This is a genomic window from Micromonospora sp. MA102 (genome assembly GCF_025460765.1).
In the GTDB taxonomy this organism is placed as follows: domain Bacteria; phylum Actinomycetota; class Actinomycetes; order Mycobacteriales; family Micromonosporaceae; genus Micromonospora; species Micromonospora halotolerans.
Genome location: NZ_JAMWEG010000008.1, coordinates 111,005 through 168,292, shown reverse-complemented (window position 1 = coordinate 168,292; position 57,288 = coordinate 111,005). Strand labels below are relative to the sequence as shown.

Sequence of the window (57,288 nt, the reverse complement as noted above, 5' to 3'; positions counted from 1 at the left end):
TGGCCTCGAACGCGCGGATCGACCACCCGCTGCTCACCCCGCGCGAGCGGGTGCGGCGGGCCGGCGTCCTGCTCGTCACGGCCGACCGTGGCCTGGCCGGTGGTTACAGCACCAACGCGATCCGGACCGCCGAGTCGCTGATCGCCCGGCTGCAGGCCGACGGCAAGGAGCCGGTGCTCTACGTCATCGGCCGCAAGGGCGTGACGTACTACCGGTTCCGCAACCGGGACATCGCGGCGAGCTGGACGGGCTTCTCCGAGCAGCCGGGCTTCTCCGACGCCCGCGAGGTGGGCGAGACGCTGATCAAGGCGTTCACGGCCGGCGCGGACGACGCGGAGGGCAACGCCGGGGCGGACGGGGTGCTCGGGATCGACGAGCTGCACATCGTCTACACCGAGTTCAAGTCCCTGATGACCCAGACGCCGGTCGCGAAGATCATCGGCCCGATGCAGGTCGAGGACCGGCCGCGGTCCGAGGGCCTGCTGCCGGCGTACGAGTTCGAGCCGGAGGCCGAGGCGCTGCTCGACGCGCTGCTGCCGAAGTACATCAACACGCGGATCTACGCGGCGTTGATCGAGTCGGCGGCCAGCGAGTCGGCGGCCCGGCGGCGTGCGATGAAGAGCGCCACCGACAACGCCGAAGAGATGATCGAGAAGTACACGCGTGAGATGAACACGGCCCGCCAGGCCGGGATCACCCAGGAGATCAGCGAGATCGTCGGCGGCGCGAACGCGCTGGCCGCGTCGGGAAGTGAAGTGTGATGACTGCCCCAGTAGAGACCAAGACGGCCACGGGTCGCGTGGTCCGGGTCATCGGCCCGGTCGTCGACGCCGAGTTCCCGCGCGACGCCATGCCGGCCCTGTTCAACGCCCTGCACGTGGACGTGACGCTCTCCGGCGGCCAGAAGACGCTGACCCTCGAGGTCGCCCAGCACCTGGGTGACAACATGGTCCGCGCCATCTCGATGCAGCCGACCGACGGCCTGGTCCGCGGCTCCGAGGTCCGGGACACCGGCTCGCCGATCACCGTGCCGGTGGGCGACGCGGTCAAGGGCCACGTGTTCAACGCGATCGGCGAGGTCCTGAACCTCACCGAGGGTGAGACGCTCACGCCGGACGACCACTGGGGCATCCACCGCAAGGCCCCGGCCTTCGCGGACCTGGAGCCGAAGACCGAGATGCTGGAGACCGGCATCAAGGTGATCGACCTGCTCGCCCCGTACGTCAAGGGCGGCAAGATCGGTCTGTTCGGCGGCGCGGGCGTGGGCAAGACGGTGCTCATCCAGGAGATGATCACCCGTGTCGCCCGGAACTTCGGTGGTACCTCGGTCTTCGCCGGCGTGGGTGAGCGCACCCGTGAGGGCAACGACCTCATCGCCGAGATGACCGAGTCCGGCGTCATCGACAAGACCGCGCTGGTCTACGGCCAGATGGACGAGCCGCCGGGCACCCGGCTGCGGGTCGCTCTCTCCGCGCTCACGATGGCGGAGTACTTCCGCGACGTGAAGAAGCAGGAGGTGCTGCTCTTCATCGACAACATCTTCCGCTTCACCCAGGCCGGTTCCGAGGTCTCCACGCTGCTCGGCCGCATGCCGAGCGCCGTGGGTTATCAGCCGACCCTGGCCGACGAGATGGGCGAGCTCCAGGAGCGGATCACCTCCGTCCGGGGCCAGGCCATCACCTCGATGCAGGCGATCTACGTGCCCGCCGACGACTACACCGACCCGGCGCCGGCCACCACGTTCGCCCACCTCGACGCGACCACCAACCTGGAGCGGTCGATCTCCGACAAGGGCATCTACCCGGCCGTGGACCCGCTGGCGTCCTCGTCCCGGATCCTCGCCCCGGAGTTCGTCGGCCAGGAGCACTTCCAGGTCGCCACCGAGGTGAAGCGGATCCTGCAGCGCTACAAGGACCTGCAGGACATCATCGCCATCCTCGGCATCGAGGAGCTCTCCGAGGAGGACAAGGTCACGGTGGGCCGGGCCCGCCGGATCGAGCGCTTCCTGTCGCAGAACACCTATGCCGCCGAGCAGTTCACCGGCGTGCCGGGCTCGACGGTTCCGATCAAGGAGACCATCGAGGCGTTCAAGAAGATCAGCGAGGGCGAGTACGACCACTTCCCCGAGCAGGCGTTCTTCATGTGCGGCGGTCTCGAGGACCTGGAGAAGAAGGCCAAGGAGCTGATGGAGGGCTGAGAGCCCGCTCACACTCCACGGAGGCCGCCCCGACATGTGTCGGGGCGGCCTCCGCCTGTTGAGGGCCCCTCGTCACCAGCTGCCCGGTTCGCGGGCGGGCGGTTCCCCATACCGCGCGGTACCGTTCGTGACACGACGTTCACATCATGGGCGTTGATCCCTGCAACGAAACGGATCCGCCCGCCCGTCTACCAGTCGTGGGCGTGACGATGGGAGATGCTCGTGGGTAAGGGCGGCACGGACCGCGGCAAGCGGGCCCGGTGGCGTGGCGTGCCGCGGTGGGCCCGGGTCTGCACCATCCTCGGCGTCGTCATGATGGTGCTCAGCGGCTCCGTGCTGGTGGGCTACCACGCGCTGGTCGCCCGATACGAGGGCGCGGTCGGCAAGGGCGACCTCTTCGGTGACCAGGCGGCCGGGGCCAAGGAGAAGAAGAGCGACATCAAGGGCCCGTTGAACATCCTGCTGGTGGGCATCGACCCCCGCAACGCGAAGGCCCGCCCGCTCGCCGACTCGATCATGATCCTGCACGTGCCGGCCGGCATGGACCGGGGTTACCTCTTCTCACTCCCGCGCGACCTGAGGGTGGAGATCCCCGAATTCAGCAAGGCCGAATACGACGGCGGCACCGACCGGATCAACGCCGCCATGTCCCACGGCAGCGCGGTGCCCGGGCGGAACCCGAGCGCCGCCCAGGGCTTCGAGCTGCTCGCCACGACGGTGCAGCAGGTCACCGGGATCGAGCGCTTCGACGCCGGGGCGATCATCAACTTCACCGGCTTCAAGAAGATCGTGGACGCCATGGGCGGCGTCGACATGACCATCGAGCGCGAGGTCAAGTCCGAGCACATGCAGCCGGACGGCACGCCGCGCCAGCTCAAGGCGGGCGGTGGGGGCTACCTCGGCCCGCAGGCCGTCTACAAGAAGGGCAACGCCCACCTCAAGGGCTGGCAGGCGCTGGACTACGTCCGGCAGCGCTACCCGAAGAACGGCGTGCCGGACGCCGACTACGGCCGGCAGCGGCACCAGCAGCAGTTCGTCAAGGCGATGGTCAGCCAGGCGTTCAGCGCCGACGTGGTGGCCAACCCGGTGAAGCTGGACCGGGTGCTCCGCGCGGCCGGCCAGTCGCTGGTCTTCAACGGCCGGGGCAACGGCGTGGTCGACTTCGCCCTCGCCCTCAAGGGCATCCGGGCCGACTCGATCGAGACGATCAAGCTGCCCGGCGGCCCGGTCGAGACGAGCCGGGGCTACCAGGGTGAGCGCCTGCTGCCGCCCGCCGAGGACTTCTTCGCGGCCCTGCGCAACGAGCAGGTCGACGCGTTCCTGCTGGAGCACCCGGACTTCGTGCAGAAGAGCAAGTAGCGTGAGCGCCAACGGGCTCCGGCGGGTGCCGGGGCCGGTTGGCGTGACCGTGGCGCAGCTCTCGCCACCCGCGTTGGGTGGGCTCCGGGGGCGCGACTAGACTTTCGGCAATCCGCCGCCGCAGCAAGGAGACAGCGTGGCACAGCAGCTTCACGTCGAGCTCGTAGCCGTCGAGGAGAAGGTCTGGTCCGGCGAGGCCGAAATGGTCGTCGCCCGCACGACCGAGGGTGAGCTGGGTGTGCTGCCGGGGCACGCGCCCCTGCTCGGCCAGCTCGCGGAGCCCAGCCAGGTACGCATCAAGCAGGCCGGCGGCGAGCAGCTCGCGTACGACGTGGCGGGCGGGTTCCTGTCGGTGTCCGGTGAGGGCGTGACCGTCCTCGCCGAGAGCGCCACCCCGGCTACTCCGGCCCGCTGAGCCGACCCGCCGATGGAGATCGTGGAAGGGATCGGAATCGGCGTCGCGGTCATTCTCGCGGCGCTTCTGATCCTCTTCATCCGGCGGGCCCTGTTCACCCGCAGCGGAGGCATCATCCGGCTCAGCGTCCGGGTGTCCACGATGCTCGACGGCCGGGGCTGGTCACCCGGCTTCGGCCGTTTCGTCGGCGACGAGCTCCGCTGGTACCGCATGTTCAGCTTCGCCCTGCGCCCCAAGCGGGTGCTCTCCCGTAAGACCCTCGCGGTGGAGCGGCGCCGGCTGCCCGAGGGCCAGGAGCGGCTCTCCATGCCCGCCGACTGGGTGATCGTGCGCTGCACCAGCGACCACGCCCCGGTCGAGATCGCGATGGCACGGTCCACGGTCACCGGATTCCTCTCCTGGCTCGAGGCCGCCCCACCCGGGGCGGCCTCGCCGCGTCTGGCCTCCCAGGACTGGCCCGCCGCCTGACCCGCAACCCGGTAGAGCACGAACCGGACATTTCCCAGCCCTCTGCCCGCTCCCGCGCTCGTCGTGCGTCGCTCCCGTGCGAGCTGTCCGGTTGCGGATTCGTCGAGTGGAACGTCATGGGTGTCTCCGGGGTCCGGACGCACCCACGGTGTGCCACCGACTGACCGGCGCCGGGCGGTCTGTCCGTTTCGCGGGTGGTCGGCGGCACTCCGGTGGCGGAATGGCGGGCGGGTGGGGGTCGTTGTATCCCGGTGAACGGCCGAGGAAGACGCCCCGCCAGGCGGGGTGGCCAGGCCCGGAATGATGGTGGGCCGCCGGTCGTTGTACATGGTCCCGGCGCCGCGACGTGGCTCTGCCCCGCGCACCGGATGACCCCCTGAGACTTTCCCCCCTTGAGCGCCTGACGGTGCTTGCGCACATCCGACAGCCGACCCCCCGTCGGTGGGATGTCGCGCCAACCCCCGAATGGAGCTACCCCCATGAACACGATGCTGCGTAAGAGCGTGCTGGGTATTGCTGGTCTGGCCTTCACCGGCGGCGTCTTCGCCGGTCCCGTCGCCGCCCACGCGGCCGAGCCGGTGGACAGCACCAAGCCGGTCGCGGTGGCGGTGCAGGCCGACAAGCCGGACACCGGCAAGCTGATCCCGCACGGTGTGCAGGGCGCCCAGTCGAAGATCACCCTGAACGACGAGCAGACCGCGAACGCCAAGGCGATCATCGCGGCGACCAAGAAGGCCGGCCTGCCCGAGCGGGCGGCGGTCATCTCGATCGCCACGTCGCTGCAGGAGTCGAAGCTGGAGAACCTCGGCCACCTCGGCGACAAGAACGACCATGACTCGCTGGGCCTGTTCCAGCAGCGCCCGTCCAGTGGTTGGGGCACGCCGGAGCAGATCACCGACCCCGAGTACGCGACCCTGGCGTTCGAGAAGGGCCTGAAGCAGGTCGACGGCTGGCAGGACATGCCGCTGACCGAGGCCGCCCAGACCGTGCAGGTGTCGGCCTACCCCGACGCGTACGCGCAGTGGGAGCAGCAGGCCGCCGACATCGTCGCCCAGTACTGGAACAGCTGACCTGAACAACGCGCTGGCCGGCATCCCGAAGACGGGGTGCCGGCCAGTGGCGTGTCCGGAGCGTATTTCAGCCCACGCCGGCGACCAGCTCGACCTCGTACCCCTGGGTGTCGGACAGGTAGGCGGCGTAGGTCTGCGGGCCGCCCGCGTGCGGGTGGCGGTCCGGGAACAGCAGTTCCCAGCCGTGCCCGGGCGCGGCGGCGACCAGCCGGTCCACGGCGGCCGGCGGGCCGGCGTGGAAGGCCAGGTGGTTGAGGCCCGGCGCGCACCGGTCGTGCGCGCGCCCGGTGAGCGCCGGGGACTCCTCCAGGACCAGGTAGGTCGGGCCGAGCCGCCAGGACCGGCCGGCCGGCCAGTCCTGGTACGGCGTCCAGCCCAGCTCGCCGAGTAGCCAGCCCCAACTACGCCTGCCAGCGGCGAGATCGGGTACCCAGACCTCCACGTGGTGCAGCGCGCCGACGGTCAGCGCTTCCCGCCCGGCACCCATAGCACATCCCCATCCGGATTTGCCGTTCTTGACAGGATAAAGAGCAGATCGGAGAGCCGGTTGAGATACTTTGCCGGGAGCGTGCTGGTCCGGTCCGGGTCGTGCGTGACCAGCGCCCACGCCGCACGCTCGGCGCGCCGGGCGGTCGTCCGTGCCACGTGCAGCAGTGCCGCGCCAGCGGTGCCGCCGGGGAGGATGAAGGAGTCGAGCTTGCTCAGGCGCGCGTTGAACTCGTCGCACCAGCCCTCGAGGCGCTCCACGTACTCCTCGGTGACCCGCAGCGGCGGGTACTTCGGGTCCGGCTCCACCGGCGTCGCCAGGTCCGCGCCGACGTCGAACATGTCGTTCTGGATCGACTCCAGCACGGCCCGCAGCTCGTCGGGGAGCTGCCCCAGGGCGAGCGCCACGCCGATCGCGGCGTTGCACTCGTCCACGTCCGCGTACGCGGCGATCCGCGGATCGGTCTTCGGCACCTGCTCGTTGTTGCTCAGCCTGGTCATGCCGGCGTCGCCGGCCTTGGTGTAGATGCGCGTGAGGTGGACGGCCATGACGCACAGCCTACGGATACCGGACCTGACGATCCCGGCGCGGCCGGCCCGCACCGCCTGGCCGGCGGGGGTCGGGCCGGGCGATGCCGGCGACCCGGCGGTCAACGACGTCGACGTCATCCGGGTGCCCGGTGAGGCCCGGCTGGCCGGCACCGTGCACGTGGTCGGGGCGAAGAACTCCGCGTTGAAGCTGATGGCGGCGGCACTGCTCGCCCCGGGACGCAGCGTGATCACCAACGTCCCCCGGATCACCGACATCGCCATCATGGGCGAGGTGCTGCGCCGGCTCGGCTGCGCCGTACGCTTCGCCGCCGACGACCCGGTCGACCCCATGGTGGCCCGCGGCGGGGTGGAACGGTCCCGGTCGGTGGTGATCGACGTGCCGGAGCAGCCGGGCGCGGAGGCCGACTACGACCTGGTCCGCCGGCTGCGCGCGTCGATCTGCGTGCTCGGTCCGCTGCTGGCCCGCCGGGGCTACGTGCGGGTGGCCCACCCCGGCGGGGACGCCATCGGCTCGCGCGGCCTGGACATGCACATCGCCGGGCTGTCCCGGATGGGCGCGGAGATCTCCGGCGAGCACGGCTTCGTCATCGCCGAGGCCCCCGACGGGCTGTACGGCGCGGACATCCTGCTGGACTTCCCGAGCGTCGGCGCCACCGAGAACCTGGTGATGGCGGCGGTGCTGGCCCGGGGCACCACGACGATCGACAACGCGGCGCGGGAGCCGGAGATCGTCGACATCTGCACCATGTTGAACCGGATGGGCGCCCGGATCGAGGGGGCCGGCACGTCGACCCTGCACATCGTCGGGGTGCCCGAGCTGCGCCCGGTGCGGCACGCCACCGTGGGGGACCGGATCGTCGCCGGAACGTGGGCGTTCGCGGCCGCGATGACCCGCGGCGACGTGACCGTGACCGGTGTCGATCCAGCCTACCTGGAGGTCGCGCTGGACAAGCTGGTCTCGGCCGGCGGCCTGGTGGAGACCCGGGGCGGCGCCTTCCGGGTACGCATGGACGACCGGCCGAAGGCCGTCGACGTGGTCACCCTGCCCTTTCCGGGCTTCGCCACCGACCTGCTGCCGATGGCGATCGGGCTGGCCGCGGTCAGCGACGGCGGCTCGCTGATCACCGAGAACATCTTCGACGGCCGCTTCATGTTCGCCAACGAGATGATGCGGCTCGGTGCGGACATCAAGACCGACGGGCACCACGCCCTGGTGTGCGGCCACGAGCGCCTCTCCGGCGCCCCGGTACGCGCCACCGACATCCGGGCCGGCGCCGGTCTGATCATCGCCGGGTTGTGCGCCGACGGCGTCACCGAGGTCTCGCACGTGCACCACGTGGATCGCGGCTACCCGGATTTCGTGGCCGACCTGCGGGCCCTCGGCGTGGAGGTGGCGCGCGGGACGGCCCCCGAGGAGCCCGACCTCGCCATCTGAGGGGACGGCCTTAGCAGTCGTTCAGCCTCGCGGATAGGGTGCTGGCAGACACTCATTCGCAGCGAGGGAGAAGCAGATGGCGGGTCGACTCGCGGTCGTCGGTGCCGGGTTGATGGGCTCGGGCATCGCCCAGGTGGCGGCGCAGGCGGGCTGGCAGGTGACCCTGCGCGACCTGGACGACGCGGCCACCAAGCGGGGCGTCGACGGCATCCGGAAGTCGCTTCAGAAGTTCGCCGAGAAGGGGAAGATCGAGGCGTCCGAGGTCGAGGCGACCCTGGCCCGGATCACGCCGACCACCGAGCTGGAGGCGGCGGCCGACGCGGACATCGTCGTCGAGGCGGTCTTCGAGAAGATCGAGATCAAGCACGAGGTGTTCCGCGCGCTGGACAAGATCTGCAAGTCCGACGCGGTGCTGGCCACCAACACCTCGGCCATCCCGGTCACCCAGATCGCCACCGCCACCGAGCGCCCGGAGTCGGTCGTCGGCACCCACTTCTTCTCGCCGGTGCCCATGATGAAGCTCTGCGAGCTGGTCCGGGGCTACAAGACAAGCGACGCGGCCCTGGCCACGGCCAAGGCGTTCGCCGAGGAGATCGGCAAGACCGTCGTGGTGGTGAACCGGGACATCGCCGGCTTCGTCACCACCCGGCTGATCTGCGCCCTCGCCATGGAGGCGGTCAAGCTGGTCGAGTCCGGCGTGATCTCCGCCGAGGACCTGGACACGGCGTGCAAGCTGGGCTTCGGCCACGCCATGGGCCCGCTGGCCACGGTCGACCTGACCGGCGTGGACGTGCTGCTCAACGCCAGCAAAAACATCTACACCGACACCGCCGACGAGAAGTTCTTCCCGCCGGAGCTGCTCCAGCGCATGGCCACCGCCGGCGACCTGGGACGGAAGACCGGCCAGGGCTTCTACAGCTACTGATCCGTGCGCGCGTGACGCCCCCGGCCGCACCGGTCGGGGGCGTCACGCTTTCCGGGGTGGGGTCAGGGCCGCGCCGAGCAGGGCGAACGCGTCGGGGATGACCGTGCCCCAGTAGGTGAAGTTGTGCCGGCCATCGGCCCAGGCGGCGCGTACCGGGGGTTCGGGCAGCTCCCGGGCCAGCGCGCGGACGTCCCTGAGGAAGTTGTCCTGCCGGCCGCACCACAGGCCGACCGGGGTGCCGCGCAGCCGGTCCACACCGGTGAAGACCGCGTCGCCCGGGCGGACCGCGGGGGAGAAGGCGGCCACCGCCCGCAACCAACCGGGGTACGCCTCGGCGAGCAGCAACGCCCCGAACCCGCCCATCGACCAGCCCCAGACGGCGAGCCGGCTGCTGTCGAAGCCGCGCCGGGCGCACCAGGTGGGCAGCTCCTCGCGGACCATCCGCTGCGGGTCGTCGTCCCCGGAGCGGCGCCAGGAGAGCCGGCCACCGGTGGCTCCGGCCAGCGCGAAGGGCGGGGCGCCACGGCGTACCGCCTCGGTGAGGAAGCGGGCCAGCCCGAACCGGCCGTAGTCCCGGGGTGTGGCCGAAGCGCCGTGCAGCACCAGGCAAACGGGGAGACCCCGGCCGTCGCCGTACCCCTCGGGCACGGCCGTCCAGAAGTCCACCTCGCGGCCGCGGGCCCCGGAGGCGATCCGGATCAACCGCTCGTCCCCGGCCGGCGCGTCCGGCACGGCGGGCCCCGGCCCGGGCCGGGGCTCGGCGAGCTGGCGGGCGGTGAGCCCGCCGACCACCGCGACGCCGGCCACACCGGCGGCGGCCCCCAGCAGCGTGCGCCGGGTCAGGATGTGCGCCATGTCGGCGAGTGTGCCACCCCGGGCGGGCGGAAGGATCCCCGTCCCGCGAGGCGCCGACCGGTGCCCCTCAGCCGTCGCGCCCGGTGGTCCGGGGCCGGGTGCCCGCCGCCGTCGTTCGCGGGACCGCTGTGGCCGGTCCCGGCCTGGTCGGCCCGCCCTCGCCGGGAGGCGGCGCGGCGGGTCCGGGAGCGGTCCGCCGCAGGCCGGGGGTGAGGACGACGGTGGCGGCCAACGCCGCCGCGGCCACCAGGGCGACGGCGCGCGACGGCGCGACGAGGTCCGCGACCGCCCCCGCGAGCGCGGCGCACACCGCCTGGGCGGCCAGCATGCCGTTGCCGTGCAGGCCGAGCACCTGGCCACGGGCCTCGGGCGGTGAGTGGGTGATCAGCCGCTCCTGCAACGGCAGGGTGGCGGCGTAACCGACCGACGCGATCAGCGCGATGGCCATGGCCAGCGGCAGCGGCGGCGACAGGAGGACGGCCAGGTACGGAACCGCGAGCAGCAGCCGCAGCGGGTGGATCCACCGCTCGCGGCGGGCCGGCGTCAGGAACCGCCCCACCACCACGTCCCCGATCAGCATGCCGAGGGCGGCGGCGGCGAGCAGGAAGCCGGCGCGCTCGCCCGCGTACGGGACGAACAGCGCCTCGCAGCCGACGATCAGGCCGCCGGGCACCCAGAGGTTGAGCAGGAGCGACCGGCGACCGGGGTCGGCCCAGAGGGCCCGGTTGACGAGGTGGGTGCGCGCGACCGTCACCCGCCCGGCGGCCCGCGCCGGACGCTCGGCGAGCCCGAACCAGCCCACCGCCGCGGACAGCGCCCGCAGGACCAGGGCGAGCAGGAACACCTGGTACGGGCTCAGCCAGACGAGCAGGACGCCGGCCAGCCCGAACCCCGCGATCTGCATGACGCCGACGCTGGTGTTCAGGGTGGCCCGGGCCAGCACGTAGGCGTCGACCGGCACGATGTCGGTGAGCAGCGCCCACCGGGCGCCGCCGGCGACCGAGCCGACGTACGCGTTGGCGAAGATGATCGCGAAGCGGGCCCACAGCGGCAGCCCGGGCACGGCCTGCAGCGCCGCTCCGGCGGTGGCCAGCAGGGCGGCGAGGGTCAGCGCCCGGCGGGGCGGCACGCTGTCCGCTGCGGACAGCAACGTCAGACTGCCGAGGACACCCGCCAGCGGTGCGCCGAACATGCTCAGCGCGGTGAGCAGCGCCGAGCCGGTCGCCGCGTAGGTCAGCGCGCCCAGGGCCAGCGCCGACGTCGTGTGGGCGGCGATCCCGGCGCAGTTCGCCAGGAACAGGTTGCGGAACTCCCGGACCGCGAACAGTTCTGCGTACGTTCTCACCCGGGCATGGTCCGCATGCCCCCGGCCGATCCCCTAGAGTTACGTCTGGAGGCGAAACGTGGGCGTCTGGCAGGTGCCGTCCGATCTGGTCGCGCGGAGTCGGTTCACGGTCTCGCCGATGGCCGAGACGGTCGCGGCGCTGAAGGCGCTCCTCTTCGCGCAGGTCCCGTGGGAGCACGCCTGGCGACGACCTCACATCGACGCGTTCCGGGGGATGCTGGCCACCCGGCCGGTGGCCCGGGCGCTGGTGCCGGCGTCGTTCAACCTCCGGTGGATGGCGGACTTCCTCACCATCGCGCCCGCCTCGGCTGATCCGACGTTCGCGGCGGAACTGGCGGCCGTCGAGGGGTTGTCCGACGAGCGCATCCGGGCCGATCTGCGTGCCACCCGGCCGGGACCGCTCGCGGCCGAGCTGCTGGCTGACGGCCTCACCGGGCAGGTGGTGGAACTCCTGCAGTGGGTCTGGACGCACACCGTCGCGCCGGAGTGGCCGGAGCGGGAGCGCCGGCTGCGGGCGGACATCGTGGCCCGCACCGCCGCCCTGAGCACCCGCGGCTGGGCCGGAGCGCTCGCCGACATCAACCGCAACGTGCGGTGGCTGGGCGACGGTCGCCTTCAGGTCAACGACTACCCGGAACCGCCGCTGTCGCTGCACGAGGCCGAGCAACTGATCTTCCTGCCGGCCCACTGCCGCCGCGGCTGGGTGGTGTGGGACATGCCCACCCGGTTCGGGATGGTCTATCCGGCGCGCGGGATCCTGGTCGACCCCACCTCACCGGCGCCCGACGGTCTCGCCCGGCTGGTCGGCGCGAACCGGGCCGACATCCTGGCCCGACTCGACGCGCCGCTGAGCACCTCGCAGCTCGTGGTGGTGACCGGGCTGTCCCTCGGCACGGTGAGTGATCACCTGCGGGTGCTGCTCGACGCGGGCGCGGTCAGCAAGCGGCGGTCCGGGCGCGAGGTGCTCTACTGGCGCACGCCGCTCGGTGCCTCGCTCGTCGCCGGCGGGTGATCAGCCGTCGCGCTTGGTGGTCCAGCGGAACGTGGTGAGGCAGAGGACCAGCCCGATCACACACCACAGCCCGAGGACCAGGGCGACGCGGCCCAGCTCGAACGAGCCCCCCGGTTCCTGCGCGCCGAAGCTGTCCGGCAGGAAGACCGAGCGCAGCCCCTGGCACATCCACTTGAGGGGGAAGAGCGCGGCGACCTGCTGCATCCAGCTCGGCAGGCTGGTGAAGACGAAGAACACGCCGGAGATGAACTGGAGGACCAGGGCCACCGGGGTGACCACGGCCGAGCCGCTGCGGGCGGTGCGCGCCAGCGAGGAGATGGCGATGCCGCACAGGGTGCAGGCGGTGACGCCGAGGACGGCGACCCAGGCGAACGTGGCCCACCGGGCGGCGGTGTCCGGCAGCGTCAGGTCGAACAGCGCGACCGACACGGCGAGCAGCAGCGCGGTCTCGGCGATGCCGATGGCCACCACCATGAGCACCTTGCCGGCGAACCACACCCACTTCGGCATCGGCGTGCCCCGGTAGCGCTTCAGGACTCCCCGGTCCCGCTCGATCGGGATCCAGATGCCCAGGTTCTGGAAGCTCACCGTCATGAGGCCGGTCGCGATCATGCCGGTGATGAAGTACTGCGTGTAGCTCACACCCGGCGCGATCTCGTCGTTGAAGATCGCCGCGAAGATCAGGATCATGATGACCGGGAAGCCCATCGTGAAGACGACGGACTCCCGGGAGCGCAGGAACTGGGTGATCTCCAGCCGGCCCTGCCGCAGGGCGAGCGCCGCCCCGCCCGGCCGGCGGCCCGGGGCGGCGGCCACCGGGGCGGCCGGCTTCGTCGTGGTCGTCATCAGTGTCCGATCATCCGCAGGTAGACGTCTTCGAGGGTCGGCCGGGTCACGGAGAGGCCGGGGACCTCGCCGCCGAAACGCGCGGCCAGCTCCGCCACCAGCGCCGTCGGCGTCGCGGTCTCGGCCGTCTCCAGCGCCCCCTCGGGGGTACGCCAGGAGACCGTCGCCAGCGCCTCCTGGCGGTTGCCCAGCCGGTTCGGCGGGGCCACCTCGACCACCCGGCCGGCGGCGATCACACCGACCCGGTCGGCCAGGGCCTCGGCCTCGTCCAGGTAGTGGGTGGTGAGCACGATGGTGGTGCCGGCGGCGGAGAGGTCCCGGATCAGCTCCCAGAACTCGCGGCGGGCCTCCGGGTCGAAACCGGTGGTGGGCTCGTCGAGGAAGAGCAGCTCGGGGCGGCCGACGATGCCGAGCGCCACGTCGAGCCGGCGCTTCTGCCCACCGGAGAGGGTGTGCGTGCGGGCCCGGGCCTTGGCGCCGAGCCCGACCCGCTCGATCACCTTCTCGGGGTCCTCGGAGCTGGGGTAGAAGCCGGCGAAGTGCCGGACCACCTCGCCGACGGTCAGCTCGTCGAACTCGCCCGTGCCCTGGAGCACGATGCCGACGCGGGACCGCCAGTCCGCGTCCGGGTGGGCCGGGTCGGCGCCGAGCACCCGCACCTCGCCGGCGTCGCGTCGCCGGTAGCCCTCCAGGATCTCCACCGTGGTGGTCTTGCCCGCGCCGTTCGGGCCGAGCAGGGCGAACACCTCCCCGCGGCGGACGTCGAGGTCCACCCCCGCCACCGCGAGGTTGTCGCCGTACGCCTTGCGCAGCCCCCGTACGGAGATCGCGAGCTCGTCATCCATGACGTCCAGTGTGCGACTCCGGCGGGCCGGGCGGGGGCCCGGGGGTGTGGTGGTGTCGCCCATGTCGCGCCGCTCGTGCCCGTCGGTCCGCTCCATGGACCTGTGTGGTTTTCCACAGCCCGTTTTACTGAACGGTAACTTAAACTCCGGCCATGGATGAGAAGGCTCCTTCGGGGCGGTTGCCGGAGCGTGACCGGCCCTGGGTGATGCGCACCTACGCCGGGCATTCCTCCGCCGCGGCCACCAACGCGCTCTTCCGCCGCAACCTGGCGAAGGGGCAGACCGGGCTCTCGGTCGCCTTCGACCTGCCCACCCAGACGGGCTACGACCCGGACCACGAGCTGGCCGCCGGCGAGGTGGGCCGGGTCGGTGTGCCCGTGGCGCACCTCGGCGACATGCGGGCCCTCTTCGAGGGCATCCCGCTCGCCGAGATGAACACCTCGATGACCATCAACGCCCCGGCGATGTGGCTGCTCGGCCTCTACGGCACGGTGGCCGCCGAGCAGGGCGCCGAGCCGACGCGCTGCGCCGGCACCACACAGAACGACATCATCAAGGAGTACCTGTCCCGGGGGACCCACATCTTCCCGCCGGCCGCCTCGCTGCGGCTCACCGCGGACGTCATCGCGTACACGCTGCGCGAGATGCCGAAGTGGAACCCGGTCAACATCTGCTCGTACCACCTCCAGGAGGCCGGCGCGACGCCGGTGCAGGAGGTCGGCTTCGCCCTGGCCACCGCCGTCGCCGTGCTCGACGCGGTGCGCGACTCCGGCCAGGTGCCCGCCGAGCGGATGGGCGACGTCGTCCAGCGGATCTCCTTCTTCGTCAACGCCGGCGTGCGCTTCGTCGAGGAGATCGCCAAGATGCGCGCGTTCGGCGCGCTCTGGGACGAGATCACCCGCGACCGGTACGGCGTCGAGAACGCGAAGCAGCGCCGCTTCCGGTACGGCGTCCAGGTCAACTCGCTGGGCCTCACCGAGGCGCAGCCGGAGAACAACATCCAGCGCATCGTGCTGGAGATGCTCGGCGTCACCCTGTCCCGCGACGCCCGCGCCCGCGCCGTGCAACTGCCCGCCTGGAACGAGGCGCTCGGCCTGCCCCGCCCCTGGGACCAGCAGTGGTCGCTGCGCATGCAGCAGGTGCTGGCGTACGAGTCGGACCTGCTCGAATACCCGGACCTGTTCGAGGGCTCGCACGTGATGACCGCGCTGGTCGACGACATCGTGGCCGGGGCCCGGGTCGAGCTGGAGAAGGTGCTGGAGATGGGCGGCGTGGTCACCGCCGTGGAGACCGGCTACCTGAAGAGCGCCCTGGTCGCCTCACTGGCCGACCGGCGCCGGCGGATGGAGGCCGGCACCGACGTGGTGGTCGGCGTCAACCGGTACACCGAGACCGAGCCGTCACCGCTGACCGCGGCCGGCGCCGAGGCCATCGAGCAGGTCGACCCCGCCGTCGAGGCGGCCGCCACCACCGCCGTACGCGAGTGGCGAGCCGACCGGGACACGGCGGCCGTGGACGCGGCACTCGCCCGGCTGCGCGCGGACGCCGCGACCACCACGAACCTCATGCCGGCGACGCTGGAGTGCGTGCGGGCCGGCGTGACCACCGGCGAGTGGGCCGGCGCGCTGCGCCAGGTCTTCGGCGAGTACCGGGCGCCCACCGGCCTGTCCGGCGCGGCCGGCGCGGGCGGCGACGCCGGCCTGGGCGCGGTCCGGGAGCGGGTCGCCGCCACCGCGCGCGAACTGGGCAGCGGCCGGCTGCGGCTGCTCGTCGGCAAGCCCGGCCTGGACGGGCACTCCAACGGCGCCGAGCAGATCGCGGTACGCGCCCGTGACGCCGGCTTCGAGGTGGTCTACCAGGGCATCCGGCTGACTGCCGGCCAGATCGTGGCGGCCGCCGTGGAGGAGGACGTCGACCTGGTCGGCCTCTCGGTGCTCTCCGGGTCGCACCTGGCCGCCGTGCCGGCCGTGCTGGACGGGTTGCGTGCCGCCGGGCGGGCCGACCTGCCCGTGGTGGTCGGCGGCATCATCCCGGCGGCCGACGCGGAAGCGCTCCGGGCCGCCGGCGTGGCCCGCGTCTTCACCCCGAAGGACTTCGCGCTGACCGGCATCATCGACGACCTGGTCACCGTGATCCGCGAATCCAACGGCCTGTCCTGAGTCCGGCCGGGTTCGCAGTTCGCGGGCTGGGTCGGCCCGCTGCCGGCGAGCCCGCCCGGGTCAGCGGCTCGCGTAGGTCTGGCAGTCGGCCATGTCCATCTCGGGGCCGACGGTGATCGCCGGGGCGTGGCACTCCAGGTCGGAGTTGTGCCGGCAGTCCGCGCGCTGGCAGGCGCCGACCTGGGCGATCAGCTGCTCGACGCCGCCGCGTACCGGCAGCTCGATGAAGGTGTGGCAGTGCGCGTGATCGCTGCTGCCGATCGTGATGGCGAACGCGTGGCAGTCGTTGGTGTGGTTGTAGGCGCAGGACCTGACGGCGCACTCCTGGACCCGGGGCATCTCCATCGACGCGGTCATCTCTCCGGCCCTCCTCTGGACGTCTGTCCTGAACGTAGGCGTTCGTCCGGATCTTCACCCCCTTGATCCGAGTGCGGTCATGCGGTCGGGTGCCCCGCGGCCGTCAGCGCCGCGCAAAGCGGGCCGGGCTGGGTGGGCGGGTGGCTGGGTGGCCCGTGGGTGGGGCTGGCGCCGACGCGCCGATCCGTCCACGTCGTCACGTTGCGCCGACGCGCGGGCAGTCAGCCTGGGCCGGATGTCCGGTTGATGCCCGGCTTCGGTGGTGGGTGGAACGCTATGGGTGTCTCCGGGGTCGGGATGCACCCATACGGTTCCACTGGCCGTGCAGGTGTGGGCGGGGTGTCCGGTTCGGCGAGTGACCGGCGGCATCCCGGCGGCGGAATGGCCGGCCGGTGGGGGTCGTTATACCTGGTGCACGACCGAGGAAGGACGGCCCGCCGAGGCGGTGCCCCAGCCCCCCCGGGAATGGTGGTGGCCGGCCGGTCGTTGTACATGGTCCCGGCGCGACGAAGAGGCCCCCGCCCCGTGCGCCGGATGATCCCCCCAAGACTTTCTTGAGCGCCTGACGTGGTGCTTGCGCACACCCCCCAGCCGGCCCCCGTCGGTGCGTGTGCGCCAACCCCCGAATGGAGCTACCCCCATGAACACGATGCTGCGTAAGAGCGTGCTGGGTATTGCTGGTCTGGCCTTCACCGGTGGCGTCTTCGCCGGTCCGGTCGCCGCCCACGCCGACGCCCGTCCCGTCGAGGGCAAGCCGGCCGCGGTGGCGACCGTGCAGGGCGCCCAGTCGCACATCGACCTGAACGACGAGCAGACCGCCAACGCCAAGGCGATCATCGCGGCGACGAAGAAGGCCGGCCTGCCCGAGCGGGCCGCGGTCATCTCCATCGCCACGAGCCTGCAGGAGTCGAAGCTGGAAAACCTCGGCCACCTCGGCGACGCCAACGACCACGACTCGCTGGGCCTGTTCCAGCAGCGCCCGTCCAGTGGTTGGGGCACGCCGGAGCAGATCACCAACCCCGAGTACGCCACCCTGGCGTTCGAGAAGGGCCTCAAGCAGGTCGACGGCTGGGACACCATGCCGCTGACCGAGGCCGCGCAGACCGTGCAGGTGTCGGCCTACCCGGACGCCTACGCCCAGTGGGAGCAGCAGGCCACCGACATCGTCCACCAGCACTGGAACAGCTGACCGCGAACAACGCGCTGGCCGGCACCCCCAACACGGGGTGCCGGCCAGCGGCGTATCCGAAGCGTGAAGGACTCAGACCCGGAAGCCGGCAGCCCGGGCCGCCCGACGTTCCCGCCTCCGTTCACGACGCCGTCGCAGGAACCAGAAGAGGAACGCCACGAACCCGAGGAGGAACACCAGCACGAGCACCGGCAGCAGGATCGCCACCACCGACATGACGGCGCTGGTCGCGTCCTCGGCGGTGCTGGCCACCGGCGCGCCGAAGCCCGCGGTGGTCGCGTTGATGACCGGGCGGGCCGCGGACTTGAGCAGGTGCACGCCGAGCGCGAGGAGCACGCCGACGACCACCGGCACCCACTGGTGCGTGGAGAAGAAGGTGTCCGGGTCGCTGACCGTCACCGTCTCGGAGCTGGAGCCGGCCCCGAAGGCCAGCCCGCCCGCGGTGGGCCGGACCACCGTCTGCACCACGTCGTTGACGTGGTCGACCACCGGCACCTTGTCGGCCACGACCTCGACGGCGAGCAGTACGGCGAGGATCAGCAGGACCCACCCGTTGCCCAGCCACTGCCAGCCGCTCGGCAGCTCCATGAGGTCGGTGTAGCGCGCGAGCAGACCCATCAGCAGAAGGGGGATGTAGGCGTTCAGGCCCGCCGACGCGGCGAGCCCGGAACCGGTGAGGACCTCGAGCACGATCTCAATATGACACCGGTACGCCAGTGGCGCTCGTCGGCGACGGCGGGGTGCTCCGCTACCCTCGTCGGGTGCGGTTGGTGATTGCGAAGTGCTCGGTGGACTACGTCGGACGACTGTCGGCACATCTGCCGCCGGCCACCCGGTTGCTCATGGTGAAGGCGGACGGGTCGGTGTCGATCCACGCTGACGACCGTGCCTACAAGCCGTTGAACTGGATGAGCCCGCCGTGCCGGCTGGAGGAGGCCCCCGGTGTGTGGCGGGTGGTCAACAAGGCCGGCGAGGAGCTGCGCATCACCCTGGAGGAGATCTTCCAGGACACCTCGTACGAGCTGGGTGTGGACCCGGGCCTGCGCAAGGACGGTGTCGAGGCGCACCTGCAGGAGCTGCTGGCCGCGAACCCGGAGACCCTCGGCGAGGGTTTCACGCTGGTACGCCGGGAGTACATGACCGCGATCGGCCCGGTCGACCTGCTGTGCCGGGACGCCAACCAGCGCGCGGTCGCGGTCGAGGTGAAGCGGCGCGGCGAGATCGACGGCGTGGAGCAGCTCACCCGCTACCTCGAGCTGATGAACCGCGACCCGCTGCTCGCCCCGGTCGCCGGGGTGTTCGCCGCGCAGGAGATCAAGCCGCAGGCGCGGGTGCTCGCCACCGACCGGGGCATCCGGTGCGTGGTGGTGGACTACGACAAGCTGCGGGGCATCGAGCGCGACGAGCTGACCCTGTTCTGAGCCGGGCGGGCCGGGGCGGTCAGCGGCCCCGGCCGTACATCAGCTTGGCGGCCTTGACCAGGCGGGCGACGTCGGCGGGGGTGCGTTCGAAGGTCATCGACGGCAGCAGCGAGCGGGCCCGGCGGCGGGTGATCGACTTGGCCCGGCCGAACTCGCGCAGCCCGTCCTCGCCGTGGATCCGGCCGAAGCCGGAGTCGCCGACGCCGCCGAACGGCAGTGTGGACATGCCGGCGAAGGTCAGCGTCGAGTTGACCGCGGCCATCCCGGAGCGCAGCCGCCGCGCGACCGCCACGGCCCGCTTGCGGCCGAAGACCGAACCCCCGAGGCCGTACGACAGGGCATTGGCGCGTTCGACGGCCTCGTCCACGTCGCGGACCCGGTTGACGGTCAGCGTCGGCCCGAAGGTCTCCTCGCGCACCGCGGCGGAGTCCTCCGGAACGTCCACGAGCACGGTCGGGTGCACGTACGGCGGCTGGACCGCCTCGGGTCCGCCGAGCACCGGTCGGCCGCCGGCGGCCACCGCGTCGTCGATGTGCCGCCGGATGACGTCGACCTGGGACGGCATGGTGATCGGCCCGATGTCGGCGCCGTCGGGGCCGACGGTGAGTCGGCCGGCCTTGGTGACCACCTTGTCGACGAAGGCGTCGAAGACCTGGTCGACCGCGTAGACGCGCTCGATGCCGATGCAGGTCTGCCCGGCGTTGGTCAGCGCGCCCCAGACGCACGCCTCGGCGGCGGCGTCCAGGTCGGCGTCGGAGTCGACGATCATGGCGTCCTTGCCGCCCGCCTCCAGCAGCACCGGGGTGAGCGTCTCGGCGCAGGCGGCCATCACCTTCCGGGCGGTGGCCGTCGAGCCGGTGAAGGCCAGCTTCGCCACCCCCGAGCGGCACAGGGCCGCGCCGACGTCGCCGAGCCCGTGTACGGCCTGGAAGACGGGCTGCTCCGGCACCACCTCGGCGAACCGGTCCACGAGCCACTGCCCGACGGCCGGGGTGTACTCGCTCGGCTTGAACACCACGGCGTTGCCGGCGGCGAGGGCGTAGGCGGCGGAGCCGATCGGGGTGAAGACCGGGTAGTTCCACGGCCCGATCACGCCGACCACCCCGTAGGGCTGGTATTCCAGGTGGGCGGTGAACTCGGCGAGGATCAGCCGGGAGCGGACCCGGCGCGGCCCGAGCACCCGCCGGGCGTTGCGGGCGGCCCAGTCGATGTGCTCCAGCGCGGTGAGGATCTCCACCACGGCGTCGCCGACGGGTTTGCCGCCCTCGGTGTGCACAAGTTCGGCCAGCTCCTCCATCCGGCGGGCGAGCACGCCGCGCCAGCGCAGCAGCCGGTCGCGCCGGCCGGCGAAGCCGAGCCCGGCCCACCAGTCGGCGGCGACGCGGGCCTGCTCCACCGCAGCCCGCACGTCCGCCTCGGTCGCGACGGGAAACCGGCCGGCCTCCGCGCCGGTCGCCGGACTGGTCGACACCAGTCGGCCGTCGGAGATGAGCGGGGCTCCCGGGACATGCACAGCCGTCATGGCCGGAGTCTAGACCCGAGCGTTACTCACCGGTAGGCCCCGCGGGAGCCGTACCCTCTGCCCAGGTCGGCGGTGTCGCGGGCCCGACGGGATCGACGGATGTGCCCCGGGTTGAACCGGCGGCGCCCGCCGAAACGGCCAACGGGAGATGGCCGGCCGGGGTCCCGGGGGTGACCGCGCGGTGGTGGGACCGATTACGGTGAGGTGGCAGGCTGACGCCGCGAGCGACGGTGGGGTGGAGGTCGACTGTCCATGGAGGAGCATCCGGAACTGATGCCGCTGTTGACGGTGTCGGGTGGGGCGATGCGCGGGCTGAGCTTCCGGGTCGGCCGGGATCCACAGCTGGTCGGCCGGGCGCCGAGCGCCGACATCGTGCTCGCCGATCCGCACCTGAGCCGGCGGCACGCGACGGTGCAGGCCACCGTCGACGGGGTGGTGCTCACCGATCTCGGCTCGACGAACGGCACCTGGCTCAACGACCAGCGGATCGTCGGCAGCGTGCCGCTCACCGACGGTGACGTGATCCGGGTCGGCCGCACCGACCTGCGCTTCTTCGACCCGGGCGTGGCCCGGACCGACCCGGTGGGGATGAGCTTCGGGCAGCCGCGCCGCGACCAGCGGCCCACCCTGCCGCTGCCGGTTCCGCCCACGACGCGGGCGCCGATCGAGTCGCGCGGCACGCTGCCGTTGGCGGTCGACGCGCACCGCTGAGCCGGGGCTCGGCCACACCGGCCGCCGGCCCCGCATGGGGGCGGCACACATGGACCGGTCGCGGCCGACCGTGCCAGCATGCGCGGATGGGGAGCGAGCGACACACCGTCCGGGCCAACGGCATCGTCCAGGCGGTCCGGGTGGCCGGCCCGCCGGACGGCGTTCCGGTGCTGCTGGTGCACGGCAACGTGTCGTCCGCCGCCTTCTGGGAGCCACTGCTGCCCCGGCTGCCTGGGACGCTCCGGGTGGTCGCCCCCGACCTGCGCGGATACGGCGACACCGACACCGCCCCGGTCGACGCCACCCGGGGCCTCGGCGACTTCGCCGACGACGTGGCGGCCCTGCTCGACGCCCCCGGCCTGTTCGCCCCCGGGGCCCGGCCGGTGGTGGTCGGGCACTCGCTGGGCGGTGGGGTGGCGATGCGGCTGCTGGTCGACCACCCCGACCGGGTGGCCGGGCTGCTGCTGGAGGCGCCGGTCTCCCCGTACGGCTTCGGCGGGACCCGGGACCACGACGGCACCCCCACCACGCCCGACTTCGCCGGGACCGGGGCGGGCACCGCGAACCCGGACTTCGTGGCGCGGCTGGCCGCGCGCGACCGGAGCGCCGACGGCCCGACCAGCCCGCGCGCCGTGCTGCGCTCGGCGTACGTGGCCGACCCGGCGTCGCTGGGCGGGGACGAGGAACTGCTGCTGGAGAGCATGCTGACCACCGCCACCGGCGAGGACAACTATCCCGGCACGGCGGCCGCCTCGGCGCACTGGCCGGGCACGGCGGCGGGGGAGCGGGGCGTGCTCAACGCGCTGGCGCCCGCCCACTTCCGGCTCGCCGACGAGCTGGTCGCCGTCCCGGCCAAGCCGCCGGTGACCTGGGTACGCGGCGACGCCGACGTGATCGTCTCGGACACCTCGCTGTTCGACCTGGCGTACCTGGGGTCGCTCGGGGTGGTGCCGGGCTGGCCGGGAGCGGCGGACTGCCCGCCGCAGCCGATGGTCGGCCAGACCCGGGCGGTGCTCGACCGGTACGCGGCGGCCGGCGGGACGTACCGGGAGGTGGTGCTGCCCGGCTGCGGGCACAGCCCGCACCTGGAGCGGCCGGCCGAGTTCGTCGCCGAGCTGCTGGCGCTCACGGAGGTGCCCTCCGGGGTCTGAGCGACGCGGTGCGTGAAATATCCCACGGCGTCTCGACAACGCAGCGTCACATGGCAGACTCCGGCGCATAACCTTAGCCGCCGTTCATGGCGGCGACGGCGGAGTCAACCAGGGGAGGCCGGTCGTGGCGCGCGAGTTCACCAGTGTGGGTGTGGTGGGTCTGGGCACCATGGGTGCCGGCATCGTCGAGGTGTTCGCCCGCAACGGCATCGACGTGGTGGCCGTCGAGATCTCCGCGACCGCCCTGGAGCGCGGCCGGGCCACCCTCACCGGCTCCACCGACCGCGCCGTCGCCAAGGGCAAGCTCGCCGAGGCCGACCGGGACGCGCTGCTGGCCCGGATCGACTGGCAGGTCGGCCTGGACGCCCTGCACTCGGTGGACCTGGTGATCGAGGCGGTGCCGGAGCACCTGGACCTGAAGCAGCGGATCTTCGCCGAGCTGGACCGGGTCTGCCGGCCCGAGGCGATCCTGGCCACCAACACCTCCTCACTGAGCGTCACCGAGATCTCCGTGGCCACCACCCGGCCGAACCAGGTCATCGGAATCCACTTCTTCAACCCGGCGCCGGTCATGAAGCTGGTCGAGGTGGTCCGCACCGTGGTCACCTCCGCCGACGTGGTGGCCGACGTGGAGGCGCTCTGCGCGCGGCTCGGCAAGGTCGACGTCACCATCAGCGACCGGGCCGGGTTCATCGCCAACGCCCTGCTGTTCGGTTACCTGAACCACGCGGTCGGCATGTTCGAGTCCCGGTACGCCACCCGCGAGGACATCGACGCCGCCATGAAGCTCGGCTGCGGCCTGCCCATGGGCCCGCTCGCGCTGATGGACCTGATCGGTCTGGACACCGCGTACGAGATCCTGGACACCATGTACCGGCGCGGCGGGCGCGACCGCCGGCATGCCCCGGTGCCGCTGATCAAGCAGATGGTCACGGCCGGCCTGCTCGGCCGGAAGTCCGGCCGCGGCTTCTACACCTACGAGCGGCCGGGCTCCCCGGTCGTCGTACCCGACGAGCACACCCCGGTCACCACGGGCGCCGCGCTCGCCGACGGCGCCCGGGCGATCGCCAAGGTCGGCATCGTCGGCTCCGGGACCATGGCCACCGGCATCATCGAGGTCTTCGCCAAGGCCGGCTACGAGGTCATCTCGGTGACCCGCGGCGCGGAGAAGTCCGCCAAGGTCTGCGAGGCGGTCAAGACCTCCCTGAACAAGGGCGTGGTGCGGGGCAAGCTCAGCGAGACCGACCGGGACGCCGCGCTCGGCCGGGTCACCTGGTCGGCCACCCTGGACCACCTGGCCGACGTCGACCTGGTGGTCGAGGCGGTGGTCGAGGAGCTGAGCGTCAAGAAGGCCCTGTTCGCCAGCCTCGACGAGATCTGCAAGCCGGGCGTCGTGCTGGCCACCACCACCTCGTCGCTGCCGGTGATCGACGTGGCGATGGCCACCCAGCGGCCGGCCGACGTGATCGGTCTGCACTTCTTCAACCCGGCGCCGATCATGCCGCTGGTGGAGATCGTGCGGACCATCCGCACCTCGGCGGAGACCGCCGCGACCGCCCGGGCGGTCTGCGCGGGGCTGGGCAAGACCGGCGTGGTCTGCGGCGACCGGTCCGGGTTCATCGTCAACGCGCTGCTGTTCCCGTACTTGAACGACGCGGTGAAGATGCTGGAGGCCAGCTACTCGACGGCGGACGACATCGACTCCGCCATGAAGCTCGGCTGTGGCTACCCGATGGGCCCGTTCGAACTGCTCGACGTGGTCGGCCTGGACGTGTCGCTGGCCATCCAGCGGGAGCTCTACCTGGAGCTGCGCGAGCCGGGCTTCGCCCCCGCCCCGCTGCTGGAGCACCTGGTCACCGCCGGCTACCTGGGCCGCAAGAGCGGCCGCGGTTTCCGGGACCACACCCGGCGCTGATCCGGGTCAACGCCGGACGCCGGTGACGGCGTCTTCAGGACGTGACCTTCGAGGAGTACGTCGGCAGCCGCGGCCCGGCCCTGTTGCGCCTGGCCCGGCTGCTGACCGGGGACGCGCACCGCGCCGAGGACCTGACGCAGGACGTGCTGGCCCGCGCGTACGTGCACTGGCGGAAGATCGCCCGGGCCGACCGGCCCGACGTGTACGTACGGCGGATGCTGGTCAACGCGAACAGCTCCTGGTGGCGCCGGCGGTCCAGCCGCGAGCTGGCCGTGGACACCTTCGCCGAGCGGCCCGAGCGCGGTGACCTCGGCGGCGAGGCCGCCGACCGGGACGAGATGTGGCGGTTGATCCGCGCCCTCCCGGACCGCCAGCGCGCCGTGCTGGTGCTGCGCTACTACGAGGACCTGGACGACGCGACGATCGCCCAGATCCTCGACTGCTCGCCGGTCACCGTCCGCACCCACGCGATGCGGGCGCTCGCCCAGCTCCGGGAGCGCTGCGGCGTCCCGACGACGAAGGGGAGCCGGCAGTGACCGACCTCGACCAGCGGATCGCCTCGGTGCTGCGGGAGCACGCCGAGGGGCATACCGACACCCACCGCCTGCTGCGGGAGTCCCGCGCCCGCGGCCGGCGCCGGCAGGTGCGGCGACGCGTCGCCGCCGGGACCGCCCTAGCCCTCGTCGGCGTGGTCGGCTTTGCCGGCGTGACCGGTACGGACCTGGCCGGGCTCGCCGGGCGGAAGCCGTCGACTGCTGCCTCGCCGGCCGACGCGGCGCCTGTGCCGCCCCACGCCGACGGGGTGCCGGGTGCCGCCCAGCGTCCCGAACTGGTCGGCGCCGACCCGCAGGTGCTGCACTTCTCCGTCGATCCGGCGAAGGGCCGCTACCTCGGCTGGGCGGTCCAAGGGCGACAGGTCGAGGTGGTGCGCTTCGACCCCGGTGATGGCCGGGTGGTCACTGTCGAGGTGTCCCGTTCCGCGGCGTTCGCCGGCAGCAGCATCGAGGGGTGGCCGGTGGCTTCAACGCCGAAGCCCAGCTTCGACGGCGCCATCCAACGGGTGGCCCTGGGCAACGGCAGCCCGGGGTATGTCACCTGGTGGCGGCCGGCCGCCGGGCTCTACGCGCGCGCGAGCATGCGCGGAGGCGACCCGTTCATGCTCACCCGCGCGCTCACCGCGGTGCGGTGGGACGAGGCGCGCCGGTGCGCGACGCCGCTGCGGCTGACCTCGTTGCCGCCGGGTGCGTCGATCGACTCCTGCTCCGTCGACGTCGCCGCCTTCCCGGGAGGCCTCAAGGTCCAACTCACCATCAACCGGGAGCCGTCGGCGACCATGTGGGTGCAGCTGCTCTACGGGACGCAGATCGCCGGAAGCTCCACGGAGAGCAACCGCACGGTGGGGGGTCGTCCCGCCTACCTCTATCCGGCCGGTACGAAGATGGAACTGCTCGGCATTCCGAGAGCTCACCTGACCGCCGATGTGGGCGGGCCGTGGACGGACGGCGTTCTCAAGGACCAGCCGACTTTCACCGAGGCCGACATGGCGAGCGTGCTGGCCGGGGCGCAGGTGGCGAAGGAGCTGACCGACCCGGAGACCTGGGACTGACCGGTGCCGCCGGCCGGAGCCGCCCGACCCGGGTCGCTCCGGCCGGCGGACCGTACGCTTGGTGACCGTGAGCCCCCGTCGCAACCGTCCCCGCCGGGACGACACCACCCACCTCGACGCCGAGCGGGCGCGCCAGGGCGTGCCGACCGTCCAGCAGTGGCGCGACGGCGACTGGCAGGTGCGCGGGATCACCGGCGGGGCGTCGGTGAAGACGTACCGATGCCCCGGCTGCGACCAGGAGATCCGCCCGGGGGTGGCGCACGTGGTGGCCTGGCCGGCCGACGACCGGGGTGACCTGACCGACCGCCGGCACTGGCACAGCGGCTGCTGGCGGGCCCGGGACCGGCGCGGGCCGAACCTCCAGCGCGGACGCGGCGCCCCCCGGCACGGCTGAGCGATCTGGATCACCCTGTTTCCGCCCCGGCGGGCGGCGCGGACGGCGGCGCGGGAGACTGGAGCGGTGAGCACACCGATCCGTGCGTCGTCGATCCTGCCCGGCCGCCGGGAGGACATCGAGCTGCACACCGCCGACGGCCTGAAGCTGGTCGGCGAGCTGGCCCGGCCGCTGGAGCGGGAGCCGGCCGGCACCCTGGTCTGCCTGCATCCGCTGCCCACCCACGGCGGGATGATGGACAGCCACGTGTTCCGCAAGGCGGCCTGGCGGCTGCCCGCGCTGGCCGACCTGGCCGTGCTCCGCTTCAACACCCGGGGCACCAGCAGCGTCCGCGGCACCAGCGAGGGGGCCTTCGACAACGCGGTCGGCGAGCGCTTCGACGTGGCCGCCGCCATCGAGTACGCCGAGTTCCACGAGCTGCCGAACATCTGGCTGGTCGGCTGGTCGTTCGGCACCGACCTGGCGCTGAAGTACGGCTGCGACCCGGCCGTGGCCGGCGCCATCCTGCTCTCCCCGCCGCTGCGCTACTCCGCGCCCGCCGACCTGACCGTCTGGGCCGAGTCCGGCCGGCCGCTCACCGCCCTGGTTCCGGAGTTCGACGACTACCTGCGCCCCGAGGAGGCCCGGCAGCGCTTCGCCGCGGTGCCGCAGGCCGAGGTGGTCGGGGTTCCCGGCGCCAAGCACCTCTGGGTGGGCGACGCCGAGACGGTGCTCAACGAGATCGTCAGCCGGGTCAACCCGGCCGTGCCGGTCCCGCTGCCGACCACCTGGGACGGCCCCATGGAGACCGGCGACGTCAGTGCGTACGCCGACCGGACGGTGGCCGCCTTCGCCGACACCCCGGTGCCCGGTCCGGAGCAGCGCCGGGCCGGCTGACGGTCAGCGGGACTCCTGCCGCGGCAGCACCACCTCGCGCAGGATGAGCTGGAGCGCGGCCACCGTGGGGATGGCGATCAGCGCGCCGACCACGCCCAGCAGCGACACCCCGAGCAGAGCGGCCAGGAGCGCGGCCACCTCGTTGACGGAGACCGCCCGGCGCATGATCTTCGGGTAGATCAGGTAGTTCTCGACCTGCTGGTAGATCAGGAAGAACACCAGGCAGGCGATGCCGACGGGCAGGTCGGTGGCGAGCCCGACCAGGGTCACCACCACGGCGCCCAGGGTCGCCCCGATCTGCGGGATCAGGTCGGTCACCGCGACCACCACGGCCAGGGCGAAGGGGTACGGCAGCCCGACCACCAGCGCGAACACGAAGGTGCTCGCCCCGGCCAGCACCGCGATGGCCAGCGCACCGACCATGTACGCGCCGACCCGCGCCAGGATCTCGTCGCCGATGAGCCGGACCCGCTCCCGGCGGGTGCGGGGCACCAGCGCGTACCCGAGGTCGCGCAGCTTGTTGAAGTAGGCCAGGAAGTAGATCGTCAGCACCAGCACGGTCAGCGCCCGGAAGATGGTGCCGAAGATGAGCTGCGCCCCGCCCAGCACGCCGCCGAGGGCCCGGCCGATGGTGTCCGCGTTCGCCGCCGACTGGACGCGCTGCATCACGTCGTAGCGCTCGACGAAGTCGTTGACGGTGGGGTTGCGGCGCAGCTCGTCGACGTAGCCGGGCAGGTGGTCGATGAACTGCCCGGACTGGGTCACCACCGGCGGCACCAGCGCCAGCAGCCCGCCGACGATCAGCAGTACGACGGTCAGCGTCACCACCGTCACGGCCAGCCCCTGCGGCACCCCCCAGCCGCGCAGGCGCACCACGGCCGGGTGCAGGCCGACGGCGAGGAAGAGCGCGATCACCACCAGGACCAGGATGCCGGCCGAGTTGCGTACGCCCAGGAAGACCGCGTACGCCAGGAGCACGCCGAGCGCCCCGGTGAAGCCGATCAGGAAGCTGCTGCGCCGCAACGGGCGGCCCGGCACGCCGAAGCGTCCGCTCGGCTCGAACTCGGTCGGCTCGGTCTCCGCGCCGACCTCGGCCAGCGGGGGCTTGCCGGTCAGGGCGGGGCCGGGTTCGGGGCGCGACGGGTCGGGCCGGTCGTCGCCCGGGCCGGCGGATCCCTCCTGCGACACCCGTGCCTCCCCGGCTCCCGCTCCGGCCCGGCGGAGCGCCCCTGCGGCGGACCGTGCGCACCGGAGGAGATCCTCGGTGGCGCGGCCCCTGCACCCGGCAGGCTATCGGTCGACGCCCGCCCCGACCATCCCCTCCGCCTCGATCCCGCCGCTCCGGCGGGGTGAGCCGCCGGCGGGCTGGCGACCGGGGGACCGGCCCGGGTCAGTCCTTGTCGACGGTGACGGCGCTCGGCTTGGCGCTGCGCTCGTCGGTGGTCGGCTTGGACGGGCGCTTGCCGTTCTCGCCGGTGCTGGTGATCTTCGTGGGGGTGGCGCCCCGGCCGCCCTCGCCGGGCACGGCGGCCACGGTCGGCTCACCCTCCACACCGGCGCTGGCCTCGGAACCGTCCACGGTGGTCACGGGTTCGGCGACCGGACGGGCCTTCGCGCCGTCCGCCGCCGGCTCCCCGGCGGCCTCGGCGGGAGCGCCGCCGTCGGGGGAGACCGTCGCGGTGCCCTTGGCGGTGGCGGGGACCGGGGCCCGGTCGTCCGCCGGCGTGCCGTTCGCGCCGCGGCCGCCCGCGGCGGTGGCCAGCTCGGCCGGGTCGACGGGAGTGGTGGCGAGGCCGGCCGGCCCGGCCTCCGTGTGCAGCTCGGCGAGCCGGCGCTGGAGGTCGTCGGACTCCTGCCGGGACTTCCAGGTCTCCGTGCGAAGGTCGGCCAGCTCCTGCTGGGCGTTGGCGATCTCCAGCATCACCTGGGCGAGCTGCTGCCGGCCGGCGGCCACCTCCTGCTGGGTGGCCGCGAGGTGCTGCTGGGTGGTGGCCAGGTGCTGCTGGGTGGTGGCCGCGTACTCCTCGAACTGCCGCCGCGAGGCGGCCACGTGCTCGTCGGCCTTGCGGCGCCTGCCGGCGGCGTCCTCCTCGGCCCGGCGCAGCAGCTCGGCGGCCTCCTCCTCGGCCCGCTGGCGCATGGTGAGCGCGTCCTGCTCGGCGGCCTGCCGGAGCTCCGCCGCGCCCTGCTCGATCTCCGCGCGCCGGGCCGTGTACGTCTTCTCCAGCTCGTCCTGCCGCCTGGTGTGCTGCTTGTCCAGCTCGTCGCGGCGCTTGGCGAACTCCTGCTCGGCGGTGGCGCGGCGCTGGGCCAGCTCCTTCCCCACCGTCTCCTGCCGGGCCTTGACCTCCTTCTCCACGCCGGCCCGCCAGGCGCCCAGCTCCTGCTGGGTCTGCGCGCGGGCCTGCTGGACGTACGCCTCGGTCTCGTTCCGCATCCGCTGCACGTACGCGTCGACCTCGGCGCGGTTGCGCTTGCCGGCCTCGGTGGCCTCGGTGGTGAGCCGGTTGGCCTCGGTCCGGGCCCGGCCGCGGGTGACCTTCGCGGCCTCCTCCGCGTCGTCGACGATCTTCTTGGCCTCGGCGAGCGCCTTGGCGTGGGTGGCCCGGCCGGCCTCGGCGGCGGAGTCGGTGAGCCGCTTGGCCTCCTGCTGGGCCTTGGCGTGCACCTCCTTGGCCGCCTCGCGGAGCTGGGTGGCCTCCTGCTGGGCCTTGGCGAGCGCCTCCTTGGCCGCCTCGCGCAGCCGGCTCGACTCCTGCTGGGCGCGGGCGTGGATCTCCTTGGCGGTGTCCCGGAGCTGGGTGGCCTCCTGCTGCGCCTTGGCCAGCGCGTCCTGGGCGGTCTTGCGCAGCTTCTCGGCCTCGGCCTGGGCCGCGGAGAGGGTGGCCTCCGCCTCGGCCTTGCGGGCGGCGGTGTGCCGCTCCTCCTCGGCCCGGCGGGCGGCGAGGGCGATCTCGAAGTCCTTGAGGGCCTGGGCGGCCTGCTCCCGGGCCTCCTCGATGATGTGCTCGGCGGCCGCCCGGCGGGCCTCGATCTCCTCGTTGGCGGCGGCCAGGATGTCGTCGGCCTGTTCCTCGGCCATGGTGAGGATCTGCTCGACCCGGGGACCGAGGTGCCGGAACGAGGCGCGGTCCACCACACCCACCTGCTTGCGTACCTGGGCGAGGTCGCGTTGCAGCACCTCGACCTGGCCGGCCAGCTTGTGGATCTGGGTGTACGCCTGTTCCCGCTCGGTCGTCAGCGCGGAGATCTCGTGCTCCGCACGAGCGACGTAACGGTCGACCTGTCGTTTGTCGTACCCCCGCAGAGCGGACTCGAAGCTGGGCTCCGTGGTCACGTCCCCGCCGAGGGCGAACAGTTCCTCGCCGTGCGACATGCCCCCATCCTCACACGCATCCGGCCCTGCTGGGGCGATACGGACGCCCCTGTTGGGAGGTGCACTTCACTGAACAGGCGAAACGGACGGGAAAGCATGACGGCGCGGGGCGGCACCGGTCACCCGGTGTCACCCCGCGCCGCGGCTCATGCCCCGTCAGCGGGTGGTGGGGGTCAGCTGGCCGACTCGGCCGTGACCTTCTTGTCGGTGCCGTCGGCCTTCGGCGCCTCCGGCTTGTTGGCGGCCGCCGCCGGCACGCCCGGCACGATGCCGGCGAGACCGGAGAGCATCTGCCCGAGCTGCGAGGTGACCGCGTCCTTCTGCCGGGTGAGGTCCTCGACCTCGCGGCGGGCCGCCTGGGTGGTCAGCTCGGCCTCGGTGCGGGCCTCGCTGAGCAGTCGCTGCGCCTCGGCCCTCGCCTCGGACACCGTCTTGTCGGCCAGCGCCTTGGCCTTCTCGACCGTGTCGGTGGCGGTGCGCTCGGACTCGACCCGGCGGGCCTCGGCCCGCTGCTCGATCTCCTTGGCCCGCTCCTGGGCGGCACGGGCGCGCTGCTCGGCCTCGCTGACCAGCTTCTGGGTCTGCGCGACCTGGGCGGCGTGCCGCTCCGACTCCTCGCGCTCGGCCTTCTCGCGCCGCTCGGCGAGCTGGAGTTCCAGCGCCTGGAGGTCCTTGTCGCGCTTGTCCCGCGCGTCGGTGAGCAGCTTGGTGGCCTCGGCCCGCTTCTCCTCGGCCTCGCGTGCGGCCTTCGCCCGCTGCTGGGTGATCTCCCGCTCGGCGGTGGCGCGCAGGGTGGCGACCTCGCGCTCGACCGTGGACTTCAGCTCGGCCACCTCGTGGGCGGTGACCGTGCGGAGCTGCTTGGTCTCCCGGTCGGCGTCGGCGCGCAGGGTGTCGGCCTCGCGGCGGGCCTGCACCCGGACCTCGGCGGCCTCCCGCTCGGCGGCGGTGCGGACGCTGCCGGCCTCGCGCTCGGCGGAGGCCTTCATGGCGGCCGCCTCGGCGCGCGCCTTGTCGGTGATCTCCCGCGCCTCGAGGCGGGCGGCGGAGAGGATGCCCTCCGACTCGCGCTTGGCCTCGTTGCGGTGGTCGTTGGCCTGCTCCTCGGCGAGCCGGAGGATCTGCTCGACGCGGGTGCCCAGGCCGGAGAGCGTCGGCCGGCTGTTCTCCTCGAGCTGCTTGTTGGTCTCGGTGAGCTTCTGCTCGAGCGCGCCCTGGCGCTGCTCGGCCTGGCGCAGCCGGCGCTGCGCGTCGTTCATCCGCTGCTCGGCCTCGGCGCGGGCCTGCTCGGACTGGCTCAGGGCGGCGGTCAGCCGGCCGATGAAGTCGTCGACCTGGTTGGTGTTGTAACCACGCAGGCCGACGGTGAAATCGGGCTGTGAGTTCGCGTTATCGAAGAACGCAAGAGGGGAGGACTGCTGCTGGGGCATTGGGACATACTCGCAGACGCCCCAGGGTGCTTCGCAAGAGCGGTCAGCACCTTTCGTGTCCTGTTTACATGGTCAACTTCGCCGCGTGCCGGGACCGGACCAACTGGCGATCTTGGCAGGTCCCGGGCGGGTCGGGCGACCCCGCGGGAAGGGCGCGAAAAGGGCCGCGGGTCGGCGCCCGCGGCCCTTTGTCGTACGGCAGTCGAATGGTGTTGCGGCCTACCGGAAAGGCAATGCCGACGGTCAGTGCCCGCGGAACCGGTTGATCGCGGTTTCGTGCCGGGCGCGCAGCTCGGTGTCCCGGACGCCGAGACCGTCGGCGGGCGCCAGGCAGCGCACGCCGACCTTGCCCTGGTGCGCGTTGCGGTGCACCTCGTACGCGGCCTCGCCGGTCTGCTCCAGCGGGTAGGTCTTCGACACGGTCGGGTGCACCTTGCCGAGCGCCACGAGCCGGTTGGCCTGCCACGCCTCGTGGTAGTTGGCGAAGTGGCTGCCGACGATCCGCTTGAGGTGCATCCACAGGTAGCGGTTGTCGTACTGGTGCAGGTAGCCGCTCGTCGAGGCGCAGGTGACGATGGTGCCGCCCTTCTTGGCGACGTAGACGCTCGCGCCGAAGGTCTCCCGGCCGGGGTGCTCGAAGACGATGTCCGGGTCCTCGCCACCGGTCAGCTCGCGGATGCGTTCCCCGAAGCGGCGCCACTCGTCCTGGTCCTGGGTCTCCTCGTCCTTCCAGAACCGGAAGCCCTCGGCCGTGCGGTCGATGACCAGCTCGGCGCCCATCTTCCGGCACAGCTCGGCCTTCTCGGGCGAGGAGACCACGCAGACCGGGATGGCGCCGCCGCCCAGCGCCATCTGGGTGGCGTAGCCGCCCAGGCCGCCGGAGGCGCCCCAGATCAGCACCACGTCGCCCTGCTTCATGTTCGCGCCGTGGTGGGACACGAGCTGCCGGTACGCCGTGGAGTTGACCAGACCCGGGCTGGCGGCCTCCTCCCAGCTCAGGTGGCGCGGCTTCGGCATGAGCTGGTTGGCCTTGACCACGGCCAGCTCGGCCAGCCCGCCGAAGTTGGTCTCGAAGCCCCAGATGCGCTGCTGCGGGTCGAGCATGGTGTCGTCGTGGCCGGCGGCGTCCTCCAGCTCGACGGAGAGGCAGTGCGCGACCACCTCGTCGCCCGCCTTCCACCGGGTCACGCCCGGCCCGGTCCGCAGCACCACGCCGGCCGCGTCCGACCCGACCACGTGGTACGGCAGGTCGTGCCGGCGGGTCAGCTCGGAGAGCCGGCCGTAGCGCTGGAGGAACTTGAAGGTGGGCAGCGGCTCGAAGATGCTGGTCCACACCGTGTTGTAGTTGATGGCGCTGGCCATGACGGCCACCAGCGCCTCGCCCGGGCCCAGCTCGGGGACCGGCACCTCCTGGACGTGCAGCGCCTTGCGCGGGTCCTTGTCCCGGGTGGCCATGCCGTCGAACATCCGGGTGTCCTCGGCGCGGACCACCACACCCCGGTAGGTCTCCGGTACCGGCAGGCCGGCGATGCCGGCGAGTTCCCTCTCCGGCTGCGCGGAGCCCTCCGCCGCCATGATTGCTTCGAGGATGTCCTGCACGGTGACCTCCCGTTCGTCGCGCACCCGCACCGGGCGGGCAGGGGTGCTGCCATCGTCGGCGCCGGTGCGACGGGACCGCCATGTCGGCAATCGACACATCCGGCACCGGTCGCACTCCTGTGGGCCCGGACGTTACTGAACGGTAGCTAGGGCGGGAAGTCCTCTGTGAAAAACTGCATCCGCCGATGCGTGGAGGTGTCCGTGGGAACGTGAAACCGCGCAGTGCCGCGCGGTTTCCCAGGTAGTAGGAACGGGCTCCGGCCACCTCGGCCGGAGCCCCTCCGCGCTGCTCAGTGGCCGCCGCCGGCGGCCGGCTCGACCAGCTCGACCAGGACGCCGCCGGCGTCCTTCGGGTGCACGAAGTTGATCCGCGAGTCGGCGGTGCCCCGCTTCGGCTTCTCGTAGAGCAGCCGCACGCCGCGCTCGCGCAGCGCCGCGCAGGCCGCGTCGATGTCGGTCACCGTGTAGGCGACCTGCTGCACGCCCGGCCCGTTGCGGTCCAGGAACCTGGCGATCGTCGAGGACGGCGACAGCGGTGCGAGCAGCTGCACGCAGCCGCCCTCGGCGGTCGGCCCGACGGCCAGCATCGCCTCGCGTACGCCCTGCTCCTCGTTGGTTTCCGTGTGCACGCAGCGCATGCCGAAGGTGCGCTGGTAGAAGTCGATCGCGGCATCCAGGTCGGCCACGGCGATCCCGACGTGGTCGATGCGGCGCAGGCCGATGTCGGTGAGGGGGCCGGCAGCGGGCTCGACGGGAGAGTTCTCAGCCATGGCGCCAGTCTGACCGAACGATCGTTCGGGAGACAGTTGGACATCTCACTCCGCCCAACGGACCACGCGGGAACGTTCTCGGCGTGAACCTCGGTCGAACGGCCGACCCCGAACGGGGTCGCCCCGGCCCGCATCCTCCGTACGCCCGAGCGGCGGCCGGGCGTCGCGCCAACGTCCTGCTGGACGGGCGATGCCCCGATGACCAGGTCACGAGCAGGATTCGAACGGGCACGCACATCAGCAATGGTCGCCCCCCGGCCAGCGCTCGCGGCCTGGTCACGGGGGCCTCGACCGGACTCGGGAGCGGTCGGCATGACACTGGAGCAGTGGGCGGCGGCCGGCGTGGTGCTGGGCGCGATCCTCAGCGCGCTGACCCTGGCCGTGACAGTGAGCCGGCCGCTCCGCCGCCTGGCCCGGCAGAACGAGGAGTTCCGGCAGGACTGGTACGGGGTGCCGGCCCGACCGGGCCACGACGCCGTCCCGGGGGTGCCGGAGCGGCTGCGGCGGATCGAGGCGGAGCTGCACCCGGACGGACGCGGGACGCTGCGGAACGCGGTCAACGACGCGGAGCGCCGTCTCAAGCACGTGGAGAGCCGCCTGGACGACCACCTCCGGGCGCGGCCCGGCCGGACGTCCGGCCGATGACCTGGTCAGTGACCCGGCTCATCGATCGTTCGGCATATGCGAACCCGGACGTGCGTGGTTGATCTGCAACTTGCACACGGTGGAGAGTACGGATGGTGAGTTCACTGTCACGCCCCGTCGCCGCCATCTGGATCCCCTCCCACATCGACCCGATCGAGCCCCACCTCATGGCCTGCCTGGACCACGCGAGGCGGTGCCGCTACGGCCTCCTCGGCATCATCACCACGGCACCCTGGGACGAGGTCAGGCAGCTGATGATCGACGGAAAGGTCGACGTGGTGGTGGTCGCCGAACGGGAGCACCTCCCGCCGGACCGGACGCCCCGGATCGAGGTGGCCGCCCGGGGGGCGCGCCCGTCGCCGGCGTCGCCGAGGGGTCCGGTGCCGCCGCGCCGGCGCCGCCCGCGGCAGGACTGAACGTGGGATCAGCAATCGATGCCCATGACTGGACTGCATTGCGGACGTGCTCGGGGTCACCGTACCGTCGCTCTTCCCGGCAGATATGGTGCGTCCTAACAATCGTTAAGGCGTACAGGTCGGCACCCCCTCGGAGGCAGGCATGGCTTCGGTGATCGTCAGCGGCGCGCGGACCCCGATGGGGCGCCTGCTGGGCAACCTCAAGGACCTCCCCGCGACGAAGCTCGGCGGCGTCGCGATCAAGGCGGCGCTGGAGCGCGCCGGCGTGGCACCGGACCAGGTCCAGTACGTGATCATGGGGCAGGTGCTCCAGGCCGGCGCGGGCCAGATCCCGGCCCGCCAGGCCGCCGTCGAGGCGGGCATCCCCATGTCCACCCCGGCGCTGACCATCAACAAGGTCTGCCTCTCCGGCCTGGACGCGATCGCCCTGGCCGACCAGCTCATCCGGGCCGGCGAGTTCGACATCGTGGTCGCCGGCGGCATGGAGTCGATGACCAACGCCCCGCACCTGATGCTCGGTCAGCGGGCCGGCTACAAGTACGGCGACGTGACGATCAAGGACCACATGGCCCTGGACGGTCTCACCGACGCCTGGGACTGCTGCTCCATGGGTGAGTCCACCGAGCGGCACGGGGCGAAGCACGGCATCACCCGCGAGGAGCAGGACGCGTTCGCCGCGACCAGCCATCAGCGCGCGGCCGCCGCCCAGAAGAACGGGCACTTCGCCGACGAGATCACCCCGGTGATCATCCCGCAGCGCAAGGGCGACCCGGTGGTGATCAGCGAGGACGAGGGCATCCGCCCGGACACCACCGCCGAGTCGCTGGGCAAGCTCCGCCCCGCGTTCACCAAGGACGGCACCATCACGGCCGGCAGCTCCTCGCCGATCTCCGACGGCGCGGCCGCGGTGGTCGTCATGAGCAAGGCCAAGGCCACGGAGCTGGGGCTCACCTGGCTGGCCGAGGTCGGCGCGCACGGCAACGTGGCCGGCCCGGACAACTCGCTGCACTCGCAGCCGTCCAACGCCATCCAGCACGCCCTCAAGAAGGCCGGCCTGAGCGTCTCCGACCTCGACCTCATCGAGATCAACGAGGCCTTCGCCCAGGTCGGCATCCAGTCCGCCCGGGACCTCGGGATCAGCACCGACAAGGTGAACGTCAACGGCGGGGCCATCGCGCTCGGCCACCCGATCGGCATGTCCGGCGCCCGGCTGGTGCTCACCCTGGCGCTGGAGCTCAAGCGGCGGGGCGGCGGCACCGGCGCGGCCGCGCTCTGCGGCGGCGGCGGCCAGGGCGACGCGCTGATCATCCACGTGCCGAACGGTGCCGAGAGCTGACCGTGGGCGACAGTGTTCAGAACGTCCCGGCGGCGGCGGCCGGTTCGGTGCGCCGCAGCCGGGACGTACCCCTGCTGGTCGAGCGGGCCCGCGCGGGTGACCCCCGCGCGGTGGCCCGGCTGATCACCCTGGTCGAGTCCGGCGACGAGGTGCTGCCGCAGGTGGCGGCGGCGCTGGCCCCCTACGCCGGGCACGCCCAGGTGGTCGGCCTGACCGGCTCGCCGGGGGTGGGCAAGTCGACCACCACCAACGAACTGGTCCGGGCCCTGCGGGCGCGCGGCCACCGGGTGGGCGTGCTGGCCATCGACCCGTCGAGCCCGTTCACCGGCGGGGCGATCCTCGGTGACCGGGTCCGCATGCAGGACCACGCCACCGACCCCGGCGTCTACATCCGTTCGATGTCCAGCCGGGGTCACCTCGGCGGGCTCTCCGCGGCCACGCCCCAGGCGGTGCGGGTGCTGGAGGGCGCCGGCTGCGACGTGGTGCTGGTGGAGACCGTCGGCGTCGGCCAGGCCGAGGTGGAGGTGGCCTCGCTGGCCGACACCACGCTGGTGCTGCTCGCCCCGGGCATGGGCGACGCCATCCAGGCCGTCAAGGCCGGCATCCTGGAGATCGCCGACGTCTTCGTGGTCAACAAGGCCGACCGCGACGGCGCCGACGCCACGGTGCGTGACATCCAGGGCATGATCGCGCTGGGGGAGCGCGGGCCGGGCGAGTGGCGACCGCAGGTGGTCCGCTCCATCGCCGCCCGCGGCGAGGGCATCGACGACATCGCCGCCGCGATCGACAAGCACCGCGACTGGCTGGAGCGCCACGGAGAGCTGCGCCGCCGCCGGGAGGCGCGGGCCGCCGCCGAGATCGAGGCGATCGCGCTGGGCACCCTGCGGGACCGGATCGGCTCGCTGCGCGACGGTACGCAGCTGCCGACGCTGGCCGCCAAGGTGGCCGAGGGTGCCATCGACCCGTACGCGGCGGCCGGCGAGCTGCTGGCCCAGCTCGGCGCCTGACCCGACCCCCGGGCCGGATTGACGATCTTCCGGCCCGGGCACTGTGCCGCCGACGGGTCCGGACGGCGGGGGTGGCGGCATGGACGGGGAGCGGGGCGGGGCCGGGACGCCGGAGCCGGCCGCCTGGTCGCGCCGGCGGTCGCCGTGGGTGCTGGCGACGATGGCCCTTCTCGGCGTCCTGACGCTGCTCGTGCTGCTCTGGGCCGGGACGGGACTGTCCGACCGGGACTGGGTGCGGGTCATCGGTGGCGTCGTCCTGGCCCTGCTGCTGGGGTCCACGGTCGGCTTCCTCGCGATCAGCGGCACCCGGGGCTCCGGTGCGGCGCCACAACCGGGGTCGTGGCCGGACGGTGTCGAGGGCGTGCGGTTCGACTACTCCACCGCGACGTACTGCTGGTTCAGCCTGCTGGTGGCGGGCTGTGTCCTGGTCCTCCTCGGCGGAGGAGTGGCGGTCGGGTCCGTGTTCGGCGTGCTCATGATCGCCCTGGCGGCCCTGCTCGGCTGGTACCTGATGGTGGTGCTGTGGCGCGCCCCCGGCGGCCTGCTGGTGTCCCCCTCCGGCATCGCGCACCGCGGCCTGACCAACTTCTACTCCGTTCCGTGGCACGTCGTGCGCGGCGTCGAGGCCCGGGACCTGGGCACCTCGGCGCTCGTGGTGAAGGCCGACCCGTCGCCGCAGAGCGTGCTGCGCCGGTACACCGGCTGGTTCGACACCGGGGAGCTGCGGTACCTGCCCTTCCTGGTGGTCCGCACCTACTGGCTGGCCGCCGACCGGGAGGTGGTGCGCTCCGTACTGGCCTTCTACCTGGCCCATCCGGAGCGGCGCGGCGAGTTAGCCACCCAGGACGCGGTACGCCGGATCGCCGAGGGGCGGACCCGCGACTGACAGGTCCACTCGGGAGTCCGGCCGCCTAGTACGCTCGCACGGCCGCACGACGCGCGTGGGGCCGGACCAACCCCGGTGGGAGAGCATGGCTGACGAGACCCAGGAGCTGTCGGTGACCCCGAACGCGGTGGCGGGCGGTGCGACGCACGTCTCCGACGAGGTGGTGGAGAAGATCGCGGTGGCCGCCGCGAAGTCGGTGCCCGGGGTGGCCGAGCTGGGCGGCGACGTGGCCCGCTTCTTCAACGCCGTGCTGGACCGGGTCGGGCTGGACCAGGTCGGCGACGCCCGGCGCGGCTGCTCGGCGCACGTCACCGACGGCGCGGCCGTGGTCAACCTGGTCATCGTCATCGGCGGCGGCCGGCCGGTGCCCGAGGTGACCGAGGCGGTCCGGGCGGCCGTGACCTCGGCGGTCGAGGCGTACGGCCTGCGGGTCGACGAGATCAACATCCGGGTCGACGACGTGGCGTTGGGCGGCCCGGCCGCGCCCTCGGCCTGATCAGGTTACCGCTCGGTAGGCGCAAGCTTAGCGATCGTTCAGGCTGGCGTTCTACACTCGGTCTGCATCCCAGGACTCGAGGAGGAGCTCCGCGCATGGACGCCGACGAGATCGCCGCCGGTCGGGCCCGCTGGCAGGCCCGCTACGACGCCGCCCGCAAGCGCGACGCGGACTTCACCACGCTCTCCGGGATGACCGTCGACCCGGTCTACGGGCCGCCGGAGGGGGTGCCGTACCCGGGCTTCGAGCGGATCGGCTGGCCGGGCGAGTTCCCGTACACCCGGGGGCTCTACCCGACCGGCTACCGCGGGCGCACCTGGACCATCCGGCAGTTCGCCGGGTTCGGCAACGCCCAGCAGACCAACGAGCGCTACAAGATGATCCTCGGGGCCGGCGGCGGGGGGCTCTCCGTGGCCTTCGACATGCCGACCCTGATGGGGCGCGACTCCGACGACCCGCAGTCGCTCGGCGAGGTCGGCCACTGCGGCGTGGCCGTCGACTCGGCCGCCGACATGGAGGTGCTCTTCGGCGGCATCGACCTGGCCGGCGTGACCACCTCGATGACCATCTCCGGCCCGGCCGTCCCGGTCTTCTGCATGTACCTGGTCGCCGCCGAGCGGCAGGGCGCCGACCTGTCCACCCTGGACGGCACGCTCCAGACGGACATCTTCAAGGAGTACATCGCGCAGAAGGAGTGGCTCTTCGACCCGGAGCCGCACCTGCGCCTCATCGGCGACCTCATGGAGTACTGCGCCCGGGAGATCCCCCGGTACAAGCCGCTGTCGGTCTCCGGCTACCACATCCGCGAGGCCGGTTCCACCGCCGCGCAGGAGCTGGCGTACACCCTGGCGGACGGGTTCGGCTACGTCGAGCTGGGGCTGTCGCGCGGGCTGGACGTCAACGTCTTCGCCCCGGGCCTGAGCTTCTTCTTCGACTCGCACGTGGACTTCTTCGAGGAGATCGCCAAGTTCCGGGCCGCCCGCCGGATCTGGGCCCGCTGGCTGCGCGACGTCTACGGCGCCACCAGCGAGAAGGCCCAGTGGCTGCGCTTCCACACCCAGACCGCCGGGGTGTCGCTGACCGCCCAGCAGCCGGTCAACAACGTGGTGCGGACCGCCGTGGAGGCCCTGGCGGCCGTGCTCGGCGGCACCAACTCGCTGCACACCAACGCCCTGGACGAGACCCTGGCCCTGCCCACCGACGAGTCCGCCGAGATCGCCCTGCGCACCCAGCAGGTGCTCATGGAGGAGACCGGCGTGGTCAACGTCGCCGACCCGCTCGGCGGCTCCTGGTACGTCGAGGCGCTCACCGACAAGATCGAGGCCGAGGCGGAGGAGATCTTCGCCCGGATCCGGCAGCTCGGCGGCGAGGGCCCGCACAAGATCGGCCCGATGACCTCGGGCATCCTACGCGGCATCGAGGACGGCTGGTTCACCGGCCACATCGCCGAGTCGGCCTTCGTCTACCAGCAGGCGCTGGAGAAGGGCGACAAGCGGATCGTCGGGGTCAACTGCCACACCGGCACGGTCGCCAAGGACCTGGAGATCCTGCGCATCTCGCACGAGGTCGAGCTGGAACAGCGGCGGATGCTCGCCGAGCGCAAGGCCGGCCGTGACGACGCCGCGGTCAAGGCCGCCGTGCAGCGGATGGTCGAGGTCAGCCGGACCGGGGAGAACATGATCCCGGCCATGCTGGACGCGGTCCGGGCCGAGGCCACGCTGGGCGAGATCTGCGACGCGCTGCGGGGCGAATGGGGCGTCTACCGCGAACCCGCCCGCTTCTGAGTGCGAGGAAGGGCCCCGTCCCGGCGCCAGCCGCCGGGACGGGGCCCTTTCCCGCGTCCGAGCAGGCGTGAGAGTCGCAACTGCCGCCGTGGCGGTTGATCCGAGTTCCGCGGGCCACGTGCGAGACTAGATAACCATGAGCGACCCACGGATCACCTCGTCGATCTTCACCCGCGGCGCGGTCGACCTCAGCGCGCTGCGCGGCACCCCGGAACCCTCCCGTCCCACCGCCCCGAGCCAGGCCGGCCCCCCGGCCGGCGTGCCCGGCGGCCCCCCGGCGGGCGGCGGCGTGGCCGTCATCGACGTGACCGAGGCGACCTTCCAGTCCGAGGTGTTGGAGCGGTCGCTGACCACGCCGGTGGTCGTGGACTTCTGGGCCGAGTGGTGCGAGCCCTGCAAGCAGCTCTCGCCGGTCCTGGAGCGCCTGGCCGCCGAGGGCGAGGGCGCGTGGGTCCTCGCCCGGGTCGACGTCGACGCCAACCCGCGGCTCGCCCAGATGTTCCGGGTCCAGGGCATCCCGATGGTCTACGCGGTGGTCGGCGGGCAGCCGATCGACGCCTTCTCCGGCGTGGTGCCGGAGGCCCAGCTCCGCCAGTGGATCCAGGCCATCCTCAAGGCCGGTGGCGTGACCGTCGCCGAGCCGGAGGACCCGCGGCTCACCGAGGCCGACGACGCCCTGATGTCCGGCGATCTGGAGGCCGCCGAGGCGGCGTACCGGAAGATCCTGGCCGAGAGCCCGGCGGACGCCGCGGCCGAGGCCGGCCTGGCCCAGGTCGGGGTCGCCCGCCGGGTGGCCGGCGCCGACCCGCGCGCCGCGCTCGCCGCCGCCGAGCAGGCCCCCGACGACATCGAGGCCCAGCTCCTCGCCGCCGACATCGAGGTGCTCAGCGGCCTGGCCGAGCAGGCGTACGCCCGGCTCGTCGGCCTGGTCCGCCGGTCCGCCGGCGACGACCGGGAGAAGGTCCGCCAGCACCTGGTGTCGCTGTTCACCATCGCCGGCCCGGACGACCCCGCCGTGGCGTCCGCCCGGCGTGCCCTGGCCAGCGCCCTGTTCTGAGTTCACCGCACGTCAGCGCGGGCCGGCGTTCCGGCCGGCCCGCCCGACCACCGAGGACGGGAGCCCATGATGCGCCGGATCGCCGTCCTCGACGCGCCGACGAACCTCGGCCTGCGCCCACCCACGTCGACCTCCGTCCCGGGCTGCGGCAAGGCGCCCGGCGCGCTGCGCGACCACGGCCTGCTCGCGCGGCTGCGGGCCCGCGACGCCGGCTGCCTCACCCCGCCCCGGTACGACCCCGGTGACTGGCGCCCCGGCGACGGGGTCTGCCACGCCCCGGAGATCTCCGGCTACTCGGTGGCGCTGGCCGACCGGATCGGCGCGATCATCGACCGTGGCGAGTTCCCGCTGGTGCTCGGCGGGGACTGCTCGGTCCTGCTCGGCTCGGCGCTGGCCATGCACCGGCTCGGCGAGGCGGTCGGCGGGCGGATCGGGCTGGTCTTCGTCGACGGCCACTCCGACTTCCGGCACCCCGGCAACGCCTCCTACGTGGGCGCGGCGGCGGGGGAGGACCTGGCCCTGGTCACCGGCCGGGGCCAGGCCGACCTGGCCGCCATCGAGGGGCGGCGCCCCTACTTCCGGGACATCGACGTGGTGGTGCTCGGCATCCGGGCCCAGGACGAGTACCGGCTCGACCTCCAGGCTGCCGGCATCACCACCCGCCCGGTGCCGGCGCTGCGCGCCGAGGGTGCGGCCCGCACCGCCCAGTGGGCGCACGAGCAGCTGGCCGACTGCGCCGGCTACTGGGTGCACATCGACGTGGACGTGCTCGACCCGGCCGTGATGCCCGCGGTCGACGCGCCGGACGCGGGCGGGATCGCGTTCGCCGAGCTGGAGATCCTGCTGGCCGGCCTGGTGGACACCCCGCACTGCCTCGGCGTCGAGCTGACCGTCTTCGACCCCGACTACGACCCCGACGGGTCGTACGCCGCCGAGATCGTCAACACCGTGGTGGCCGGGCTCGCCCCGGTCGCCGCGCCGGGCGCCATGCCGCCCCGGTTGCTGCCGGCCGGCCCGGTCGCGCCGGCGCCCCGCCCCGGCAACGGCCGGCCACCGGCGCGCGACGTGCTGCCCGGCCCGGCGGCCGTCCCCGCGCCCGCGGTGGCCGTGGAACCGATCGGCCCGGCCCCGACCGAGGCCGGGGACGAACCCGCCGGCGTCAACGGCGACCGGCCGGCGCCCGACCAGGCCGCCGACCCGTCCGGCCCGGGCCTGCTGCGCCCTGCGGCGGAACCCGACGGGCCGGCCGCACCGGAGCCGGTCGGCCCGCTCGGGTCGGCCGGGCCCGGGCTGCTCCGCCGGGTGCCCAGCGGCGAGGACGAGCCCCCGACGCCGGTGGGCGACGCCGGGCCGGCGCGCCCGGGCGCGGACATCGCCTGAGCCGGCTCAGCGGCCCGTGAGGCCCCGGAGGAAGCGTTCGGCGATCGGGACGGCGCTGGTGGTGCTCGACCCGCCCTGCTCGACGAAGACCGCGAACGCGACATCGCCCTGCCAGCCGACGAACCAGGCGTGGGTGTGCGCCGGGTTGTTGTCGTACTCGGCGGTGCCGGTCTTGCCGTACACCGGCTCGCCGGGGACGTCCGCCAGCGCGCTGGCCGTGCCGCTCGTGACCACGGCGCGCATCATCGTCTTGACCGCGGCCGCCGACTCCGGCTTGAGGCCCGCGCCGGCCGGGGCGGGCTTCGCCGGTGCCGGGTCGAGCAGCAGTTTGGGCTGCTCCCAGTGGCCGCGGGCCACCGCCGCCGTGGCGCCGGCCATGGCGAGCGGGCTGACCACGGTGGTGCCCTGACCGATCGCGGCGGCGGCCTGCTCGGTGGCCGAGCCGTTGGCGGACACCTTCCCCGTGAAGACGTCGGTGCCGAGGTCCCAGGGCGCCTCCAGGCCGAGCGTGCGGCCGGCCTGTGCCAACCCGTCCGGGCCGAGCTTGGGCGCCAGCGAGGTGAAGGCGGTGTTGCAGGACTTCGCGAAGTCGGTGCTGAACGGGACGTCGCCCAGCTCGAAGTTGTCGGAGTTCTTGAACGACCGCCCGTCGACCTCGAACGTCTTCGGGCAGCGCACGGTCGCCTCCGGGGTGACCGCGCCCCGGTCCAGCAGGCCCAGGGCGCTGACCATCTTGAAGGTCGAGCCGGGCGGCACCTGGGCGGTGAAGGCGAGGTTCTCGCCGGCCGCCCCGGGGCCGTTGGCGGCGGCCAGCACGGCGCCGTCGCTGATCCGCACGGCCACCAGGGCGGAACGACGGGCCTGGCCGCGCAGCGCCGCGTCGGCGGCGTTCTCGGTGGCCACGTCGAGGGTGGTCTTCAGCGGCTGGCCGGCCCGGGGCTCGCTGCGGAACGCCTCGACCCCGCTGGGCGCGGTGGTGCCGTCCGGGGCGGCGCGCTCGGTGATCACCGTGATCCCGGGGGTGCCGCGCAGGCGGTCGTCGTAGCGGCCCTGGAGGCCGCCGTGGCCGACCAGGTCGCCCCGGACGTACTTGTCGGGGTGGGCCTTGAGGTCGTCGGCCTGGGCCGGGTCGACCGAGCCGAGCAGGGCCCGGGCGAACTCCCGCGTCGGCGCCAGGAAGAGCTTGTCGGACTGGAACTGGGTGCCGGGCAGGTCGTAGATCCGGGGCTTGATCTGCCGGTACGCCTCGTCGCGCAGGGTCACCACCTCGACGAGCGCCCCCCGCTCCGCCTCGCTGAGGCGTTTCGGCAGGTCGGACACGTCGACCGGCGGGGTGAGCGCGGGCCGGACCGCCTTGAACGCGGCGTCGAGCTGCCGGGCCAGGGCCTTGGCGTCCTTGACCCCGGCGGGGTTCACCTGCACCCGGACCACCGGGCGGGGCGCGACGAGCGGGGCGCCGGCGCCGTCCAGCACGGCGGCCCGGGGCGCGGCCTCCCGGCGCAGCGCGAGCCGGTCGCCGGACTCCAGCTTCTCGTGCACGACGGTCGGCTCCCAGATGACCTGCCACTGGTCGTCGGAGCCGTGCCGGAGGCGTACCGGGTTCTCGTAGGTCCAGGTGGTGGCACCGGGCAGCGTCCAGGTGAGCCGGACCCGCGCGGTGGCGATGTCGCCCTCGATCTTCACCTCGCCGGTGCGCTTGAGCTGCGGCGGGCTGTCGACCAGCTCGCCGGCGAGCGATCGGAGCTCCTTGGTCACCTCGGCCGCGGGCACCTTGGCGCCGGTCGGGTCGATGAAGCCGACCGCCTGGAGGTCGCCGGAGCGCCACCCCTTCAGAAAGGCGTCGACGCTGCGCTCCGGGCCGTCCTCCCCCGAGCACCCGGTCAGCGCTCCCGCGGCCAGCACGGTGGCGGCCAGCGCCGCGAGGACCCGGCGGGGAGGGGAGAGGCGGCGGTGGACGGGGTACGACAGGAGCATGAAGCGGTCCCTCCGGTTTGAAACTGCCCTGCACGCTAGTACGACGCGCGGCTCCCCACCGTCCCGGCATGGCCTTTGCGCAGGCAAAGAGTGCCGTGTGGCAGTGTGATGAACATCGCCAGTCCGGGTACTCCGCGACCGGCCGACCACGGACCCGCAACGGGTGAAAGGACAGAGTCCCGATCCGGACGTCCGGCCAGTGGTCCGCCGACGAAGGGGCACAGCGGCAGGCCTAGGCTGGGCGGCAGAGTGACCCACAACGCGGTGGGTCGAGGGGAGTGGCACCGATGGACCGGCGTCCGGCGATCAAACCGGGACCCGACCTCCGGCAGGCTGACACCAGCCGGGACGATGACAGCTTCGATTCGGCGACCGACGGGGACGGTTTCAGCCGTCTCGACACAGGAGCGACCGGGATGACCGGTTCCAGCATCGACACCCTCTACGACCTGGGCCTGCCCGCGCAGGCACTGGGTGACGAGTCCGAGGATGCCGAGCTGGACGAGCCGGTACCCAACGCGGAGCGCCTGGTCGCCCAGGCGGTCGCGCTGGCCGGTGACGACCACGGCGCGGCCACCCTGGTGGGCCGCTTCTGGCGGTTCGCGCCCGACGAGGAGCTGATCGGCTTCACCGCCGAGGAGATGCTCGACGCGGCCCGGGCCCACCGGGACCTCGCCCAGCAGCGGGTGCCGGGCGAGCTGAAGCTGCGCATCCACGAGCCCGACGCCGAGCAGCACCACACGGTTGTCGAGATCGTCACCGACGACATGCCGTTCCTGGTCGACTCGGTGACCGCGCTGCTGAACTCGCACCACCTCGACGTGCACCTGCTCGTGCACCCGCTGGTGGTGGTCCGCCGGGAGCCGCTGGGCCGGCTGACCGAGGTCTCCGCGGACGTGGAGCCGGACGACGCGATCGCCGGTGACCTGGTCGAGAGCTGGATGCGGATCGAGATCGACCCGGTCCGCGACGCGGCCGAGCGGGAGAAGCTGCGCCGGGAGCTGCAGCGGGTGCTCACCGACGTGCGGGAGGCCGTCGAGGACTGGCCGAAGATGCGGCAGCGGGCCCTGGCCCTGGCCGACGAGCTGGCCTCGGCCCGCACCTCGGACAACCGCCCGCCGGTGCCGGAGAAGGACATCACCGACTCGGTGGAGCTGCTGCGCTGGCTGGCGCACGACCACTTCACCTTCCTCGGCTACCGGGAGTACCGGCTGGTCGACACCGACGGCGCGGACGGCGGCCAGGCCCTGGAGGCGGTCCTGGGCACCGGGCTGGGCATCCTGCGGTCCGACTCGCCCGAGGCCCGGTCGCTGAACTCGATGACGCCCGAGGCGCACGAGAAGGTGCTGGAGAAGCGCCTGCTCATCATCACCAAGGCCAACTCGCGGGCCACCGTGCACCGCTCGGCCTACCTCGACTACATCGGCTTCAAGATCTTCAACGAGGCCGGCGAGGTGGTCGGGGAGCGGCGCTTCCTGGGCCTGTTCTCCACGGCGGCCTACCGGACCAGCGTGCAGGAGCTGCCGGTGGTCCGGCGGAAGGTCGCCGAGGTGCTGGACCGCTCGGGCCTGAGCCTGCGCAGCCACTCCGGCAAGGACCTGCTGCAGATCCTGGAGACGTACCCGCGCGACGAGCTGTTCCAGATCAAGACCGACGACCTCTACCACGCGGTGATCGGTGTGCTCCGCATGGCCGGCCGCCGGCAGCTGCGGGTGTTCCTGCGCCGGGACGGCTACGGACGGTTCATCTCCTGCCTGATCTACCTGCCCCGGGACCGGTTCACCACCCAGAACCGGCTGCGCATGCAGGACATCCTGCTGCGCGAGCTGAACGGCGTCGGGGTCGACTACACCACCCGGGTGACCGAGTCGATGCTGGCCCGGGTGCACTTCATCGTCCGGACCGACCCGAACAACCCGCCCGGCGAGATCGACGCCGACCTGCTCGCCGAGGAGCTGGCCGACGCGACCCGCCTGTGGGACGACGACTACCGGCTGGTGCTGGAGCGCAAGCTCGGCGACGAGCAGGCCAAGCACCTGTTCAGCCGGTACGCCGACGCGTTCCCGGAGGGCTACAAGGACGGGCACACCCCGTACGAGGCCATGAAGGACCTGGCCAAGCTGGAGCTGCTCGAGGAGCCGGGCCAGCTGGAGATGCACCTGTTCCGCAAGCAGCTCGCCGGGCGCACCAACGGCGCCGGCCGGCCCGTCGAGGTCGACGAGACCATGGACGTCCGGTTCAAGGTCTACCGGTACGGCGAGCCGATGATGCTCTCCGCCGTGCTGCCGGTGCTGCACTCGCTCGGCGTCCGGGTGGTCGACGAGCACCCGTACGAGGTGGAGCGCGTCGACGGCCGGATCTGGCTCTACGACTTCGGGCTGCAACTGCCGGAGGCGCACCAGGAGCTGGCCGAGGTCCGCCCGCACGTCGAGAACGCCTTCGCCGCCGCCTGGCGGGGCGAGGCCGAGGTGGACGGCTTCAACGAGCTGGTGCTCCGGGCCGGGCTCACCTGGCGGCAGGTCGTGGTGCTCCGGGCGTACGCGAAGTACCTGCGACAGGCCGGCGCCGTGTTCTCGCAGGAGTACATGGAGCAGACCTTCATCGCGTACCCGAAGATCGCCACCCTGCTGGTGGACCTCTTCGAGACCCGGTTCGCCCCGGGGGCGTCCACCCTGGACGAGCGCCGCGAGCGCGGCGGCGAGCTGGTCACCGCGATCGGTGAGGCGCTGGACGACGTGGCCAGCCTCGACCAGGACCGGATCCTGCGGTCGTTCCTGACGTTGATCCAGGCCACCCTGCGCACCAGCTTCTACCAGCGGCCGGTCGGCGGGCGGCCCAAGTCGTACGTCGCGTTCAAGCTGGACCCGCAGGCGATCCCGGAGCTGCCGGCACCGCGGCCCAAGTTCGAGATCTTCGTCTACTCGCCCCGGTTCGAGGGCGTGCACCTGCGGTTCGGGCCGGTGGCCCGGGGCGGCCTGCGCTGGTCCGACCGGCGCGAGGACTTCCGCACCGAGGTGCTCGGCCTGGTCAAGGCGCAGATGGTGAAGAACGCCGTGATCGTGCCGGTGGGCGCCAAGGGCGGCTTCGTGCTCAAGCAGAAGCCGGGCGACCGGGACGAGGCGGTGGCCTGCTACAAGGAATTCGTCGGCGCGCTGCTCGACGTCACCGACAACATCTCCAGCGGCCGGATCGTGCCGCCGGAGGACGTGGTCCGGCACGACGCCGACGACCCGTACCTGGTGGTGGCGGCGGACAAGGGCACGGCGACGTTCTCCGACATCGCCAACGAGATCTCCGCCGCGCACAACTTCTGGCTGGGCGACGCGTTCGCCTCCGGCGGTTCGGCCGGCTACGACCACAAGAAGATGGGCATCACGGCCCGGGGCGCCTGGGAGTCGGTGAAGCGGCACTTCCGGGAGCTGGGGCACGACACCCAGACCCAGGACTTCACGGTGGTCGGCGTCGGCGACATGTCCGGCGACGTGTTCGGCAACGGGATGCTGCTGTCGAAGCACATCCGGCTGGTGGCCGCCTTCGACCACCGGCACATCTTCCTGGACCCGGATCCGGACGCGGCCACCTCGTGGGACGAGCGGAAGCGGCTGTTCGACCTGCCCCGGTCGTCCTGGGAGGACTACAACGCCGAGCTGATCTCGGCGGGCGGCGGGATCTACCCGCGTACCGCCAAGTCGGTGCCGGTCTCGCCGCAGGTGCGCGCGGTGCTCGGCCTCGACGAGGACGTCACGCAGCTCAGCCCTCAGGAGCTGATGAAGGCGATCCTCACCGCGCCGGTGGACCTGTTCTGGAACGGCGGCATCGGCACCTATGTGAAGGCGTCGACGCAGACCAACGCCGAGGTCGGCGACAAGTCCAACGACGCCATCCGGGTGGACGGCAAGGGCCTGCGCTGCCGGGTGGTCGGTGAGGGCGGCAACCTGGGCTTCACCCAGCACGGCCGGATCGAGTACGCGGCGGCCGGCGGCCGGATCTACACCGACTTCATCGACAACGCGGCCGGGGTGGACTGCTCCGACCACGAGGTGAACATCAAGATCCTGCTCAACACTGCGGTCGCCGACGGCGTGCTCGACACGCCGCACCGCGACGAGCTGCTGGCGCAGATGACCGACGAGGTCGCCGACCTGGTGCTGCGGGACAACTACGACCAGGCCCGGGCGCTGAACAACGCCCAGGCCCAGGCCGCCTCGCTGCTCCCGGTGCACCGCCGGATGATCAACGAGCTGGAGCGGGCCGGTCAGCTGGACCGGGCGCTGGAGGCGCTGCCGCCGGACGAGGAACTGGCGGTGCGCGGCGAGACCGGGCTGACCGCGCCGGAGTTCGCGGTGCTGCTGGCGTACGTGAAGATCGTGCTGGAGCGGGAGATCGTCGCCGAGGGGCTGGCGGACGAGGAGTGGACGACCGACGTCCTGGTCAACTACTTCCCGACCCCGCTGCGGGAGCGGTTCGCCGACCGGATGGGCCAGCACCGGCTGCGCCGGGACATCGTCACCACGGTCCTGGTCAACGAGGCGATCAACCGGGGCGGCATCACGTTCCTCTTCCGGGTGGTCGAGGAGACGGCTGCGTCGGCGGCGGACGTGCTGCGGGCGTACGTGGTGGTCCGTGAGGTGTTCGGGCTGCGCGAACTGTGGGACGCGGTCGAGGCGCTGGACAACAAGGTCTCACCCGACCTGCAGACCAGCGTCTACCTGGACACCCGGCGGCTGCTCGACCGCGCGGTGCGCTGGCTGGTCACCAACCGGCGCTCGCCGATCGACGTACCGGGGGAGATCGCCCGCCTGCGCGACGGGGTGGCCCGGCTGCTGCCGGGGCTGGAGAACCTCTTCTACGGCACCGAGCGGGAGGCGATCGCCGCCCACATCGACTCGCTGATCGGCAAGGGGCTGCCCCGCGACCTGGCCGAGCAGGCGACCCGGCTGATGTACAGCTTCGGCCTGCTCGACGTGGTGGAGACCGCCCAGTCGACCGGGCGGGACGTGGGCGAGGTGGCCTCGGTCTACTTCGTCCTCTCCGACCGGTTCCGGGTGGACGCCCTGCTGTCGAAGATCTCCCTGCTGCCGCGGGAGGACCGCTGGCAGACCCTGGCCCGGATGGCGCTGCGCTACGACCTGTACGCCGCGCTGGCCGCGCTCACCGCGGAGGTCCTCGGTTCCACTTCGGACAGCCTCCCGCCGGTCGAGCGGGTGCAGGAGTGGGAGCAGGCGAACGCCACCTCGATCCACCGGGCGCACCGGGCGATGGGGGAGTTCGACGAGTCCCGCGCCGACCTGTCCGCCCTGTCGGTGCTGCTACGGCAGATCCGCACCCTGGTGCGGACCTCAGCCGCGGCCTGACGCGGTACGCACGCCGGACGCGGCCCGGTGGTCGGGTGACCGACCGCCGGGCCGCGCCCGTTTCGCGGCGCCCACCCGGCCAAGTGGGTCGGGTGACCGACCGCCGGGCCGCGCCCGTTTCGCGGCGCCCACCCGGCCAAGTGGGTCGGGTGACCGACCGCCGGGCCGCGCCGCTTCACGCCAGGCTGGCGAAGGCGATGACGTTGTCGACGTAGCTGCGGCTGCTCTCGTCGAACGTCCCACCGCAGGTGACCACCCGCAGGCCGGGCTTGTCGGACGGGCCGTACACCAGTTCGGTGGGGAAGGCCGCCTTCGGGTACGACTTCACCTCGGTCACCGTGAAGGTGGCGGCCGAGCCGTCCTCCCGGGCGATGGAGATGGTGTCGCCCATCCGGAGCGCGCCGAGGTTGAAGAAGACGGCCGGCCCGAGCTTGGCCGAGTCGACGTGGCCGACGATCACCGAGTTGCCGGCCTCGCCGGGACTGGGCCCGGGGGAGTACCAGCCCGCCTTCATGGCCTGCTCCAGCGGGGGCACCTGGACCGTGCCGTCCGGGTTCAGGCCGAGGGTCATGATCTCGGCGTGCACGCCGATCCGGGGGATCGAGATGGTCGTCGGGGTCGAGCGGGGCAGTCCGGCGGGAGTGAGGTCCGGGTGCGGGGTCACCGCGGAGTCGTCGTCGACGGACGCCTGGTCGGCTGTTTCCGCGCCGATGCCGCCGGTGGGGCCCGGGATGGCGGTCGGCGACGGCGACGGCGACGGGTCGGCGGGCCCGGCCTGGGCGAGCGGCTGGGGCGGGCGGGCGGGCGGCACGGTCCGCACCGATGCCCCGATCATGCCGGCGCCCACCATGCCGAGCAGGACGACGACGGCGGCGCCGGCGGCGCGCCACGGTTTCCCGTGACGGCCGCCGGCCCGTGTCGCCGTCCGGTCAGACGAGGTCATCGCCCCGGCGCCGGCGCAGCAGGATCATCCCGCCCAGGGCGGCGGCACCGATGACGCCCACCCCGCTGGCGGCCATGTTGCGGTCCAGGCTGGTGGTGGTCATGCCACCGTCACCGCCGTCGACGTGGCCACGCGGCATGCAGTCCTTGCGGTCCTCGTCCTTGCGGTCGTGGTCCTTCTTGTTGTCGTCCTTGTTGTCCCAGTCCTTGCGGTCCTCGTCCTTGCGGTCGTGGCCCTTCTGGTCCTCGTCCTTGCTGTCCCAGCTGCGGTTGTCCCAGTCCTTGCGGTCCTCGTCCTTGCGGTCGTGGTCCTTCTGGTCCTCGTCGCGCCGGTCCTGGTCCTTGGCGTCGTGCTCCTTGTTGTCCTGGTCGTTGCGCTCGTCGTCCTTGCGGTTCTCGTCCTTGCGGTTCTCGTCCTTGCGCTCGTCGTCCTTGCGGTTCTCGTCCTTGCGGTCCTTCTCGTCGCCCGGCTGGTCGGCGACCAGGCCGCCGCCCTGGCCGTCAGCGCCCGGCTGCCAGGAGTCGCTGCCCTGCCAGTCGTTGTGCTCCTCGCCCTTGCCGTCCTGGTAGTCCTTGCCGTCGTCGTGCTTGCCGTCCTGGTCCTTGCCGTCGTCGTGCTTGCCGTCCTGGTCCTTGCCGTCGTCGTGCTTGCCGTCGTCGTGCTTGCCGTCCTGGTCCTTGCCGTCGTCGTGCTTGCCGTCCTGGTCCTTGCCGTCGTCGTGCTTGCCGTCCTGGTCCTTGCCGTCGTGGTCCTTGCGGTCCTCGTCCTTGCGGTCGTGGTCCTTGCGGTCCTCGTAGCTGCGGTCCCAGTCCTTGCGGTCCCAGTTCTTGTGGTCCCAGTCCTCGTGCTCCCCAGAGCAGGTACCGGGAAGGCTGATCTGCGGCTTGGCGACGGCGGTCGCGCTGGCCGCGTTCGCCGCCCCGGGCGAGAACAGCAGCAGGGACGCGCCGCCGAGAGCGGCACCCGCAACGAGCTTCCCGAGCATCTTCTTAGCCATGACCTGCGTCACTCCATCCCTTTTTGTCCTGAGCCCGCCTTCAGTCGAGCTACGACCGACGTTAGACCGGTTCATGAGTTATACGGGGAAAGATTCGTGTTTAGGAGTTTGCGGGCGATGGGAGCGGTACGGGTGCTACGCCACTTTTAGTGGGCTCCTGGGCGGCTGGGGCGAGGGTGTGTCCGCTCGGCCGTTCGCGCGTCGACTGCTGTCGGCCGTGCCATGGCGTGGCGCACTCTGCCGGTCTGCCCGGCTTCCGGCCATCGGCGCCGTTTTCGGCGCGGCCTGGGTGTTCGATCCCGCTCGTCCCGGACGGAGCGCATCGAACCATTGCCATGGAAGCGCTCCCATGCAAGAATCGCTGCAGCGGTTCGGGGAGCCACACCGCGAGCTCAGACGCCGAGGGCAGCCGGGTCCACCGGCCGGCGTCCGACTCCTCGACCGGTCCCGTGGGCCGGTCGACACCACCACCATCACGCCCGTCCGGGTCGGGCACCCCCGAATACACCCGTGGCGCCGACGATCCGTCCCCCGGCGGACGTCCGAGCGCCCTTCCACCGGGCCGTACGCGGATCCGGTCTCGCCCAAGGAGATCAGTGGCATGAATCTGTGGAGAAGGCTGTCCGGCCGCAGTCGGGCGCTAGCGCTGACCGGCGCGGGCGTCCTGGTCGCCGGTGGACTGGTGACCCTCCCGGTCACCGCGGCGCAGGCCGCGACCCAGTGCAGCGTGGACTACACCACCAGCGACTGGCCCGGTGGCTTCACCGCCACGGTGAACATCAGGAACCTCGGTGACCCGCTCAGTTCGTGGAACCTCGGCTTCACGTTCCCGAACAGCAGCCAGAAGGTGCAGCAGGGCTGGTCGGCGAAGTGGTCGCAGAGCGGCCAGAACGTCACCGCCCAGAACGAGTCCTACAACGGGTCGCTGGGTACCGGCGCCAGCACCAGCATCGGGTTCAACGGCGCCTGGAGCGGCAGCAACCCGAAGCCGACCCAATTCACGTTGAACGGCACGGTCTGCAACGGCGGCACCACCAGCCCGACGCCGACCAGCCCGACCCCGACGCCGACCAGCCCCAGCCCCACGCCGACCAGCCCCAGCCCGACGCCGACCACGCCGGGCCAGAAGGTCGACAACCCGTACGCCGGGGTGAAGGGGTACGTGAACCCCGAGTGGAAGGCCAAGGCCGAGTCGGTGTCCGGCGGCAACCGGGTGTCGAACAACCCGACCGCGGTCTGGCTGGACCGGATCGCCGCGATCGAGGGCACCGACGGCAGCAGCTCGAACGGCTCGATGGGCGTCCGCGACCACCTGGACGCGGCCCTCGCCCAGGGCGCCGGCTACATCCAGTTCGTCATCTACAACCTGCCCGGCCGGGACTGCTCGGCGCTCGCCTCGAACGGTGAACTGGGCCCCGACGAGCTGCCCCGCTACAAGGCCGAGTACATCGACCCGATCGCCGCGATCCAGGGCGACGCGAAGTACAAGAACCTGCGCATCGTCAACATCATCGAGATCGACTCGCTGCCCAACCTGGTGACCAACACCTCGGGCAACGCGGGCGGCACCGCGATGTGCGACACGGTCAAGGCCAACGGCGCGTACGTCAACGGTGTCGGCTACGCCCTGGCGAAGCTGGGTGCGATCGGCAACGTCTACAACTACATCGACGCCGCCCACCACGGGTGGATCGGCTGGGACAGCAACTTCGGCCCGGTCGCCGACCAGCTCAAGGCCGCCGCCGTCGCGTCCGGCAGCACCGTCCACAACGTGCACGGCTTCATCGTCAACACCGCCAACTACTCGGCGCTGAAGGAGCCGTACGTCAAGGTCACCGACTCGGTGAACGGCCAGACCGTGCGGCAGTCCAAGTGGATCGACTGGAACCAGTACGTCGACGAGCTCTCGTTCGCCCAGGCGTTCCGGCAGAAGCTGGTCTCGGTCGGCTTCGACAGCGGTATCGGCATGCTGATCGACACGTCCCGCAACGGTTGGGGCGGCACCGCCCGGCCCACCGGCCCGGGCCCGCTGACCAGCGTCGACGCCTACGTCGACGGGGGTCGGATCGACCGGCGCTACCACACCGGCAACTGGTGCAACCAGGCCGGCGCGGGCCTCGGCGAGCGGCCGCGGGCCAACCCGGAGTCGGGCATCGACGCGTACGTCTGGGTGAAGCCCCCGGGTGAGTCGGACGGCTCCAGCACGGCCATCCCGAACGACGAGGGCAAGGGCTTCGACCGGATGTGCGACCCGACGTACACCGGTAACGCCCGCAACGGCAACAACCTGTCCGGCGCCCTGCCGAACGCGCCGATCTCCGGTGCGTGGTTCCCCGCCCAGTTCCAGCAGCTGATGCAGAACGCCTACCCGCCGCTCTCCTGATCCGGCGGCCAGCCCACCCGCCGCGGCGGGAGTGAGGCACCGCCGCGCGGGTTCCCCGGGCCCCTGGTCGACCCCACGTCGACCAGGGGCCCCCGGGCGTCAGGGCACCGTCTTCTCGATCGCCGCCCGGCCCAGCTCGGCCAGGTCGCGGCGGGCCCGCTCCAGGTTCTCCGGGGTCATGTCCTGGCCCCGGGCCATCACCAGGTCCTCGGGGTCCCACGGCTGCTCGGCCCCGGTGCGGATGTTGTCCCCGCCCGCCCCCGTGCCGGTGCCGGTCGCTCCGGTCCCGGCCGCGTACGGGTCGCCGAGGATGTCCGGCGAGCCGGTGTCGGGCACCGCGCCGTCGGGCTCGGTGAAGACGGGATTGTCCGGGTCGGTGCCACCGGTGCGCAGCTGCGGCACCGTGCTGTCGTCGTCCACCGCGGCGGCCACCTCGGGGGTCTCCTCCAGCGGCCGCTCGCCACCGCGGTCACGATCCGTCATGCTGCTGCCCTCCTGTCCCTTTCCGTGATCCCCACGGCGTACCCCGTGCGGCCCCGGCCATGCCGACGGCCCCGGGACGGGCGTCCCGGGGCCGCGGTCAGCGCTCGTCGGCGGCGCGTGGCTCCGGCGGCTCGGTCGGGCGCAACCACTGCCAGAGCAGCATCAGCAGCCCGAAGGCGAGCATCACCAGGCCCGCCCAGAGGTTGATCCGGACGCCCTGCGCCTTGTCGATCTCGGCGGACGAGTCGAAGAGGCCCATGAGGCCCACGATCAGCCCGTACGCGACGAACAACCCGCCGATCACCCGGCGGATGTCGAACAGCCGCGCCGCCGCCGACCGGGCCTCCTCGGCCTCGGTCTCCTCGACCAGCGGGTCGTGGGCCTCGCTACGGGAGTGGCGTTCGGGGTTGTCTGCCATGGCGTGCCTCCCTTTCTCAGAAGACCGGGATGTAGAACAGGGCGGCGAGGACCACGGCGATCACGCCGAGCAGCACCGGCGAGCGGTACCAGGCGGCGTCGCCGGCCAGCGAGTCGTCCTTCAGTGTGGCGTCGCTCAGGCCGTAGACCAGGCCGGTCAGCTCGTCGTCCCGCTTCGGCCGGGTCAGCGGGGTGAGGATCGCCGCCACGACGGCGACGGTCACGAAGGCGAGGCCGGCACCCCAGAAGCTCTCCTCCAGGTCGGAGTTGAAGCGGACGACGTGGCCCAGGTGCAGCAGGTAGGTCCCGATCGCCACCACGGTGCCCGCCAGCAGCGACCAGAAGCCGGCGAGCGGGCTCATCCGCCGCCAGAACATGCCGATGATGAAGGTGCCGAAGAGCGGGGCGTTGAACACGGAGAACAGGGCCTGGATGTAGTTCATGATGTTGCTGAACCCGGCCGCGATGAACGCCGTGCCGATGCCGACCACCACCGCCACCACGGTGGCGATCCGGCCCACCTTCACGTAGTACTCGTCCGGGCGGTCCCGCCTGAAGTACGCCTGCCAGATGTCGTACGTGAACACGGTGTTGAACCCGCTGACGTTGGCGGCCATGCCGGCCATGAACGAGGCCACCAGACCGGTGACCGCGATGCCGAGCACCCCGTTGGGCAGCAGGTCGCGCATGAGCAGCGGGATCGCGTTGTTGTAGACCAGGTCGCCCTCCTCGGCGCCGAGCCCCTTGACGGTGACCAGGGCGATCAGGCCGGGGATCACGGTGACCAGCGGGATGAACAGCTTCGGGTACGCGCCGATGATGGGGGTCCGGCGGGCGGCGCTCATGTTCCGCGCGGACAGGGCGCGCTGGACCTCGGCGAAGTTGGTGGTCCAGTAGCCGAACGAGAGCACGAAGCCGAGGCCGAACACGATGCCCAGCCAGTGCGCGCCCAGCGGGTTGTCCGTGCTGCCGGTGCCCTGCCAGGCGTGCAGCCCGGCCTCGCCGAGCTTGGAGTCGCGGACCGCGTCCATCAGGCCGTTCACGCCGCCGACCTTCACGAGGCCGATCACGGTGATCGGCACCAGGCCGGCGATGATCACGAAGAACTGGAGCACCTCGTTGTAGATCGCGCCGGACAGGCCGCCGATGGTGATGTAGGCCAGCACGATCAATGCGCCGATCACGATCGCGACCCAGAGCGGCCAGCCGAGCAGCGCCTGCATGATCAGCGCGAGCGCGTAGAGGTTGACGCCGGCGATGAGCACCTGGGCGACCGCGAAGCTGATCGCGTTCAGCAGGTGGGTCGGCCGGTTGAAGCGCAGCCGCAGGTACTCGGGGACGCTGCGGACCTTCGAGCCGTAGTAGAAGGGCATCATCACGATGCCCAGGAAGACCATCGCCGGCACGGCGCCGATCCAGTAGTAGTGGACGGTCATGGCGCCGT

General features: G+C 72.4%; 49 protein-coding genes and 1 pseudogene (2 of these 50 only partly in view). 30 read left to right on the top strand and 20 right to left on the bottom strand.

What is annotated here, in order from left to right; genetic code table 11:
• The 6 genes from NFX44_RS18150 to NFX44_RS18125 form a co-directional block, all read left to right on the top strand.
• Window positions 1-761 carry the 3' portion of a F0F1 ATP synthase subunit gamma gene (locus NFX44_RS18150; protein ID WP_262284741.1) on the top strand. The gene continues 169 nt to the left of window position 1, outside the view, so 761 of the gene's 930 nt are visible here — the last part of the coding sequence; the start codon falls outside the window, past its left edge; its stop codon occupies window positions 759-761.
• A complete protein-coding gene (gene atpD / locus NFX44_RS18145; protein WP_262284740.1) occupies window positions 761-2,197 on the top strand; it encodes a F0F1 ATP synthase subunit beta in 1,437 nt (478 codons plus the stop codon). The genes NFX44_RS18150 and atpD overlap by 1 nt, the downstream gene beginning before the upstream one ends.
• Window positions 2,198-2,413: 216 nt before the next feature.
• Window positions 2,414-3,556, top strand: a complete 1,143-nt coding sequence (locus NFX44_RS18140) for an LCP family protein (RefSeq protein ID WP_262284739.1) — start codon at window positions 2,414-2,416, stop codon at window positions 3,554-3,556.
• A 136-nt stretch (window positions 3,557-3,692) separates the two neighbouring features.
• Window positions 3,693-3,971, top strand: a complete 279-nt coding sequence (locus NFX44_RS18135) for a F0F1 ATP synthase subunit epsilon (RefSeq protein ID WP_091318756.1) — start codon at window positions 3,693-3,695, stop codon at window positions 3,969-3,971.
• A 12-nt stretch (window positions 3,972-3,983) separates the two neighbouring features.
• A complete protein-coding gene (locus tag NFX44_RS18130; RefSeq protein WP_262284738.1) occupies window positions 3,984-4,439 on the top strand; it encodes a DUF2550 domain-containing protein in 456 nt (151 codons plus the stop codon).
• 479 nt (window positions 4,440-4,918) lie between these two features.
• Window positions 4,919-5,509, top strand: a complete 591-nt coding sequence (locus NFX44_RS18125; RefSeq protein WP_262284737.1) for a hypothetical protein — start codon at window positions 4,919-4,921, stop codon at window positions 5,507-5,509.
• A 67-nt stretch (window positions 5,510-5,576) separates the two neighbouring features.
• Here NFX44_RS18125 and NFX44_RS18120 read toward each other — a convergent pair whose 3' ends face one another.
• Window positions 5,577-5,996, bottom strand: a complete 420-nt coding sequence (locus tag NFX44_RS18120) for a VOC family protein (RefSeq protein ID WP_262284736.1) — start codon at window positions 5,994-5,996, stop codon at window positions 5,577-5,579.
• Entirely contained in the window at window positions 5,972-6,544 is a 573-nt protein-coding gene (locus NFX44_RS18115) for a cob(I)yrinic acid a,c-diamide adenosyltransferase (protein WP_262284735.1), read from the bottom strand. The genes NFX44_RS18120 and NFX44_RS18115 overlap by 25 nt, the downstream gene beginning before the upstream one ends.
• Between NFX44_RS18115 and murA the strand changes: the two genes are divergently transcribed.
• Both murA and NFX44_RS18105 read left to right on the top strand, forming a co-directional pair.
• Window positions 6,543-7,982, top strand: coding sequence for a UDP-N-acetylglucosamine 1-carboxyvinyltransferase (gene murA / locus NFX44_RS18110; protein WP_262284734.1), 1,440 nt, complete (start codon window positions 6,543-6,545; stop codon window positions 7,980-7,982). The two genes, NFX44_RS18115 and murA, sit on opposite strands and share 2 nt — an antisense overlap.
• Window positions 7,983-8,058: 76 nt before the next feature.
• Window positions 8,059-8,907: a 3-hydroxyacyl-CoA dehydrogenase family protein gene (locus tag NFX44_RS18105; protein ID WP_262284733.1), complete on the top strand. Its 849-nt coding sequence runs from the start codon at window positions 8,059-8,061 to the stop codon at window positions 8,905-8,907.
• Window positions 8,908-8,949: 42 nt separating this feature from the next.
• Here the strand turns inward: NFX44_RS18105 and NFX44_RS18100 are convergent, their stop codons facing one another.
• Both NFX44_RS18100 and NFX44_RS18095 read right to left on the bottom strand, forming a co-directional pair.
• Window positions 8,950-9,762 carry an alpha/beta hydrolase family protein gene (locus NFX44_RS18100; RefSeq protein WP_262284732.1) on the bottom strand — a complete coding sequence of 271 codons (813 nt, stop codon included), beginning with the start codon at window positions 9,760-9,762 and terminating at the stop codon, window positions 8,950-8,952.
• A gap of 67 nt (window positions 9,763-9,829) precedes the next feature.
• Window positions 9,830-11,107 carry an MFS transporter gene (locus NFX44_RS18095; RefSeq protein ID WP_262284731.1) on the bottom strand — a complete coding sequence of 426 codons (1,278 nt, stop codon included), beginning with the start codon at window positions 11,105-11,107 and terminating at the stop codon, window positions 9,830-9,832.
• Between the two features lie 118 nt (window positions 11,108-11,225).
• On the opposite strand from NFX44_RS18095, the gene NFX44_RS18090 reads away from it, so the two are divergent.
• Complete coding sequence (locus NFX44_RS18090) at window positions 11,226-12,119, top strand: helix-turn-helix transcriptional regulator (RefSeq protein WP_262284730.1); 894 nt, start codon at window positions 11,226-11,228, stop codon at window positions 12,117-12,119.
• Here the strand turns inward: NFX44_RS18090 and NFX44_RS18085 are convergent, their stop codons facing one another.
• Complete coding sequence (locus NFX44_RS18085) at window positions 12,120-12,965, bottom strand: ABC transporter permease (RefSeq protein ID WP_262284729.1); 846 nt, start codon at window positions 12,963-12,965, stop codon at window positions 12,120-12,122.
• Window positions 12,965-13,810, bottom strand: coding sequence for an ABC transporter ATP-binding protein (locus NFX44_RS18080; protein WP_262284728.1), 846 nt, complete (start codon window positions 13,808-13,810; stop codon window positions 12,965-12,967). Before NFX44_RS18080 ends, NFX44_RS18085 begins: the two co-directional genes overlap by 1 nt.
• A gap of 152 nt (window positions 13,811-13,962) precedes the next feature.
• Here NFX44_RS18080 and NFX44_RS18075 point away from each other — a divergent pair, with 152 nt between their 5' ends.
• Window positions 13,963-15,969 carry a protein meaA gene (locus NFX44_RS18075; RefSeq protein WP_262284727.1) on the top strand — a complete coding sequence of 669 codons (2,007 nt, stop codon included), beginning with the start codon at window positions 13,963-13,965 and terminating at the stop codon, window positions 15,967-15,969.
• Between the two features lie 60 nt (window positions 15,970-16,029).
• Here the strand turns inward: NFX44_RS18075 and NFX44_RS18070 are convergent, their stop codons facing one another.
• The gene (locus tag NFX44_RS18070) at window positions 16,030-16,326 is read right to left on the bottom strand and encodes a DUF1540 domain-containing protein (RefSeq protein ID WP_151465152.1); all 297 of its coding nucleotides are present in this window, start codon (window positions 16,324-16,326) and stop codon (window positions 16,030-16,032) included.
• 640 nt (window positions 16,327-16,966) lie between these two features.
• Here NFX44_RS18070 and NFX44_RS18065 point away from each other — a divergent pair.
• Window positions 16,967-17,515 (top strand): hypothetical protein, encoded by a 549-nt coding sequence (locus NFX44_RS18065; protein WP_262284726.1) that lies wholly within the window; start codon window positions 16,967-16,969, stop codon window positions 17,513-17,515.
• 72 nt (window positions 17,516-17,587) lie between these two features.
• Here NFX44_RS18065 and NFX44_RS18060 read toward each other — a convergent pair whose 3' ends face one another.
• On the bottom strand, window positions 17,588-18,205 hold the full coding sequence (locus tag NFX44_RS18060) for a DUF4126 domain-containing protein (protein ID WP_262284725.1): 618 nt from the start codon (window positions 18,203-18,205) through the stop codon (window positions 17,588-17,590).
• 71 nt (window positions 18,206-18,276) lie between these two features.
• Between NFX44_RS18060 and nucS the strand changes: the two genes are divergently transcribed.
• On the top strand, window positions 18,277-18,936 hold the full coding sequence (nucS, locus tag NFX44_RS18055; protein WP_262284724.1) for an endonuclease NucS: 660 nt from the start codon (window positions 18,277-18,279) through the stop codon (window positions 18,934-18,936).
• 19 nt (window positions 18,937-18,955) lie between these two features.
• Here the strand turns inward: nucS and NFX44_RS18050 are convergent, their stop codons facing one another.
• Window positions 18,956-20,458, bottom strand: a complete 1,503-nt coding sequence (locus tag NFX44_RS18050) for an aldehyde dehydrogenase family protein (RefSeq protein WP_262284723.1) — start codon at window positions 20,456-20,458, stop codon at window positions 18,956-18,958.
• 252 nt (window positions 20,459-20,710) lie between these two features.
• On the opposite strand from NFX44_RS18050, the gene NFX44_RS18045 reads away from it, so the two are divergent.
• The 7 genes from NFX44_RS18045 to NFX44_RS18015 all read left to right on the top strand — a co-directional run bounded on the left by NFX44_RS18045 (window position 20,711) and on the right by NFX44_RS18015 (window position 27,111).
• Window positions 20,711-21,169 carry an FHA domain-containing protein gene (locus tag NFX44_RS18045; protein WP_262284722.1) on the top strand — a complete coding sequence of 153 codons (459 nt, stop codon included), beginning with the start codon at window positions 20,711-20,713 and terminating at the stop codon, window positions 21,167-21,169.
• A gap of 86 nt (window positions 21,170-21,255) precedes the next feature.
• On the top strand, window positions 21,256-22,320 hold the full coding sequence (locus NFX44_RS18040) for an alpha/beta fold hydrolase (protein ID WP_262284721.1): 1,065 nt from the start codon (window positions 21,256-21,258) through the stop codon (window positions 22,318-22,320).
• Between the two features lie 124 nt (window positions 22,321-22,444).
• Entirely contained in the window at window positions 22,445-24,235 is a 1,791-nt protein-coding gene (locus NFX44_RS18035; RefSeq protein ID WP_262284720.1) for a 3-hydroxyacyl-CoA dehydrogenase family protein, read from the top strand.
• A gap of 41 nt (window positions 24,236-24,276) precedes the next feature.
• Window positions 24,277-24,771: a SigE family RNA polymerase sigma factor gene (locus NFX44_RS18030; protein ID WP_262284719.1), complete on the top strand. Its 495-nt coding sequence runs from the start codon at window positions 24,277-24,279 to the stop codon at window positions 24,769-24,771.
• On the top strand, window positions 24,768-25,841 hold the full coding sequence (locus NFX44_RS18025; protein ID WP_262284718.1) for a hypothetical protein: 1,074 nt from the start codon (window positions 24,768-24,770) through the stop codon (window positions 25,839-25,841). Before NFX44_RS18030 ends, NFX44_RS18025 begins: the two co-directional genes overlap by 4 nt.
• 61 nt (window positions 25,842-25,902) lie before the next feature.
• Window positions 25,903-26,235, top strand: a complete 333-nt coding sequence (locus NFX44_RS18020; RefSeq protein WP_262284717.1) for a hypothetical protein — start codon at window positions 25,903-25,905, stop codon at window positions 26,233-26,235.
• Between the two features lie 66 nt (window positions 26,236-26,301).
• A complete protein-coding gene (locus NFX44_RS18015) occupies window positions 26,302-27,111 on the top strand; it encodes an alpha/beta hydrolase (protein WP_262284716.1) in 810 nt (269 codons plus the stop codon).
• A gap of 3 nt (window positions 27,112-27,114) precedes the next feature.
• On the opposite strand, the gene NFX44_RS18010 is transcribed toward NFX44_RS18015, so the two are convergent.
• The 5 genes from NFX44_RS18010 to mce all read right to left on the bottom strand — a co-directional run bounded on the left by NFX44_RS18010 (window position 27,115) and on the right by mce (window position 34,286).
• Window positions 27,115-28,209 carry an AI-2E family transporter gene (locus NFX44_RS18010; protein ID WP_262284891.1) on the bottom strand — a complete coding sequence of 365 codons (1,095 nt, stop codon included), beginning with the start codon at window positions 28,207-28,209 and terminating at the stop codon, window positions 27,115-27,117.
• Between the two features lie 292 nt (window positions 28,210-28,501).
• On the bottom strand, window positions 28,502-30,487 hold the full coding sequence (locus NFX44_RS18005) for a hypothetical protein (RefSeq protein WP_262284715.1): 1,986 nt from the start codon (window positions 30,485-30,487) through the stop codon (window positions 28,502-28,504).
• Between the two features lie 173 nt (window positions 30,488-30,660).
• Window positions 30,661-31,917 carry a DivIVA domain-containing protein gene (locus NFX44_RS18000; RefSeq protein ID WP_262284714.1) on the bottom strand — a complete coding sequence of 419 codons (1,257 nt, stop codon included), beginning with the start codon at window positions 31,915-31,917 and terminating at the stop codon, window positions 30,661-30,663.
• Between the two features lie 243 nt (window positions 31,918-32,160).
• Complete coding sequence (gene ccrA / locus NFX44_RS17995) at window positions 32,161-33,516, bottom strand: crotonyl-CoA carboxylase/reductase (RefSeq protein ID WP_262284890.1); 1,356 nt, start codon at window positions 33,514-33,516, stop codon at window positions 32,161-32,163.
• Window positions 33,517-33,806: 290 nt separating this feature from the next.
• Complete coding sequence (gene mce / locus NFX44_RS17990) at window positions 33,807-34,286, bottom strand: methylmalonyl-CoA epimerase (RefSeq protein ID WP_262284713.1); 480 nt, start codon at window positions 34,284-34,286, stop codon at window positions 33,807-33,809.
• A 312-nt stretch (window positions 34,287-34,598) separates the two neighbouring features.
• Here mce and NFX44_RS17985 point away from each other — a divergent pair, with 312 nt between their 5' ends.
• The 9 genes and pseudogenes from NFX44_RS17985 to NFX44_RS17945 all read left to right on the top strand — a co-directional run.
• A complete protein-coding gene (locus NFX44_RS17985; RefSeq protein WP_262284712.1) occupies window positions 34,599-34,931 on the top strand; it encodes a hypothetical protein in 333 nt (110 codons plus the stop codon).
• A 92-nt stretch (window positions 34,932-35,023) separates the two neighbouring features.
• On the top strand, window positions 35,024-35,347 hold the full coding sequence (locus NFX44_RS17980) for a hypothetical protein (protein ID WP_262284711.1): 324 nt from the start codon (window positions 35,024-35,026) through the stop codon (window positions 35,345-35,347).
• A 142-nt stretch (window positions 35,348-35,489) separates the two neighbouring features.
• Entirely contained in the window at window positions 35,490-36,683 is a 1,194-nt protein-coding gene (locus NFX44_RS17975; RefSeq protein WP_262284710.1) for an acetyl-CoA C-acetyltransferase, read from the top strand.
• A 2-nt stretch (window positions 36,684-36,685) separates the two neighbouring features.
• A complete protein-coding gene (gene meaB / locus NFX44_RS17970; protein ID WP_262284709.1) occupies window positions 36,686-37,690 on the top strand; it encodes a methylmalonyl Co-A mutase-associated GTPase MeaB in 1,005 nt (334 codons plus the stop codon).
• 79 nt (window positions 37,691-37,769) lie between these two features.
• Window positions 37,770-38,576: a hypothetical protein gene (locus NFX44_RS17965; protein ID WP_262284708.1), complete on the top strand. Its 807-nt coding sequence runs from the start codon at window positions 37,770-37,772 to the stop codon at window positions 38,574-38,576.
• Window positions 38,577-38,661: 85 nt separating this feature from the next.
• Window positions 38,662-39,072 (top strand): Asp23/Gls24 family envelope stress response protein, encoded by a 411-nt coding sequence (locus NFX44_RS17960; RefSeq protein ID WP_262284707.1) that lies wholly within the window; start codon window positions 38,662-38,664, stop codon window positions 39,070-39,072.
• Between the two features lie 95 nt (window positions 39,073-39,167).
• Window positions 39,168-40,856, top strand: a complete 1,689-nt coding sequence (locus tag NFX44_RS17955) for a methylmalonyl-CoA mutase (protein WP_262284706.1) — start codon at window positions 39,168-39,170, stop codon at window positions 40,854-40,856.
• Window positions 40,857-40,992: 136 nt separating this feature from the next.
• Window positions 40,993-41,913, top strand: coding sequence for a tetratricopeptide repeat protein (locus NFX44_RS17950; protein WP_262284705.1), 921 nt, complete (start codon window positions 40,993-40,995; stop codon window positions 41,911-41,913).
• A 66-nt stretch (window positions 41,914-41,979) separates the two neighbouring features.
• Window positions 41,980-42,915: pseudogene (locus tag NFX44_RS17945) on the top strand (arginase family protein); the annotation flags it as partial.
• A gap of 384 nt (window positions 42,916-43,299) precedes the next feature.
• Here the strand turns inward: NFX44_RS17945 and NFX44_RS17940 are convergent.
• Window positions 43,300-45,267 (bottom strand): penicillin-binding transpeptidase domain-containing protein, encoded by a 1,968-nt coding sequence (locus NFX44_RS17940; RefSeq protein ID WP_262284704.1) that lies wholly within the window; start codon window positions 45,265-45,267, stop codon window positions 43,300-43,302.
• 287 nt (window positions 45,268-45,554) lie between these two features.
• Between NFX44_RS17940 and NFX44_RS17935 the strand changes: the two genes are divergently transcribed.
• On the top strand, window positions 45,555-50,621 hold the full coding sequence (locus NFX44_RS17935; RefSeq protein ID WP_262284703.1) for an NAD-glutamate dehydrogenase: 5,067 nt from the start codon (window positions 45,555-45,557) through the stop codon (window positions 50,619-50,621).
• A gap of 175 nt (window positions 50,622-50,796) precedes the next feature.
• Here the strand turns inward: NFX44_RS17935 and NFX44_RS17930 are convergent, their stop codons facing one another.
• Both NFX44_RS17930 and NFX44_RS17925 read right to left on the bottom strand, forming a co-directional pair.
• Window positions 50,797-51,564, bottom strand: a complete 768-nt coding sequence (locus NFX44_RS17930) for a class F sortase (protein ID WP_262284702.1) — start codon at window positions 51,562-51,564, stop codon at window positions 50,797-50,799.
• Window positions 51,551-52,561 (bottom strand): hypothetical protein, encoded by a 1,011-nt coding sequence (locus tag NFX44_RS17925; RefSeq protein ID WP_262284701.1) that lies wholly within the window; start codon window positions 52,559-52,561, stop codon window positions 51,551-51,553. The genes NFX44_RS17930 and NFX44_RS17925 overlap by 14 nt, the downstream gene beginning before the upstream one ends.
• 601 nt (window positions 52,562-53,162) lie before the next feature.
• Between NFX44_RS17925 and NFX44_RS17920 the strand changes: the two genes are divergently transcribed.
• Entirely contained in the window at window positions 53,163-54,944 is a 1,782-nt protein-coding gene (locus tag NFX44_RS17920; RefSeq protein WP_262284700.1) for a glycoside hydrolase family 6 protein, read from the top strand.
• 99 nt (window positions 54,945-55,043) lie between these two features.
• On the opposite strand, the gene NFX44_RS17915 is transcribed toward NFX44_RS17920, so the two are convergent.
• The 3 genes from NFX44_RS17915 to NFX44_RS17905 all read right to left on the bottom strand — a co-directional run.
• Window positions 55,044-55,427 carry a hypothetical protein gene (locus tag NFX44_RS17915; RefSeq protein WP_262284699.1) on the bottom strand — a complete coding sequence of 128 codons (384 nt, stop codon included), beginning with the start codon at window positions 55,425-55,427 and terminating at the stop codon, window positions 55,044-55,046.
• A 97-nt stretch (window positions 55,428-55,524) separates the two neighbouring features.
• Window positions 55,525-55,845, bottom strand: a complete 321-nt coding sequence (locus NFX44_RS17910; protein WP_262284698.1) for a hypothetical protein — start codon at window positions 55,843-55,845, stop codon at window positions 55,525-55,527.
• Between the two features lie 16 nt (window positions 55,846-55,861).
• On the bottom strand, window positions 55,862-57,288 hold the 3' portion of the coding sequence (locus tag NFX44_RS17905) for a sodium:solute symporter family protein (RefSeq protein ID WP_262284697.1). The gene runs 229 nt beyond the window's last position; only the last 1,427 of its 1,656 coding nucleotides appear in the window; its start codon lies off the right edge, out of view; it ends in the stop codon at window positions 55,862-55,864.

Coding starts and splice junctions, on each gene's coding strand:
- atpD (WP_262284740.1), top strand. CDS start 761: ATGACTGCCCCAGTAGAGACCAAGACGGCCACGGGTCGCGTGGTCCGG.
- NFX44_RS18140 (WP_262284739.1), top strand. CDS start 2,414: ATGCTCGTGGGTAAGGGCGGCACGGACCGCGGCAAGCGGGCCCGGTGG.
- NFX44_RS18130 (WP_262284738.1), top strand. CDS start 3,984: ATGGAGATCGTGGAAGGGATCGGAATCGGCGTCGCGGTCATTCTCGCG.
- NFX44_RS18125 (WP_262284737.1), top strand. CDS start 4,919: ATGAACACGATGCTGCGTAAGAGCGTGCTGGGTATTGCTGGTCTGGCC.
- NFX44_RS18120 (WP_262284736.1), bottom strand. CDS start 5,996: ATGGGTGCCGGGCGGGAAGCGCTGACCGTCGGCGCGCTGCACCACGTG.
- murA (WP_262284734.1), top strand. CDS start 6,543: ATGACGCACAGCCTACGGATACCGGACCTGACGATCCCGGCGCGGCCG.
- NFX44_RS18115 (WP_262284735.1), bottom strand. CDS start 6,544: ATGGCCGTCCACCTCACGCGCATCTACACCAAGGCCGGCGACGCCGGC.
- NFX44_RS18105 (WP_262284733.1), top strand. CDS start 8,059: ATGGCGGGTCGACTCGCGGTCGTCGGTGCCGGGTTGATGGGCTCGGGC.
- NFX44_RS18100 (WP_262284732.1), bottom strand. CDS start 9,762: ATGGCGCACATCCTGACCCGGCGCACGCTGCTGGGGGCCGCCGCCGGT.
- NFX44_RS18090 (WP_262284730.1), top strand. CDS start 11,226: ATGGCCGAGACGGTCGCGGCGCTGAAGGCGCTCCTCTTCGCGCAGGTC.
- NFX44_RS18085 (WP_262284729.1), bottom strand. CDS start 12,965: ATGACGACCACGACGAAGCCGGCCGCCCCGGTGGCCGCCGCCCCGGGC.
- NFX44_RS18080 (WP_262284728.1), bottom strand. CDS start 13,810: ATGGATGACGAGCTCGCGATCTCCGTACGGGGGCTGCGCAAGGCGTAC.
- NFX44_RS18075 (WP_262284727.1), top strand. CDS start 13,963: ATGGATGAGAAGGCTCCTTCGGGGCGGTTGCCGGAGCGTGACCGGCCC.
- NFX44_RS18070 (WP_151465152.1), bottom strand. CDS start 16,326: ATGACCGCGTCGATGGAGATGCCCCGGGTCCAGGAGTGCGCCGTCAGG.
- NFX44_RS18065 (WP_262284726.1), top strand. CDS start 16,967: ATGAACACGATGCTGCGTAAGAGCGTGCTGGGTATTGCTGGTCTGGCC.
- NFX44_RS18050 (WP_262284723.1), bottom strand. CDS start 20,458: ATGACGGCTGTGCATGTCCCGGGAGCCCCGCTCATCTCCGACGGCCGA.
- NFX44_RS18045 (WP_262284722.1), top strand. CDS start 20,711: ATGGAGGAGCATCCGGAACTGATGCCGCTGTTGACGGTGTCGGGTGGG.
- NFX44_RS18040 (WP_262284721.1), top strand. CDS start 21,256: ATGGGGAGCGAGCGACACACCGTCCGGGCCAACGGCATCGTCCAGGCG.
- NFX44_RS18005 (WP_262284715.1), bottom strand. CDS start 30,487: ATGTCGCACGGCGAGGAACTGTTCGCCCTCGGCGGGGACGTGACCACG.
- NFX44_RS18000 (WP_262284714.1), bottom strand. CDS start 31,917: ATGCCCCAGCAGCAGTCCTCCCCTCTTGCGTTCTTCGATAACGCGAAC.
- mce (WP_262284713.1), bottom strand. CDS start 34,286: ATGGCTGAGAACTCTCCCGTCGAGCCCGCTGCCGGCCCCCTCACCGAC.
- NFX44_RS17985 (WP_262284712.1), top strand. CDS start 34,599: ATGACACTGGAGCAGTGGGCGGCGGCCGGCGTGGTGCTGGGCGCGATC.
- NFX44_RS17980 (WP_262284711.1), top strand. CDS start 35,024: ATGGTGAGTTCACTGTCACGCCCCGTCGCCGCCATCTGGATCCCCTCC.
- NFX44_RS17975 (WP_262284710.1), top strand. CDS start 35,490: ATGGCTTCGGTGATCGTCAGCGGCGCGCGGACCCCGATGGGGCGCCTG.
- NFX44_RS17965 (WP_262284708.1), top strand. CDS start 37,770: ATGGACGGGGAGCGGGGCGGGGCCGGGACGCCGGAGCCGGCCGCCTGG.
- NFX44_RS17960 (WP_262284707.1), top strand. CDS start 38,662: ATGGCTGACGAGACCCAGGAGCTGTCGGTGACCCCGAACGCGGTGGCG.
- NFX44_RS17955 (WP_262284706.1), top strand. CDS start 39,168: ATGGACGCCGACGAGATCGCCGCCGGTCGGGCCCGCTGGCAGGCCCGC.
- NFX44_RS17950 (WP_262284705.1), top strand. CDS start 40,993: ATGAGCGACCCACGGATCACCTCGTCGATCTTCACCCGCGGCGCGGTC.
- NFX44_RS17940 (WP_262284704.1), bottom strand. CDS start 45,267: ATGCTCCTGTCGTACCCCGTCCACCGCCGCCTCTCCCCTCCCCGCCGG.
- NFX44_RS17935 (WP_262284703.1), top strand. CDS start 45,555: ATGGACCGGCGTCCGGCGATCAAACCGGGACCCGACCTCCGGCAGGCT.
- NFX44_RS17930 (WP_262284702.1), bottom strand. CDS start 51,564: ATGACCTCGTCTGACCGGACGGCGACACGGGCCGGCGGCCGTCACGGG.
- NFX44_RS17925 (WP_262284701.1), bottom strand. CDS start 52,561: ATGGCTAAGAAGATGCTCGGGAAGCTCGTTGCGGGTGCCGCTCTCGGC.
- NFX44_RS17920 (WP_262284700.1), top strand. CDS start 53,163: ATGAATCTGTGGAGAAGGCTGTCCGGCCGCAGTCGGGCGCTAGCGCTG.
- NFX44_RS17915 (WP_262284699.1), bottom strand. CDS start 55,427: ATGACGGATCGTGACCGCGGTGGCGAGCGGCCGCTGGAGGAGACCCCC.
- NFX44_RS17910 (WP_262284698.1), bottom strand. CDS start 55,845: ATGGCAGACAACCCCGAACGCCACTCCCGTAGCGAGGCCCACGACCCG.